The sequence below is a fragment of the Hyphomicrobium sp. LHD-15 genome, from assembly GCF_031157355.1.
Taxonomy (GTDB): domain Bacteria; phylum Pseudomonadota; class Alphaproteobacteria; order Rhizobiales; family Hyphomicrobiaceae; genus Hyphomicrobium_C.
Genome location: NZ_JAVIFT010000005.1, coordinates 224214 through 278817, shown reverse-complemented (window position 1 = coordinate 278817; position 54604 = coordinate 224214). Strand labels below are relative to the sequence as shown.

General features: G+C 63.2%; 50 protein-coding genes, 2 tRNA genes and 1 riboswitch (1 of these 53 running past the window's edge). Of the genes, 23 read left to right on the top strand and 29 right to left on the bottom strand.

Going from position 1 to position 54604, the window contains the following annotated elements; all coding sequences use genetic code 11:
* Positions 1-139 precede the first annotated feature (139 nt).
* The 11 genes from RCO24_RS16160 to cysS form a co-directional block, all read right to left on the bottom strand.
* On the bottom strand, positions 140-529 hold the full coding sequence (locus RCO24_RS16160) for a hypothetical protein (RefSeq protein WP_308963552.1): 390 nt from the start codon (positions 527-529) through the stop codon (positions 140-142).
* Positions 521-629: riboswitch (TPP riboswitch) on the bottom strand. Its footprint overlaps the gene before it by 9 nt.
* A gap of 104 nt (positions 630-733) precedes the next feature.
* Positions 734-1048 (bottom strand): hypothetical protein, encoded by a 315-nt coding sequence (locus tag RCO24_RS16155; protein WP_308963550.1) that lies wholly within the window; start codon positions 1046-1048, stop codon positions 734-736.
* Positions 1049-1342: 294 nt separating this feature from the next.
* The gene (locus RCO24_RS16150; RefSeq protein ID WP_308963548.1) at positions 1343-1675 is read right to left on the bottom strand and encodes a YARHG domain-containing protein; all 333 of its coding nucleotides are present in this window, start codon (positions 1673-1675) and stop codon (positions 1343-1345) included.
* A 30-nt stretch (positions 1676-1705) separates the two neighbouring features.
* On the bottom strand, positions 1706-2038 hold the full coding sequence (locus tag RCO24_RS16145; RefSeq protein ID WP_308963546.1) for a hypothetical protein: 333 nt from the start codon (positions 2036-2038) through the stop codon (positions 1706-1708).
* A 517-nt stretch (positions 2039-2555) separates the two neighbouring features.
* Positions 2556-3341 (bottom strand): outer-membrane lipoprotein carrier protein LolA, encoded by a 786-nt coding sequence (locus RCO24_RS16140; RefSeq protein WP_308963545.1) that lies wholly within the window; start codon positions 3339-3341, stop codon positions 2556-2558.
* A gap of 425 nt (positions 3342-3766) precedes the next feature.
* Complete coding sequence (locus RCO24_RS16135) at positions 3767-6454, bottom strand: DNA translocase FtsK 4TM domain-containing protein (protein ID WP_308963543.1); 2688 nt, start codon at positions 6452-6454, stop codon at positions 3767-3769.
* A 15-nt stretch (positions 6455-6469) separates the two neighbouring features.
* Entirely contained in the window at positions 6470-7696 is a 1227-nt protein-coding gene (locus RCO24_RS16130; protein ID WP_308963541.1) for an aminotransferase class I/II-fold pyridoxal phosphate-dependent enzyme, read from the bottom strand.
* Positions 7697-8002: 306 nt separating this feature from the next.
* Complete coding sequence (locus tag RCO24_RS16125; RefSeq protein WP_308963540.1) at positions 8003-8866, bottom strand: pentapeptide repeat-containing protein; 864 nt, start codon at positions 8864-8866, stop codon at positions 8003-8005.
* Between the two features lie 125 nt (positions 8867-8991).
* Positions 8992-10602, bottom strand: coding sequence for a citramalate synthase (gene cimA / locus RCO24_RS16120; protein ID WP_308963538.1), 1611 nt, complete (start codon positions 10600-10602; stop codon positions 8992-8994).
* 15 nt (positions 10603-10617) lie between these two features.
* Complete coding sequence (locus tag RCO24_RS16115) at positions 10618-11109, bottom strand: GNAT family N-acetyltransferase (RefSeq protein WP_308963536.1); 492 nt, start codon at positions 11107-11109, stop codon at positions 10618-10620.
* Between the two features lie 123 nt (positions 11110-11232).
* Entirely contained in the window at positions 11233-12654 is a 1422-nt protein-coding gene (cysS, locus tag RCO24_RS16110) for a cysteine--tRNA ligase (protein WP_308963534.1), read from the bottom strand.
* A gap of 519 nt (positions 12655-13173) precedes the next feature.
* Here cysS and RCO24_RS16105 point away from each other — a divergent pair.
* Positions 13174-14325: a DUF2865 domain-containing protein gene (locus RCO24_RS16105; RefSeq protein WP_308963533.1), complete on the top strand. Its 1152-nt coding sequence runs from the start codon at positions 13174-13176 to the stop codon at positions 14323-14325.
* A 53-nt stretch (positions 14326-14378) separates the two neighbouring features.
* On the opposite strand, the gene gltX is transcribed toward RCO24_RS16105, so the two are convergent.
* Positions 14379-15749: a glutamate--tRNA ligase gene (gltX, locus tag RCO24_RS16100; protein WP_308963532.1), complete on the bottom strand. Its 1371-nt coding sequence runs from the start codon at positions 15747-15749 to the stop codon at positions 14379-14381.
* 298 nt (positions 15750-16047) lie between these two features.
* Here gltX and RCO24_RS16095 point away from each other — a divergent pair, with 298 nt between their 5' ends.
* From RCO24_RS16095 to RCO24_RS16085, 3 genes are all read left to right on the top strand, one after another.
* Entirely contained in the window at positions 16048-17055 is a 1008-nt protein-coding gene (locus tag RCO24_RS16095; protein ID WP_308963531.1) for a hypothetical protein, read from the top strand.
* Positions 17056-17297: 242 nt separating this feature from the next.
* The gene (locus tag RCO24_RS16090; protein WP_308963530.1) at positions 17298-19316 is read left to right on the top strand and encodes an acetyl/propionyl/methylcrotonyl-CoA carboxylase subunit alpha; all 2019 of its coding nucleotides are present in this window, start codon (positions 17298-17300) and stop codon (positions 19314-19316) included.
* Between the two features lie 114 nt (positions 19317-19430).
* Positions 19431-19706 (top strand): acylphosphatase, encoded by a 276-nt coding sequence (locus tag RCO24_RS16085; protein ID WP_308963529.1) that lies wholly within the window; start codon positions 19431-19433, stop codon positions 19704-19706.
* Positions 19707-19878: 172 nt separating this feature from the next.
* On the opposite strand, the gene RCO24_RS16080 is transcribed toward RCO24_RS16085, so the two are convergent.
* Positions 19879-20730: a LysR family transcriptional regulator gene (locus RCO24_RS16080; protein ID WP_308963528.1), complete on the bottom strand. Its 852-nt coding sequence runs from the start codon at positions 20728-20730 to the stop codon at positions 19879-19881.
* Positions 20731-20999: 269 nt separating this feature from the next.
* On the opposite strand from RCO24_RS16080, the gene RCO24_RS16075 reads away from it, so the two are divergent.
* Complete coding sequence (locus tag RCO24_RS16075) at positions 21000-21368, top strand: hypothetical protein (protein WP_308963527.1); 369 nt, start codon at positions 21000-21002, stop codon at positions 21366-21368.
* Positions 21369-21485: 117 nt separating this feature from the next.
* On the opposite strand, the gene lipB is transcribed toward RCO24_RS16075, so the two are convergent.
* A complete protein-coding gene (lipB, locus tag RCO24_RS16070) occupies positions 21486-22181 on the bottom strand; it encodes a lipoyl(octanoyl) transferase LipB (protein ID WP_308963526.1) in 696 nt (231 codons plus the stop codon).
* 523 nt (positions 22182-22704) lie between these two features.
* Between lipB and RCO24_RS16065 the strand changes: the two genes are divergently transcribed.
* The 4 genes from RCO24_RS16065 to RCO24_RS16050 all read left to right on the top strand — a co-directional run bounded on the left by RCO24_RS16065 (position 22705) and on the right by RCO24_RS16050 (position 25484).
* Positions 22705-22789 (top strand) — tRNA-Leu (locus tag RCO24_RS16065).
* A 278-nt stretch (positions 22790-23067) separates the two neighbouring features.
* Positions 23068-23664 carry a pilus assembly protein gene (locus RCO24_RS16060; RefSeq protein ID WP_308963525.1) on the top strand — a complete coding sequence of 199 codons (597 nt, stop codon included), beginning with the start codon at positions 23068-23070 and terminating at the stop codon, positions 23662-23664.
* Between the two features lie 20 nt (positions 23665-23684).
* Positions 23685-24335, top strand: coding sequence for a pilus assembly protein (locus tag RCO24_RS16055; protein WP_308963524.1), 651 nt, complete (start codon positions 23685-23687; stop codon positions 24333-24335).
* A 534-nt stretch (positions 24336-24869) separates the two neighbouring features.
* The gene (locus RCO24_RS16050; protein ID WP_308963522.1) at positions 24870-25484 is read left to right on the top strand and encodes a TetR/AcrR family transcriptional regulator; all 615 of its coding nucleotides are present in this window, start codon (positions 24870-24872) and stop codon (positions 25482-25484) included.
* A 225-nt stretch (positions 25485-25709) separates the two neighbouring features.
* On the opposite strand, the gene RCO24_RS16045 is transcribed toward RCO24_RS16050, so the two are convergent.
* Entirely contained in the window at positions 25710-26540 is an 831-nt protein-coding gene (locus tag RCO24_RS16045) for a metal-dependent hydrolase (RefSeq protein ID WP_308963521.1), read from the bottom strand.
* 515 nt (positions 26541-27055) lie between these two features.
* On the opposite strand from RCO24_RS16045, the gene RCO24_RS16040 reads away from it, so the two are divergent.
* Together RCO24_RS16040 and RCO24_RS16035 are read left to right on the top strand one after the other, a co-directional pair.
* On the top strand, positions 27056-27967 hold the full coding sequence (locus tag RCO24_RS16040) for a cation diffusion facilitator family transporter (RefSeq protein WP_308963520.1): 912 nt from the start codon (positions 27056-27058) through the stop codon (positions 27965-27967).
* Between the two features lie 221 nt (positions 27968-28188).
* Positions 28189-29157 carry a FecR domain-containing protein gene (locus tag RCO24_RS16035; RefSeq protein ID WP_308963519.1) on the top strand — a complete coding sequence of 323 codons (969 nt, stop codon included), beginning with the start codon at positions 28189-28191 and terminating at the stop codon, positions 29155-29157.
* Positions 29158-29168: 11 nt separating this feature from the next.
* Here RCO24_RS16035 and RCO24_RS16030 read toward each other — a convergent pair whose 3' ends face one another.
* The 10 genes from RCO24_RS16030 to RCO24_RS15985 all read right to left on the bottom strand — a co-directional run bounded on the left by RCO24_RS16030 (position 29169) and on the right by RCO24_RS15985 (position 41481).
* Positions 29169-31352 carry an adenylate/guanylate cyclase domain-containing protein gene (locus tag RCO24_RS16030; protein WP_308963518.1) on the bottom strand — a complete coding sequence of 728 codons (2184 nt, stop codon included), beginning with the start codon at positions 31350-31352 and terminating at the stop codon, positions 29169-29171.
* 86 nt (positions 31353-31438) lie between these two features.
* Complete coding sequence (locus RCO24_RS16025; RefSeq protein WP_308963517.1) at positions 31439-32194, bottom strand: hypothetical protein; 756 nt, start codon at positions 32192-32194, stop codon at positions 31439-31441.
* A gap of 112 nt (positions 32195-32306) precedes the next feature.
* Positions 32307-33674, bottom strand: coding sequence for a 30S ribosomal protein S12 methylthiotransferase RimO (gene rimO / locus RCO24_RS16020; RefSeq protein WP_308963564.1), 1368 nt, complete (start codon positions 33672-33674; stop codon positions 32307-32309).
* A gap of 181 nt (positions 33675-33855) precedes the next feature.
* Positions 33856-35187, bottom strand: coding sequence for a chromate efflux transporter (chrA, locus tag RCO24_RS16015; protein WP_308963515.1), 1332 nt, complete (start codon positions 35185-35187; stop codon positions 33856-33858).
* A 229-nt stretch (positions 35188-35416) separates the two neighbouring features.
* Positions 35417-36190 (bottom strand): GDSL-type esterase/lipase family protein, encoded by a 774-nt coding sequence (locus RCO24_RS16010; protein ID WP_308963514.1) that lies wholly within the window; start codon positions 36188-36190, stop codon positions 35417-35419.
* A 266-nt stretch (positions 36191-36456) separates the two neighbouring features.
* Positions 36457-38286, bottom strand: coding sequence for a diguanylate cyclase (locus RCO24_RS16005; protein WP_308963513.1), 1830 nt, complete (start codon positions 38284-38286; stop codon positions 36457-36459).
* Between the two features lie 288 nt (positions 38287-38574).
* Positions 38575-38802 (bottom strand): DUF2188 domain-containing protein, encoded by a 228-nt coding sequence (locus tag RCO24_RS16000; RefSeq protein ID WP_308963512.1) that lies wholly within the window; start codon positions 38800-38802, stop codon positions 38575-38577.
* The gene (locus RCO24_RS15995; protein WP_308963511.1) at positions 38802-39065 is read right to left on the bottom strand and encodes a hypothetical protein; all 264 of its coding nucleotides are present in this window, start codon (positions 39063-39065) and stop codon (positions 38802-38804) included. Before RCO24_RS15995 ends, RCO24_RS16000 begins: the two co-directional genes overlap by 1 nt.
* 11 nt (positions 39066-39076) lie before the next feature.
* Positions 39077-39268, bottom strand: a complete 192-nt coding sequence (locus RCO24_RS15990) for a hypothetical protein (protein ID WP_308963510.1) — start codon at positions 39266-39268, stop codon at positions 39077-39079.
* Positions 39269-39672: 404 nt separating this feature from the next.
* On the bottom strand, positions 39673-41481 hold the full coding sequence (locus tag RCO24_RS15985; RefSeq protein ID WP_308963509.1) for a class I poly(R)-hydroxyalkanoic acid synthase: 1809 nt from the start codon (positions 41479-41481) through the stop codon (positions 39673-39675).
* A 241-nt stretch (positions 41482-41722) separates the two neighbouring features.
* Between RCO24_RS15985 and RCO24_RS15980 the strand changes: the two genes are divergently transcribed.
* From RCO24_RS15980 to glpX, 3 genes are read left to right on the top strand one after another with little or no spacing between them, the layout of a single operon-like run.
* Entirely contained in the window at positions 41723-42946 is a 1224-nt protein-coding gene (locus tag RCO24_RS15980) for an LL-diaminopimelate aminotransferase (RefSeq protein WP_374990973.1), read from the top strand.
* 35 nt (positions 42947-42981) lie between these two features.
* Positions 42982-44316 carry a homoserine dehydrogenase gene (locus RCO24_RS15975; RefSeq protein WP_308963507.1) on the top strand — a complete coding sequence of 445 codons (1335 nt, stop codon included), beginning with the start codon at positions 42982-42984 and terminating at the stop codon, positions 44314-44316.
* Between the two features lie 41 nt (positions 44317-44357).
* Positions 44358-45359 (top strand): class II fructose-bisphosphatase, encoded by a 1002-nt coding sequence (gene glpX / locus RCO24_RS15970; protein WP_308963505.1) that lies wholly within the window; start codon positions 44358-44360, stop codon positions 45357-45359.
* Positions 45360-45399: 40 nt separating this feature from the next.
* Here glpX and RCO24_RS15965 read toward each other — a convergent pair whose 3' ends face one another.
* Positions 45400-45528 carry a hypothetical protein gene (locus RCO24_RS15965; RefSeq protein ID WP_308963503.1) on the bottom strand — a complete coding sequence of 43 codons (129 nt, stop codon included), beginning with the start codon at positions 45526-45528 and terminating at the stop codon, positions 45400-45402.
* Positions 45529-45690: 162 nt separating this feature from the next.
* On the opposite strand from RCO24_RS15965, the gene recJ reads away from it, so the two are divergent.
* Together recJ and RCO24_RS15955 are read left to right on the top strand one after the other, a co-directional pair.
* Entirely contained in the window at positions 45691-47547 is a 1857-nt protein-coding gene (gene recJ, locus RCO24_RS15960) for a single-stranded-DNA-specific exonuclease RecJ (RefSeq protein ID WP_308963502.1), read from the top strand.
* Between the two features lie 131 nt (positions 47548-47678).
* Positions 47679-47753: transfer RNA gene (locus tag RCO24_RS15955), tRNA-Glu, on the top strand.
* 58 nt (positions 47754-47811) lie between these two features.
* Here RCO24_RS15955 and RCO24_RS15950 read toward each other — a convergent pair.
* Genes RCO24_RS15950 through RCO24_RS15940 form a run of 3 tightly spaced genes read right to left on the bottom strand, consistent with a single transcriptional unit; the run spans position 47812 to position 49886 of the window.
* On the bottom strand, positions 47812-48939 hold the full coding sequence (locus RCO24_RS15950) for a tyrosine-type recombinase/integrase (RefSeq protein ID WP_308963501.1): 1128 nt from the start codon (positions 48937-48939) through the stop codon (positions 47812-47814).
* A gap of 14 nt (positions 48940-48953) precedes the next feature.
* Complete coding sequence (locus tag RCO24_RS15945) at positions 48954-49223, bottom strand: hypothetical protein (RefSeq protein WP_308963500.1); 270 nt, start codon at positions 49221-49223, stop codon at positions 48954-48956.
* Between the two features lie 33 nt (positions 49224-49256).
* Positions 49257-49886, bottom strand: a complete 630-nt coding sequence (locus tag RCO24_RS15940) for an Arc family DNA-binding protein (RefSeq protein ID WP_308963499.1) — start codon at positions 49884-49886, stop codon at positions 49257-49259.
* Between the two features lie 117 nt (positions 49887-50003).
* Here RCO24_RS15940 and RCO24_RS15935 point away from each other — a divergent pair, with 117 nt between their 5' ends.
* The 7 genes from RCO24_RS15935 to RCO24_RS15905 all read left to right on the top strand — a co-directional run.
* Positions 50004-50219, top strand: a complete 216-nt coding sequence (locus RCO24_RS15935; protein ID WP_308963498.1) for a MerR family DNA-binding transcriptional regulator — start codon at positions 50004-50006, stop codon at positions 50217-50219.
* A gap of 96 nt (positions 50220-50315) precedes the next feature.
* Complete coding sequence (locus RCO24_RS15930; RefSeq protein WP_308963496.1) at positions 50316-51248, top strand: hypothetical protein; 933 nt, start codon at positions 50316-50318, stop codon at positions 51246-51248.
* Entirely contained in the window at positions 51245-51685 is a 441-nt protein-coding gene (locus RCO24_RS15925) for a hypothetical protein (protein ID WP_308963494.1), read from the top strand. The genes RCO24_RS15930 and RCO24_RS15925 overlap by 4 nt, the downstream gene beginning before the upstream one ends.
* Positions 51686-52097: 412 nt before the next feature.
* Positions 52098-52370 (top strand): hypothetical protein, encoded by a 273-nt coding sequence (locus tag RCO24_RS15920; protein ID WP_308963492.1) that lies wholly within the window; start codon positions 52098-52100, stop codon positions 52368-52370.
* Positions 52371-52908: 538 nt separating this feature from the next.
* Positions 52909-54039 (top strand): hypothetical protein, encoded by a 1131-nt coding sequence (locus tag RCO24_RS15915; protein WP_308963491.1) that lies wholly within the window; start codon positions 52909-52911, stop codon positions 54037-54039.
* 12 nt (positions 54040-54051) lie between these two features.
* Positions 54052-54291, top strand: coding sequence for a hypothetical protein (locus RCO24_RS15910; RefSeq protein WP_308963490.1), 240 nt, complete (start codon positions 54052-54054; stop codon positions 54289-54291).
* Positions 54292-54319: 28 nt separating this feature from the next.
* Positions 54320-54604 carry the 5' portion of a hypothetical protein gene (locus tag RCO24_RS15905; RefSeq protein WP_308963489.1) on the top strand. 27 nt of this gene lie beyond the right edge of the window, so only the first 285 of its 312 coding nucleotides appear in the window; the start codon lies at positions 54320-54322; its stop codon lies off the right edge, out of view.

Genomic DNA, 54604 nt, shown 5'->3' with positions numbered 1-54604 from the left:
TTCTGCCGGGGCCGAATAGATTTTGCGCGAGCCGGACAGCGGGCCGGTGGTGACCTGAAACGGCGTCATCTCGGACGGACGTGCGGGCTTGTTCATAGGAATGCGCTCCAAGAAAATGAGAATGGGAGAAGAGACGGCGCTAGACGAGCGCGTAGCCCTTGGCGGTGAGGAACGCGCCGAGCAGCAGCGTGACGAGTGCCCAGGCGGTGACGGCGTTTTCGCCTCGCATCATGCCTTCGCGGAGCGACGAGACACGCTCCGGCCAGATGATGCGGATGATCCCGCCGATCACGCACAACCAGCCGATGACAGTGACGAGCACCGTCCATTCGGCCGACCAGACGTTATGAGTGCGTACGATGGCGAGCCCTGCGAGCAGGGTGAGAATGCCGGAAAAGAAAATAAACTCGGGGCGGTTCAAGACGCCGGTGACCAATCCGGTCACCGTGCGCCGGTTGACCAGAAGTGCGGCCGCGACCGCCAAGAATAGCGGGCCGGCAAAGCCGGCTATCAGCTCTGCGTTTGACATATCGTCCATCCCTTCGCCGGTATGAGCCGGATCAGGTTCGAAGGATTCTCGCAGGCACACTGCGATCTCAGCCGGTCATCCGGCGCCCCTTGGAACATGGGGAGCTTCGGATTTTCTCCCGCGCGGCGCAAGGGCAAATCGCGCACAAAAAAAGGCCCGGCGCTGAGGCCGGGCCAGAGGGGGAGGATTTACGTTCGGATCGGCTTAGCGCCAGTCGCGATGGTGGTGATGGGGACGATCGTATCCGTACCCGTATCCATAGCCGTAGCTCGGGCCCCAATGACGATGCTTACGCCAACCGAAGAAATGCCGCTTCTTGTGCTTCCAGGCGTAAGGCGAGGGCTTGTAGTGATCGTTGCCGTAGTAACGATCTCTATTGTAGCCGCGGTCCGAGCGGACGAGTTCGACCTTCGATTGATCGAACTTCATCGGTACGGCCGGGCCAGCGAGTGCCGGCGAAACGACGACGAGCGCGGCAACGGCAGCGAGCGCGCCTTTCAGAAGCTTGGTGTTCAACATATTGCGTCTCCCTATTGCGGCTGGCCGACCCCACGTCGGTTTGTCCAGCGTTGAGGAGATGATGCGCTCGGCCCCTTGAACCCGCTCTGAATGCTCCGGTCATTCTGCGTTCATCTCGCGGGGTGGCGTTTCCATCCTGATCAACGCGATCGGGCGCGCATAAAAAAATGAGCCGATCGGGAGATCGGCTCATCGGGAGGAGCGGGCGCAACTGGCGAGAGGTTCTTGGCTGGTCGCATTCATCGGACAAAACATCTCGGATCATCTCCGTTCGTTTCTGTCGGAAACGCGTCGTCAGCAGCCTTTTTCTGTCTCTACCGAAAGAAGCGTTTCGGCGTTGCGTCGCTGATACTCATTGAGGGGCACGGCGGATTGGTCGGTATGCAGGCAGCCCTGCGTGCCGAAGGCTTTGATGGCGCGCGGGGTCTTGAAGCAATACCCCGCATCTTTCCAGATCGAGTTGCGAAGGATCCAGAGATCCTCGCAACTTTTGGTCTTCAGCTGTTGCGGCGTCACGAAGACGTTTTCGACGCAATCCACCAGGTGGCAGCCGGCGCTCGCCGCGCTCGTTGTCGCGGCGAGCATCAGGGCCGAAGCCGGCAGCAGGGATTGAGCAGAACGGATCATCGGACGACCTCAGGATCGCATTCGTGTTGATTAGCGACCAACGCGCGGGAGGAACCAGGCGCGGTGCCAGCGATCATGCTTTTCGGCATAGATGTGCTTGGCGGCCTTGTTCTGCATCTGGCTCAGCTCGCGGCGGTCGCGCTTGCTCAGGTAGCCCTTGTCCTTCATCTGGGTTTCCGTGCGTTCGATCTTGCGCTGCTCGCCGCGCAGCTTGATGCCTTCGCGCCAGGTGATGGAGCCGTCCTTGCGACCCTGCTCGATCTTGTAGGCCTGGATCGCTTTGCGATCTTCGATCGTGTGGGCCGAGGCAATCGCCGGGACCGCAATGAGAGCTGCGAGGGCGATCGAAGTGATGCGGATCATGTTCCGTCTCCAGTTGTGTTTCATTCGTATCCGGCGCGATGCCGGTGTTCGATGAAGCAACTGATAGCGGGACGGCTTTGAACCGGGACTGAATGGTGCCTTCAGCGGGCGTTCATGTTGGGAACGAGGGCCGCAACAAAAGAGAAAGCGCGCCCAGAAACGAGAACGCCCAACCCCGGGGGGCGGGGCTGGGCGTGTTAGCGCTCTCGCGCGCAACGCCGGGAGGGAAGCCGGCGTTCCAGACGATTGCCTCGGTTAGACGGGGGGAGCTACCGATGTATATGGCATCGCCTGACTGACAATGACATAAGCGCAACACGCTAGCTTTCAATAGGGGGGAGCGAGAGATATCACGAAAACGTGATTGACTTTTGCCCGATATCCCCAAGAAGGCCGCGAGTCGGCCTTAAGAAAGCGCCAAAAATGCCTTTGTTTTAAGCGCTTCCGTCCACTGCCTATTTAGGCGGCGCAGGCGAAAGCGCAAGGGCTTTCGCCCTCAATATCAATTCGACATCGTTCAGGGATGGAATTTATTCAGGCTCACGGCCTCGATCTTGAAGAGCTTGGCGTCGAGGGTTTCGGTTTTCGAGAGCTGCGACAGCTCGACGCGGGTATCGAGGCCCTGAGCGTCGGTCGTCAGCCACTCCTTGAGCTCAAGCTCCGGCTTCGTCGACAGGAACAGCTTGATCTTGCCCGGAGCGTCGGGGCTCTTGTCGCGCATGGCGAGTACGATCTGGTCGTCCGATTCCTGAACCTCGACGATCTTGGCATCGCGGATCAGGTCGACATCCTTGCGGAGCAGCAGGCGGAACGGCGTCTGATCGAGCGAAACGCGATCCTCGTTGTTGAGGTCGAGATCCTGAATGGCGAGATACTCGCCGTCCGAAATGATGATCTGCCGCGACGGGCGCGCATAATCGAAGCGGAAGCGGCCGGGCCGCTTGACCATGAACTTGCCCTTCATGCGCTTGTTATCGGCAGTTGTCTGGACGAAATCGCCCTTCAGATCGCCGAGGTTATTGAAGTAGCCGTTGATCTTCTTGACGACGTCGGTCTGGGCGTCATTCAGCATGATGCCGCCGCCTGGGGTGGCGACCTCGGCATTCCAGCCGGAGCCTTGGCCGACGGCCGCGGCGCCTCCATCGGCGGGCGGAGGCGTGGTGTTGGAATCGGGGCGCGTGGCGGGCACGGGAGCTGGGACGGCGGGTTGAGCCGCTTTCGTATCCTCCGCCTGCACAGGCAGGGATATCGTCATGGCCGCAAGCGCGAATCCCGCTGCAGCGAGCAACTCGAATGTCTTCATGTTCCGTCTCACTAGCCCCCGCCTCCGAAGCTTTGAAGGCACGTCTCGTTGTCTGACCGGACAAATGCGACCACAAGTTGGCGGATTTGCCGGAAGGGTCAGATCGGCGACCCTGGTCTAACGGGATCAGCCTGCTCACGCCAGCTTTGATGCGGAGAAGCGCGCAGTTTTCCCCGTTGGGGACTGTCACATCCATACCTAGGGTAGGTTTGCTTTTCTTCGGATCGCAATCCCGCTCTAGATTCTTGATGAGACCGATGATTCATCGCTTCGGACCTTTCCTGCGCTGCCGATTCACGCCGCGCCCGATAGGGGCCGCGACGATCGGAGCGCATTTCCTGCACTGCCGATTCACGCCGCGCCCGATAAGGGGCGCGACGATCGGAGCGCGTGGGCCCGAAGCGATCATGGTCTAGGGAAAAGCCTTACGCCTGATGGCGGGCGGGGCCGTCGCCTGCCAGGATGTCCCGGCGGCCGGTGTGGTTCGGGGCGCTGATCAGGCCTTCCTGCTCCATCCGTTCGATCAGGTCGGCGGCGCGGTTGTAGCCGATCGAAAGGCGGCGCTGGACATAGCTCGTCGAGGCTTTGCGGTCGCGCAGCACGATGGCGACGGCGCGATCGTAGAGGCTGTCGTTGCCGTCCTCGCCGCCGCCGGCGTGTCCGGGCTGGGCGCCGGACGAGGCTTCCTGCGCGTCCGCGATGCTCTCGATATAGCGGGGTGCACCCTGCGTGCGCAGATACGCGGCGACCGCCTCGACTTCATCGTCGGACACGAACGGTCCGTGGACGCGCAGCATCTGGCCGGCGCCGGACGTGTAGAGCATGTCGCCCTGGCCAAGCAGCTGCTCGGCGCCCTGCTCGTTCAGGATGGTGCGGCTGTCGATCTTGGACGCCACCTTGAAGCTGATGCGGGTCGGGAAGTTCGCCTTGATGGTGCCGGTGATGATGTCGACCGACGGGCGTTGCGTCGCCATGATCAAGTGGATGCCGGCGGCGCGGGCCTTCTGGGCCAAGCGCTGGACTGCCGTTTCGATATCCTTGCCGGCGGTGATCATCAGATCGGCGAACTCGTCGACGACGACGACGATGTAGGCCATGGGCGCGAGGTCCATGTCCTCACGCTCGTAGATCGGCTGGCCGGTTCCGGGATCGAAGCCGGTCTGCACGGTGCGGCCGAGCTGCTCGCCGCGCTCGCTCGCGCCTTTGACGCGGGTGTTGAAGGCCTCGATGTTGCGCACAGAAAGCTTGGACATGCGCTTGTAGCGCTCTTCCATTTCGGCCACGACCCAGTTCAATGCGCCGACCGCCTTCTGCGGGTCGGTGACGACGGGTGTCAGCAGATGGGGGATGCCGTCGTAGATCGACAGCTCGAGCATCTTCGGGTCGATCATCAGGAAGCGGCACTGCTCCGGCGTATGGCGGAACAGGATCGACAAAATCATCGCGTTGACGCCGACGGACTTGCCGGAGCCGGTGGTGCCCGCGACCAGGAGGTGGGGCATGCGCGCGAGATCGGCGATGACGGGCTCGCCGCCGATGGAGCGGCCGAGGGTCAGCGGCAGCACGCCGTCAGCGGATGCGAATGTCGGGCTTTCCAGGAGCTCGCGCAGGCCAACCATCTCGCGGCGGCTGTTGGGCAGCTCGATGCCGATGACGTTGCGGCCGGGGATCACGGCGACGCGGCAGCTGGTGGCGCTCATGGAGCGGGCGATGTCGTCGGCGAGCGCCATGATGCGCGTGGCCTTGGTACCGCGCGCGGGTTCCAGCTCGAACAAGGTGACGACGGGGCCGGGCTTGATGTCGCGGACTTCGCCTTTGACGCCGAAATCAGCAAGCACGTCTTCGAGGAGGCGCGCGGTGCCGCGCAGAACCGTCTGCGAAAATTCGCTGCCGGCCTTCGATGGCGGGCTCTTCTTCAGCATCGACGGCTGAGGGCGCTTGAATATGGGGTCGGCCCGGCGCGGTTTGACGGCGCGCAGCAGGCCGGATTTCGGACGGCGCGGCGCTTCTTGAGGCTTCGCAGCCGGAACGGGAGCGGGCGCGCGGGCAGCGGCTGCGTCACGCACGATGCGGGGCAGATCCTGATCGGCGGGAGACGGCTCGCGCGGAATGGGCCGGCCGTTGGCCGGGGCAAAGCGCTCGGCGATGGCACGGCTCGAGATTTCAAGGGCGGGGTCGCCCATGTCGGTCTCGTGTTCGTCGTGCCCGAAAGTCTCGGGCGCGTCGTGGTCGAAGGCGTCGTGATCCGCATCGAAGGGGGCTGCGCCGTAGCCAGGCCGACGCGGCTCGGCTGACGGTTGGCGCGCGTTGGCGAACATGCCGGGAAGTACCGGTTCGGACGCGCCGTAATCGTCGTGTGACGTTGGTGCGCGAAGTGTCCAGGGACGCAGAGCGCCGAAGGCCGCCATCAGGCCGCCGCTGCGCGGCTGATCGAGGCGAGGCATGATCTCGTGATGGGGTGCGGCGGCCGCCCACGCGGGCTGCGCGGACTGGGTCGCGTAAGTCGGGCGGCGGCGGGTCCAGCGCATGACGTCGTCGTTGCTGAAACCGAGCGTGCGTAACAGTGCGGACAGGCCGAGGCCGCCGAGAAGGATCACGGCTGCGATGGCCGCCGTCTCGGAATTGATGAAGCGGAGCAGGGACGAGGTGACGTCAAACAGCACGTCGCCCAGGATGCCGCCGTAGCCGCGCGAGATCGGCCAGGATGCGGCAAGCGGAAACGCGCTCACGGCGCCGGCCATGCCGAGCACTGCGAACGGATAATAGGTGATCTTGGCGCGAAGCCCGGTGATCTGCTCTGCGAATACGAGTTCGATGCCCCAGATCATCAGGGGCAAAAGAGCGATGGCAGCCGAGAGGCCGAGGGTCTGGATCAAAAGATCGGCGATGATGGCGCCGGGTGCGCCGAGCGCGTTGCGGACGGAACCGCCGGTGACATGCGTGAGGCTAGGGTCGGTTACGGACCACGTCACCATGCTGGCCCAAGCGGCGGCCAGGGTGGCGAGGAGCAGCAGCCCGCATCCGCGGCCGAGGGTGCCGATTAGGCGGGCCTCGAGAGCGGGCGGCAATAGGCGCTGACGATCATGTCCATTAACGGACGCAACTGAGGGCATGGGGCCGAACGTCTTTTACGCAGATACATGAACCAACCGTTCGAGCGCCTCCCTGATCGTTCCTTCGTCGTGAACCAAAGCCACGCGAATGTAATTCGCGCCGGGATTGGTTCCGTCGGGTCCGGTCTGAGCCAGGTAGGCACCGGGTATCACCTTGACTCCGAAACGTTTCCATAAGGTTAGTGCGGCGTGAGCGCCGTCACCGATTTGACTCATGTCGAGCCAAAGGAAGAAGCCGCCGGCCGGGCGCCGGTAGCCGAAGCGGTCGCCGAGGACGGCATCGGCCACATCATATTTGCGGCTATAGGCGAGCCGGTTGGCGGTCACGTGCTGCTCTTCGGCCCAGACGGCGGCCGAGGCGTGCTGGGTGGGGCCCGGCATCTGGGGGCCGATCAGGTTCCGAACCTCGAACAGGGTGGCGAGGAAGCCGCCGTCTCCGGCCGAGAAGCCCGACCGCAGCCCGGGGAGGTTCGAGCGCTTCGACAGGGAATTGAACACGACGAGGTTGCGGAAGCGTTCCGGGGTTTTGGCTGCAACTTCGAGCCCCCCTGGCGGCGGGGCGCCGCTGTAGATCTCCGAATAGCATTCGTCGAAGAAGAGCATGAAGTCGTGGGTGCGGGCGAGGGCGAGCGCACGGGCGATGTAGGCCTCGCTGGCGACGGCGCCCTGCGGATTGGCGGGCGAGCAGAGATAGAGCGCCGCCGTGCGCGCGAGCAGGGCCGGGTCGGCTTCGAGCGCGTCGAGATCGGGCAGATGGCCGGTGGCGGCGGTGGCATCGAGGAACACCGGCTCGGCGCCGGCGGCCAACGCGCCGCCGAGGTAGGCCTGATAGAACGGATTGCACATCAGGATCGCCGGACGCTCGGCGAGCCCCTGCTTCTGCTTGCGGCCGACGGCGGGGAAGGCCGCATAGAACAGCCCTTCGCGGGAGCCGTTGCAGGGCAGGATCTCGGTTGCGGGATCAACGATGCCTTCGAGATTGAAGCGGCGGCCGATCCAGGCGGCGATGGCGGCGCGCAACTCATCCGATCCGCGAATGGGCGGGTACTTCGCAAACAGGGCTTCGGCTTCGGCGATCTTGGCGGCGACGAACGGCGGCATCGTCTCGCGCGGCTCGCCGAGTGTCAGGTCGATCGGCTTCGCGTGCCCGGGCGCGACGCCGTCGAGCAGCTGACGCAGGCGCGAGAACGGGGACAGGATGGTGCCGTCGGCGAGCGCGGCAAGGGAGAGTGTGTCGGACATGCCGTGTTTTAGGCGGGCGGCGGGCAGCGGGCAACAGGCAGGAACGGAGGCAGAGGGTGGCGGGCAGCAGGCAGGCCGTATGTCGGCAATCGGCATTCGGCACGCGGGAGTGGGGGCAATGAGCTGCCACTGTCGTCCTCGGCTTTATGCCGAGGATCCAGCCTTCCACGCGCGCAAGCGGTGACGGAGGGCGTGCCGTTTGAGGTGGCGGTGCGTTGTCCGCTGGATCCGAGGCACAGGGCCTAGGATGACACTGTTGGAGGGCAGTCGGGTTTAATCGTGGTCCGCGGCCTTGCCGGGCCGTGATCAGGGGATGGGGTCGCGCTGGGCGCGGTCGTAGTTGGTGGCGGAGGTGAGGCCGGTGACCTTGTCGAGGCCCTTGGCACCGCGCAGATCGGCCTCGTCGAGGTTGGCGCCGGTCAGGTCGGCGCCGGTAAGGTCGGCTCCGGTGAAATCGGCGCGGGTCAGATTGGAGCCGCGCAGGTTGGCGTCGCGCAGATCGGCTTCGATGAAACGGGCGTAGGCGAGCGAAGTGCCGGGCAACTTCGCTTCCTTGAGGATCGCACGCGTGAAGTTGGCGCTCGACAGGCTGGCGGGCGAGTTGACCGCCGGCTCGCGAACGGCGGAGCGGCCGAGCACGGCGCCGGTCAGGTCGGCGCCCGAGAAGTCGGCGCGCTCGAACATGCCGTCCGAGCGCATGCGCACGAGCTTCGCGCCCCGGAATTTAGGAGCCTCGTTGGTCGCCACTTCGAGGGACGTAAAGATGGTCGGGCGCAGGATGCGGGCGTCGGTCAGGTCGGCATTCGAAAAGTCGGTGGCGGTGAGCGTCGCGCGGTCGAGAACCGCGCCGACGAGGGAGGCGCCGGCGAGGTGGGCCTTCGTCAGATCTGCGGCGTAAAGGTTGGAGCCCGCAAGCTCTGCCGCCTTGAAATCGAGCTCGGCGAGATCGAGGCTGTTGAGGTCGGCAGACTTCAGATCGGGGCGCGTGCCAGCCGGCGCTTTGAACAGGCGCTCCGTCACCGCGCGCGCCGTTAGCTTGACCGCTTGTTCGGCGCCCGAAGCAGGGGCACCCGGCGTGGTGTAGCTCGGCAGATCGTCGGCGGCCGCGGGCGCCGCGGCGGCGAACGCCAGGGCAAGCGTGATGAAGCGGCTGGCTGGGTTGGCGCGCATGGCGCGGTTGCTCCGGTGCTTGCGCGGCTTCCCTTGGCTTGATCGAGGGCCGCGAACTTCGTTTCGAAAGACGAGGCGCGACGTAACCACGGGCGGCGAGGCGAGGGTAGGGCAATTTTCCTGAGCTAGGCCGCCGTGGCTCCGTCTTTCAAGAGCTTGTAGTTGATGGAATCGAGAAGCGCCTCGAAGCTTGCATCGATGATGTTGGGGGACACGCCGACGGTCAGCCACCGCTCGCCGGTTGCGTTGTCGAAGGTTTCGATCAGCACGCGTGTGATCGCTTCCGTGCCGCCAGTCAGGATCCGCACCTTGTAGTCGACCAGCTCGATGCTCTCGATGTGCTTCTGGTAGCGGCCTAGGTCCTTGCGCAGCGCGCGGTCGAGGGCGTTGACCGGGCCGTTGCCCTCGCCGGCCGACCAGAGCGGATCGTTCTCGCCGTTGACGAACACCTTCACCGTCGCTTCCGACACGGTGACGAGCTCGCCCAACGCGTTGTGGCGCCGCTCGACCATGACGCGGAAGCTGTCGACGGAGAAATAATGCGGCACGTCGGCGAGGTGGCGGCGCGCCAACAGCTCGAAGGAGGCGTCGGCGGATTCGTAGGCGTAGCCGGCGCTCTCGCGCGATTTCACCTCATCGAGCAGGGACTGAATGCGCGGGTCGTCCTTGTCGGTCGCGAGGCCCAGGCGTTCGAGCGAGGCCAGCACGTTCGAGCGGCCGGCCTGCTTCGAGACCAAGAGGTGGCGCTCGTTGCCGACGGCTTCGGGCGGTATGTGCTCGTAGGTCTCGGGATCCTTCACGATCGCGGAGGCGTGGATGCCGGCTTTGGTCGCGAAGGCGCTGTCGCCGACATAGGGCGCGTGGCGGTTCGGCGCCTGGTTCAGCAACTCGTCGAGCACGCGGCTTGCGTGGGTCAGCGTGCGCAGGCGCTCGGGTGTGACGCCGGTCTCGAAGTTCTCGGCGAAGTCCTTTTTCAGGAGCAGCGTCGGGATGATCGAGGTCATGTTGGCGTTGCCGCAGCGCTCGCCGAGGCCATTCAGCGTGCCCTGGATCTGGCGGCAGCCCTGGCGCACGGCGGCCAGCGTGTTGGCGACGGCGTTGTCGGTGTCGTTGTGGGTGTGGATGCCGAGGTTCTTGCCCGGGACGTGGCGCGCGACTTCGGCGACGATGCGCTCCACCTCGTGCGGGAGCGTTCCGCCGTTGGTGTCGCACAGCACGACCCAGCGGGCGCCGGCGTCATAAGCCGTCTTGGCGACGGCGAGGGCGTAGTCGCGGTTGCCTTTGAAGCCGTCGAAGAAGTGCTCGCAATCGAGCATCGCCTCGCGGCCGGAGGCGACGACGGCGCGAATGCTTTCGTCGATGCCCTTGAGGTTTTCCTCGTTCGAGATGCCGAGCGCGACGCGGACGTGATAGTCCCAGGACTTGGCGACGAGGCAGATGCTGTCGGCGGCGGATGTGAGAAGCGCCTGCAGGCCGGGGTCGTTCGAGACCGAGCGGCCGGCGCGCTTGATCATGCCGAAAGCCGTGAAGCGGGCCTGGCGGAATGCGGGCTTCGACTTGAAGAATTCGGAATCGGTGTCGTTGGCGCCGGGATAGCCGCCTTCCACGTAGTCGAGACCCAGGTCGTCGAGGAGGGCCGCGATGCGCCGCTTGTCCTCAAGCGAGAAGTCAACGCCCGTCGTCTGCGCGCCGTCTCGCAGGGTCGTATCGAACAGATAAAGGCGTTCCTTGGTCATTGTCCGTCTCGGGTCTCAGCCGTCGTTCGCGGCGACGAGCTGCTTCTTCATCGTCGTGTTGGTGAGCCAGAGGTCGTCGCGGGGCACCATGTTGCGCTGGGTCGCTGCATAGCCGCGGGCTTCGAAGAATGGCTCGGCCGTGTCGCTCGCTTCGACCGTGATCTCGGTTGCGCCCCGTCCCTTGGCGAGCGCTTCGACGGCGTCCGCCAGAGCGGAGCCCACGCCCTGTGCGGCAAAGTAGGGGTGAACATAGAGCATGTCGAAGATGTTGTTGTCCTTCAAAGAGGCAAAGCCCGCATATTCGCCCTCGACCTGGACAACGAGCGTTACCATGGCGCCGAGGCGCTTGGCGAAGGCTTCCGCGTCGGCCGCGGTGCTGGCCCAGGCGACACGCTGGTCCTCGTCGTAGTCGTCGGCGGTCAGTTCCTCGATGCTCTGGGCGAATAGCTCGCGCAGCGCCATGGTGTCGGCGGGTAGGAACGGACGGAGCGGGAAAGATGCGGTCATGGGTGTACGCTCAGATATAGCCGTGGGCGCGGGCGAGATAGAAGGCGAGCGCAAGAATGGCGATCTTGACTGCCACGTAGAACAGCCAGTGCCGTGGGAACGGCGTGTCCTTGCGCCAGTCGCTCATCGGGCGATTTCCCAGGTGGTGACGATCTCGCCGGTCGTGGGATCCTTGGCATCCTTCAAGGCGACGCCCATGGCGGCCAGCTCGTCGCGGAGACGATCGGATTCCTTGAAGTCCTTAGACCTGCGCGCGGCCAAGCGCGCGGCGACGAGAGCGTCGACCTTTGCTGCGTCGACGGCAACGGCCTCGACGCCGACATTCAGCTCGTCGCGGGTCTCGCCGCCGTAAAGGCCCATGAAGGCAAGCGTGGCGCTGAGTTCGGCCGCTGTATCGGCGTTGCGGCGCGCGGATTTCGCGAGGCCGTGGATGATCGAGAGCGCACTTGGTGTGTTGAGATCGTCCGAAAGAGCGGCGATGACGTCCGCGTTCGGGGCGGCAGCCGGTTCCACACCCGATACGAGATCGGCGAAATCGAGCAGCGTCGCGCGGGCTTGCAGCAGCCGATCGGCGGTCCAGTCGATGGGCTGGCGGTAATGGGTGCCGAGCATGGCGAGGCGTATGACGCGCCCGTGCCAGGGGCTCGCGCCGAACTTCTTGGTTTCGAGCAGCTCGTTGATGGTGATGAAGTTGCCGAGCGATTTCGACATCTTCTCACCCTCGACCATCAGGAAGCCGTTGTGCATCCAGAGGTTCGCCATCACCGGCGTGCCGTGGGCGCAGCGCGACTGAGCGATCTCGTTCTCGTGGTGGGGGAAGACGAGGTCGATGCCGCCGCCGTGGATATCGAACACGGGGCCGAGGTGCTTTTCCGACATGGCCGAGCACTCGATGTGCCAGCCGGGGCGTCCGGGGATGTCGATGCCGGACGGAGAGGGCCAGGCCGGCTCGCCGGCCTTGGATGGCTTCCACAGCACGAAGTCCATCTGGCCCTTCTTGTAGGGCGCGACCTCGACGCGGGCGCCGGCCTCCATCTCCTCGAGGGAGCGGTTCGACAGCTTGCCGTAGTCGGCCATCGACGAGACGTCGAACAGGACGTGACCTTCCGCGACGTAGGCGTGGCCGCGGGCGACGAGCGCGTCGCAGAGCTGCTTCATTTCCTCGATGTGCTCGGTGGCGCGCGGCTCGACAGACGGCGGCAGGACGCCCAGGGCCGCGATGTCGTCGTGGAACTGCTGTTCGGTGGCGGAAGTGACGCGGCGGATGGCTTCGTTCAACGGAAGCTTCGGGAAGTCCTGGGCGGCGCGTGCGTTGATCTTGTCGTCGACGTCGGTGATGTTGCGCGCGTAGGTGACGTGGTCGGCTCCGTAGACATGGCGGAGCAGGCGAAACAGGAGATCGAAGACGATGACGGGGCGCGCGTTGCCGATGTGGGCATAGTCGTAGACGGTGGGGCCGCAGACGTACATGCGGACGCGTGCCGGATCGATCGGCTGGAACGTCTCCTTGCGCCGCGAGAGCGTATTATAAAGCGTCAGCGACACGCGTTCTCTCCTCATGCTCCGGCGGGGCCCGCCCGGTCATTCCATGCCCAAGCCGTGTCCGTTCCGCGCTTTGCCCTTGCCGTAGCGGATCAGGCCACGTGCACAGGCGTCCCCTCCGTCTGGCGGGGCGTTTCTCTGTCTTGTCATGAGGCAAAGAACGGGGCCGCGCGCCAGCCGGTGTGGACTAGCTCGAAATAATAATGCCGCAGCAGATGGCGACGGCAATGTTCAACGGCGTGGTTCTCATGGCGGGTGTTATGCTTGGACGTATCGGTGCCGTCAAGCGGCGGCCTTGGCGCGGGTTTCCGCCGAAAAACCAAGGGAAAGGGCGACACGCCGCATTTCTCCCGCATTGACCCCCTAGGGTCTTTGCGGTTTTAGTTCAATCCCGGAACGGCCTTAGGCGTTCGCGTGCCTCTTGCCGGAATGCGCTTTGGCATCTATGCGCTGGGTCACGTAGTCAAGTGAACGACATGGCCATGTCAGGGGCGTTGAGACCCTTGGTAATCGATGGGGTCGATGGAAGGTTCTAAAAACAGCGGACGCGGGCGCGCGGTTTTCAGCTTCGCGACCAAAGTCGACAAGCGCACGGCGTATGCCGCGCTGGCTGGCATTCTGCTCGCCGGCAGCGTGGCCGTGCCCGCCCTGGCGCAAAGCTGGTGGCCGTTCAACGACAATCAACCTCAGCAGCGACAGGCGCCGGTTCCGCGCGAGCCCGTTTACCAGGATCCGGCCCAGCAGGCGCCGCCTCCGCAAGCGCAGGGCAATTGGAGCGGAGGCAACCGGAGCCCGATCTGTCTTCAGCTCGAGCAGCGCCTGGTCCAGGAAGGCCAGCGCGGCAGCGAGTCCCGCAATCTCATTCCGATGGTCGAGAACGAGCTTCGGCAGACCGAGCAGACTTATCGCGGCCACAAGCAGCAGCTCGATCGCAGCGACTGCTACGAATATTTTCTGTTCTCCAAGACGCTGAGGCGTACGCGGCGGTGCGTGGATCTCGCCAACCAGGCGGACGCCACGCGGCAGCGGATTGAGGATCTTGAAGTGCAGCTTCAGCAGCTGCAGGGATCTTCATCCGGGCGGTCCTATCAGGACGAAATCGTGCGCGAGCTTGCCCGCAACAATTGCGGCGCGAACTACCAGCAACAGGCCCGCAAGCAAAGCGGCGGCGGGTTGTCCGCGTTCTGGGAAGATGAAGAGAGCAGCTCCGGCGGTGGCGGATCGGGATTCGGATCGCTGCCCTATGCAACTTACCGGACCGTCTGCGTCCGGCTGTGCGACGGCTATTATTTTCCGGTGAGCTTCTCGACTCTGCCGAACCATTTCCAGCGCGACGAAGAAGTGTGCCAGTCGAAGTGCGCGGCGCCGGCCGAGCTTTATTACCATCAGAACCCGGGCGCGGGCATGGAGCAGGCGGTGGCCGCTCGCAGCAACGTGCAATACACGCAGCTCAAGACCGCGTTCCGCTACCGCAAGGAATACGTGCAGGGATGCTCCTGCAAGATGGCGGAGTATACGCCGCCGCCCGGTTCGCCCGTGCCGGGTGCAACTGGCGATGCCGGCGGGTGGGTCTCGCAAAGCCCCACTGGGGCGAATCCGGCTGCACAGCCGCCGCCGGCTCAAGCGCCGCAAGGAAGCGGTGAGACGCTGCCCTGGTCGACGACGCCACAGTAAGGCGTTTCTGCAATCGAGAATTTGGGTGGTTTTGCCTGGGCTTCGTGCCTGGGCTATCCGCGTTTTCCCAGCAGGCGGGTTTCGGCTCGGCTGCGGCCGATCAGCGGGAGGAGGGCCTTCAGCTCCGGCCCCGCCTCGCGCCCGGTGAGCGCTAAGCGCAACGGATGAAACAGCGCCCGTCCCTTGAGGCCGGTTTCGGCGGACACCTTCGCCGTCAACGCGCCCCAGGTGGTTGCGTCCCAGGGCTCGGGAGGCAGAAGCCCGGCGGCCTTGGTCGTGAGATCGATGTTTTCGATTACCGGGTCGATTTCGGCGTAAACGACGGTCCACCAATCGCGCGCGTCGCCGACCAAGGTGATGTTGCCGCGCACGGCGTCCCAGAATGCAGCGCCGCCCGAGATGCCCATACCCTGCAATCGTTCGGCCACAGCTTCATAAGCGGTCTTGTGGAGCAGTTTGGCGTTGAGAGATTTCAGCTCCTCGACATCGAAACGGCCGGGTGCGGTCGAGATCTTGCCGAGGTCGAACAGAGCCGCAAGCTCTTCGAGCTTGGCGTGGGGCTCGATGGCATCTGATGTGCCAACGAGCGCCGCATGGCTCAGGATCGCCATCGGTTCGAGGCCGTCGCTGCGGAATGTCTCGATGGAAAGCGTGCCGAGGCGCTTCGACAGGGCGTGCCCGTCGGCGCCAATCAGCAGGCTGTGGTGGGCCAATGCGGGCGGGACGGCGCCGAGGGCTTCGAAGATCGAGATCTGGACGCCGGAATTCGTGACGTGATCCTCACCGCGTACGATGTGGGTGATGGCGAAATCGATGTCGTCGACGACGCTCGTGAATGTATAGAGCGGCGTGCCGTCCTCGCGGATCAGCACGGGATCGGACAGGGAGCCGATGTCGACGGTCTGATCGCCGCGAATGAGGTCGTTCCACGAAACGATGGTGGGGAGCGGGGCTAGGCCGCTCTCGGCGCTGGTGTTGTCCAGGCGAAAGCGCCAGTGCGGCCGGCGGCCTTCGGCTTCGAGCTTGGCCTTGTCCGCATCGGTCAGCTTGAGACCGGCGCGATCGTAGATCGGCGGCATGCCGCGGCCGAGCTGGCGCTTTCTTTTGCGGTCGAGCTCGTCCTCGGTTTCGTAACAGGGATAGAGCCGGCCCTTTGATTTCAGTTCTTCGGCCGCTTCGGCATAACGGGCCATCCGGTCCGACTGGCGCTCCTCGCGCTGCCATTCGAAGCCGAGCCAGCGCAAATCCGTCCGGATGCCTTCGGCAAAGGCGTCGGTCGAGCGCTCGCGATCGGTGTCGTCCAGGCGCAGGATAAAGGTGCCCCCGGCCCGGCGCGCGAGAAGGTAGTTCAGCACTGCGGTCCGGATGTTGCCGATGTGGAGCCGGCCGGTGGGGCTCGGGGCGAAGCGGACGGTTGGTTTCATGGTGCGGACGGTCTCGGCGTGCTGGCGCGGCGCTGGGCGCGATGGCGATCCGGTGACGATCGGATTCGGCGCCACCCTATCGCCCGCGACCGAGAACTCAAGCCCTGGCGGTCGTGGCGGCTGGGGCGGCGCCGAGGTCAGCCAGCCGCCCCTGGGAGCCAGGGGGCAAACGCGGCAATTGGGTCACACTGGGGGCGCACTCGGGCGGGCGCGTTCAATCGGGGACACATCTTAGGTTATTGGTAAGACTAGTTTCCTACGTTCAGAGCTAGTGAAGTGCTCGGGGCGGGGAAGTCGGATGCGCGTGGTCAAGTCTGTTCCAGTTGAGGATTTCGAGTTTCGCGGCAGCATCAAGGACAGCGACGTTACCCGGATGATCAGGGCTTTTGCCGAGGATCCGCACGTCCATGAGAACGAGGCGGAGGCGCTGCTTCGCCTCAACCGGAGCTGCCCGATCCAGGCACCGTCGTGGAGCGGCTTCCTGGTCGAGGTCATCGCCGACTACATTCTGAATCAGAGCGGCCCGGAGGGATACATCACCTCCGAGAAGAGCCGCTGGCTCATCGGCAAGCTTGCGACCGACGGATGGATCGCCAACCGAGCCGAGTTCGATCTTCTGGTCAGCATTCTCGGAAAGGCCCGCTGGTTCCCGTTGAGCTTGGCGACCTTCGCGCTCGACCAGGTGGCCGGTGCGGTCATTCACGGCTACGGGCCGCTGAGAAACGGCCAGGGTTACGGCCAGCTTGGCGCGGTGCCCGGCTCCATCGGAGAGGGGGAAATCGCGCTTCTCCGGACCATTCTCAATGCGTTCGGCGGTGACAGCGCGTTGCCGCTGACGCGGGCCGAGATGGAAATTCTGATCGGCGTAAACAAAGCGATCGCAGGCCGGCAGGTTCCGGCCGCCTGGACGGATCTTTTTGCCAAGGCGATCGCGAACGTAATCCTTTCCGAGCATGGCTATTCGGTTCCGCCGCGCTCGGTGGCGCTCCGGCCGCGCGTTGCCGCCGAACCGCCGGCGGCGCTCGACGAGCAGGTGGCGCTTTCGCTCGGCACCCTGCGCTTCGACTATCACAGCCAGTCGGTCGAGGAGCGGGCGCTTGCCCGTCTCGAACGCCAGCGGATCGAGATCGTGACCGGGGAATCGATCGTGACCGAGGACGCCGGCTGGTTCTCCGACCTCGTCTTCTCGCGGCTCTCGCGCGCGCCGATCGAAGCCGCCGTTATGGATCATCTCAGCCGGGAATGCCTGATCGGCGAAGACTGGGAGATCCAGAGGGTGGTCGCCCGCGGCGGCTGGGCAGCCTAAGCCTTCCATCAGGCGTTTACCGTTTCCGGCCGCGTGCCGCGGGCAGGCAATGCCCGCGGCCATAATGCCGCGTGCGGGGCAGCCCGGCCCAAATCCCGACTAAAATCTGTCATGCCCAGCCTGCCGGCCGCTATTTATCGCGGTTTACGGGCTCGCCGGGTTTAGTCTAGAAGAGCCGTATCGACCTTCCTCTCCCGACATTCATGACACTCTTTCGAGATTCAAAAGGGCGCCAAGGGCTAATGTTCAAAAAAATCCTCATTGCCAATCGCGGCGAGATCGCTTGCCGCGTGATCAAGACCGCGCGCAAGATGGGCATCAAGACCGTGGCGGTCTATTCGGACGCCGATAGAGAGGCGCTTCATGTCGAGATGGCCGACGAGGCGGTGCACATCGGGCCGCCGCCGGCCGCCCAGTCGTACCTGATCATCGAAAAGATCGTGGAGGCCTGCAAGCAGACCGGAGCCGAGGCCGTTCATCCCGGTTACGGCTTCCTCTCGGAACGCGAGGCGTTTCCGATCGCGCTCGAGAAGGCCGGCATCGTGTTCATCGGCCCCAATCCCAAGGCGATCGCCGCCATGGGCGACAAGATCGAAAGCAAGAAGGCGGCCGCCAAGGCCAAGGTGTCGACCGTCCCCGGCTACATGGGCGAGATCGCCGACACCCCGCACGCCATCAAGATCGCCGAGGAAATCGGCTACCCGGTCATGATGAAGGCCTCCGCCGGCGGCGGCGGCAAGGGCATGCGCATCGCCTTCAACCGCAAGGAAGTCGAGGAAGGCTTCCCGCTGGCGCGCTCCGAGGCCAAGGCCTCGTTCGGCGACGACCGCATGTTCATCGAGAAGTTCATCGTCGATCCGCGCCATATCGAGATCCAGCTGATCGGCGACAAGCACGGCAACGTGATCTACCTCGGCGAGCGCGAGTGCTCGATTCAGCGCCGCAACCAGAAGGTCATCGAAGAGGCGCCCTCGCCGCTTCTCGACGAGAAGACGCGCCGCGCCATGGGCGAGCAGGCCGTCGCGCTGGCGAAGGCCGTGGGTTACGATTCGGCTGGCACCGTCGAGTTCGTGGCCGGACAGGACAAGAGCTTCTTCTTCCTCGAGATGAACACGCGCCTCCAGGTCGAGCATCCGGTGACGGAGCTGATCACGGGCGTCGACCTCGTCGAGATGATGATCCGTTCGGCGGCTGGCGAGAAGCTGCCGCTCAAGCAAGCGGACGTGAAGCTCAACGGCTGGGCGGTGGAAAGCCGCGTCTATGCCGAGGATCCGTTCCGTAACTTCCTGCCCTCGATCGGGCGCCTCGTTAAGTATCGCCCGCCCGTCGAAGGCTCGAAGGACGGGCTTACGGTGCGCAACGACACCGGCGTCTACGAAGGCGGCGAGATCTCGATGTATTACGATCCGATGATCGCCAAGCTCGTGACGCACGGGCCGACGCGCATCGCGGCGATCGACGCGCAGGCCGAGGCGCTCGACGCCTTCTATATCGACGGCATCCAGCACAACGTACCGTTCGTGACCGCGCTGATGCAGCATCCGCGCTGGCGCGACGGGCGCCTCTCGACCGGCTTCATCGCCGAGGAATACCCGGAGGGCTTCAGGCCGCGCAAGGCGGAGGGCGAGGAGCGCGACGTGCTCGCAGCCGTCGCGGCGGCCATCGATCATCTTCACAACATCCGCCGGCGCGAGATCAGCCACCAGATGACGAACGGCGCGGTGACGTTCGCCAAGCGCCGCGTTGTCGAAATCGGCGGCGAGCGGCAGACGATCGAGGTTGCCGGGTCCGAGGGCAAGCTTCTGCACGTCAGCTTCATCGGCGCCGGTGGTGCCCCGGCGAAGACCCTGACGGTCAGCTCGGTGTGGGCGGCCGGTGAGCCGGTTTGGCGCGGCGAGGTCGGCGGCAAGACGGTGTCGGTGCAGGTTCGCCCGATCCTGAATGGCGCGACGCTCTCCTATCGCGGTATCCAGAGCCCGGTTTACGTCTACACCGAGAAGGAAGCCGAGTTGGTGGCGCTGATGCCGGTCAAGGCGGCAGCGGACATGTCGAAGTTCCTGCTCTGCCCCATGCCGGGCCTCGTCAAGGCGATCAATACCGCCGAAGGACAAGAGGTGAAGGCGGGCGATGCGCTGGCGATCGTGGAGGCCATGAAGATGGAGAACATCCTCCGGGCTGAGCGCGATGGGGTCGTGAAGAAGGTCAACGCGAAGCCGGGCGACAGCCTTGCGGTGGACGCGGTGATCCTCGAATTCGCATAAGGGATAGCGCGAGACACTCGCGATTTTGCACGATGAGATCGTTCGACGCCTCCCTCTCCTTGCCGGAGAGGGAGGCGTCATTCATTTTGGGCAGGTAGCAGGCAGGGCGAGGCTGTGCGGACGGAGCATGTCAGGATCGAGGGGCGCGTACAGGGCGTGGGCTATCGGGCCTGGACGCGGCGGACCGCGTTGTCGCTCGGGCTCACGGGCTGGGTGCGCAACCGTCGCGACGGATCGGTCGAGGCGGTCTTCCAGGGACCGGCCGAAGCCGTCGACACTATGATTGCGCGCTGCCGGCGGGGCCCGGAGATGTCCGATGTCTCTCAGGTGCTGTTGCTCGAGGTGGAGGCTGGAACGTTCACCGGCTTCGAGCAGCGCGAGACGGCTTAGAGCGTGTTTGCTGTCGTCTAGGAGCCCCTATCGTCATTCGAGAGCCGAACCCGGCGCAGAAGTTGCCGAAGGCGCGAGAAGTCTCGGGTGATAGAAGCTTTGCGCTGTGTTCCGGCTCGGTGCTCGGGCTCCGCTGGAGGCCGTCGCTTGGCCGGAATGACAATCGAACGGGTCAGCCGAGACGGGCGGCGGCGGCGCGCAGGCCGTGGATGATCAGCTCGTAAGTGTCCTCATCACGGGCTTCCGGATAGACCATGTAGACCGGATAGACGAAACGGCGCGCGCGTTTTGGCTGGCGCAGACGGCCGCGCGCCAGGTGATGCTTGACGATACGGGACGGGAAGTAGCCGGAGGCCTCGTTGGCGAGCAGATATTCGATGCTGACCGATCCGAGGTCGAGATGCAGGCCCGGGTTGGTGAGCTCCGGATAGGCGGCGGCGTGGTCCTGCTGGAAGTCCGGTCCCCAATCCACAAAGACGTAATCGCTGGCGCCGGCCCTGCGACTCGTCTGCTTGGCGCTGGTCACCAAGACGAACTCTTCGTCGAACAGATGCTCGACGACGTGCCCCGGCGGCTGAATGGGCCGGTACATGACCGCGAGATCGAGCGTTCCCTCGATCAGGCGCTGGGTGAGGGTCGTGGATGGCGCCGAGATGGCAGAAACGGCGATATCGGGGGTCTCCGTGCGTAGCCGCGCAACCCATTTCAACAGGAATCCCTGCCACAATCCGATGGTGGCGCCGATCGCGAGGTGATCGCGGTGCTGATCCGAAAGACTGACTTCGAGCTGGGCCCGCTGCCATACGCGCACGAGCGCGAGGGCGTGCTTTCTGAACTGCTCGCCGGCTGCGGTGAGGTCCGCGCCGGACTTCGAACGCTCGAAAAGCGGGCGCCCCAGGAGATCCTCGAGCACCTTAATGCGCGCTGAAACTGTGGATTGAGTGATGTTGAGCTTCACCGCAGCTTCGATGAAGCTGCCGGTCTCGATGACCATCAGAAACGTACGCGCGAGATTGATATCCATATGCCGCTCGCATTGCGCAGAGACGCTTTCGAGCTATCTATCGAAATCTTCGATATCAGTCACCGGAAATTTCCGTTTGAAGCTCGGATTGATTCTGACCACATTGACGATCGGCCCGTCGTGAGTCGGGTCAGATTCGGCTCAGCCCACGCTGGGCGTTCAATGGAAGGACTAACGAAGATGGCTAAAGCTGCTAAGAAGCCCGCCGCGAAGAAAGCTGCTGCAAAGAAGCCCGCTGCGAAGAAGAAGAAGTAAAGAGTTTCTGCCACGTGGTCTCGGAGTTGGTTGTGTCATCTGATCGCGTCATTCCGGGGTTCCTGATCGCTCTGCTTCTGTCCACCTCAGCCGCTCAGGCGGCTTCGATCACAAATCGAGATGCCAGGGACCAAACGGTCACCGTCATCGAGGGAAGTTCCCAAAAAGACCATATTCTCAAGCCGAATGCGGTTCTTGATGGGATTTGTCAGAAGGGGTGCTTGATCCGGCTCGGCGCCAGTCGAGAAGACCCGTTCGAGCTTGAGGGCTCGGAAATTACGTCGATCGAGGATGGCCAGCTCTACGACGATGAGGTGGGGGTGCCGTCAGAACCTGCGTTAGGTAATGACGCCCAGCCTTCTCGGCCCAACTCGCGTCCGTAGAAGAGATCCGTTGTAGTGAATAGAGGCCCGGTCCCGCTTGTTGCGGGGCCGGGTTTTCTTTTGGGCTGCAAGCGATGCGCCCCGCGTTCCATTTCGATACGTTTTACGGCTCCGAAATCAGGCTCGCGATGGGGGGGAGGCTTCGTGTGTCGGTCCGAAATGGCGTTCGAAGGACTGCCTGAGGGACATATCCACATCTTTCATCGCGGTGGTGCGGCCGAGATCGCCGAGGCTCGTGACCCCGTGATCGGAAATTCCGCACGGTACGATGCCGTCGTAGTGGGAGAGGTCGGGAGCAACGTTGAGGCTGATGCCGTGATAGCTCACGCCCCGGCTGATGCGGATGCCGATGGCGGCGATCTTGCTCTCCGAGGCTGCTCGTTCGGACGAGCCATTCGTCACCACCCAGACGCCGACCCGGCCCGGGCGGACCTCTCCGGTGATCCCGAGTGAGGCGAGGCTGTCGATGATCCAGCGCTCCAGCGTTGCGACGAAGGCGCGGACATCGGTGCCGAACCTCTGCTGAACGTCCAGCATCACATAGGCAATGCGCTGGCCAGGGCCATGGTAGGTGTATTGCCCTCCGCGTCCGGTGGTGAAGACGGGCAGGCGGTTCGGATCTCTGAGGTCGAGCGCGCGGGCGCTGGTGCCGGCCGTGTAGAGGGGGCGATGCTCCACGAGCCAGATCGCCTCGGAGGCTTGCCGCTGGCGGACTTGGGCGGCGCGCTCTTCCATTGTGGAGACGGCAAACGGGTAGTCGGTGAGCCCCGGGCTCACCATCCACGCGACCGGGCTTCTATCGAAATCCATCATGGATGACGCTCTTGTCTTCGGGCTTGCCGCGATGGGACGCCGTTGCGGACCGTGCGGGTTTCTCAATCTCTATCGGAAGCGCGGCCAACGACTGCGAACGTTTCCTCGATTGCATATATAGAGTGCGAATGGGCGGTTCGGAGCGCGATGTCGCCAGCTTCGACGATGGTCTATCGAAAATGGGGTGCAGGAGGTGTTCGGCCCCGATGTCGCACCGGGCGGGCTGGAGCCTCGGTATCGGGCTCGCGGCTTGGTGTTTCGGGCATTTCGCGATCCTGCCGCCTACCCCGTTCATACGGCTTTCCGGCCCCTCCGGGACGGCCGTCGTTTCGGGCTTGCCTTCCCGGTCGCCCTCTGTTAGTTCCGCGGGCTCCCAGAGCGCTGATGTGCTCCGGGAAATTGGCTGAGCGCCTGTTCTGTTCCTCATGCGAGCTTTCCTCTCGCATCCTGAACGGCCAGGCACTCAGGTGCCCCTTGTTCAGCCGACGCGGGTTGGCTATATGGGGCGCTTCAAAGCCGTGATGCGGTCGTGGCGGAATTGGTAGACGCACTACCTTGAGGTGGTAGCGGGGCAACCCGTGGAAGTTCGAGTCTTCTCGACCGCACCATAGAGCTCTTGGAGCTTGAGACACCCGGCTTGCCGGGTGTTTGCTTTTCTAGGGCCTCACTTCCGGTGAATGCCCGGAGTCCGGATTGGCAGGCCGCCCGCGGCTGCCGGTGGGCAAGGTGGCCTTGATGGCCCCTCTCATCAGCCCTTCCTACTTCCGGTGGGCGGTCAGTAACCCCCTCTTTACCTTCCCCGCGCAAATTGCGCGCGCGTCAACCATTCCTAGATCGGCCGGTCCCTAAGCTCGTGGAGCCCATTCCTCCGCCGGCCGGACTTCCCATGCGTCGCATCAGCCTTCCCCTTCCGAGAGTTCGCGCAAAGCTGGCGCGCTTCTTCCGCGAATTTCGCCACGATAGCGAGGGGACGACCGTGATCGAGTTCGCTCTCGTCTCGATTCCGTTCGTCGTGATGATCCTCGCGATGATGACGGTCGGCATTCATTTCCTGACCTCCCATTCACTCCAACGGGGGGTGTTGGATGCCGCGCGTCAGTTAAGAACGGGCGAGGCGCAGAAGGCGGGGCTCGATCTCGACGATTTCCGTGAACTGGTCTGCAATGCGGCAGGCAGCTTCATCTCGTGCGACAAGCATCTGGTCATTCATATCAAGAGCAACGCCAAGTTCGCGGGGCTCGCGCCTGCGACGAGCTGCCTGACGAACGGCAAGTTGACCCCTTCGGCGGGGAACGGGACGGATGCCGTCAGCTCGCGATCCGGCGAGGAGAGCACGGCGGTTCAAGTTACGGCCTGCTACGAATGGGAGATGGGCTCGGTTTTCTGGCAGACGATCTGGGATCTCATCTCGCCAACTCCGATCTTGCAGGGCAAGACCGTTCTTTCCGCGACGACCGCGTTCCGGTCCGAGCCCTACAGATGAGCGACGACGGGATGCGTATCATGACCAGCCGCCAGAGCGTTGAAGCGGGAGCGTGTTCGATGCCGGTCGCGTCGACGAAGCGGGCGATCGCGCGAGTTGGGCACGCGGTAAGCAAGTTCGGAGCCGATATCCGTGGGATCGCGGCCGTCGAATTCGGCTTCATCGCCCCGATCATGCTGCTGTTCCTGCTCGGGACGATCGAATTGACCCGTGCGATCGCGATCGACCAGAGGTTCGATCATCTGACCAGCGCGATTGCCGATCTCGTCGCGCGAGAAGACAGGCTCACCGCGGACGACGTGAAGGCGATCTACGACATCGCGGGCGAGATGATGAGCCCGTACGACGCCAACGATCTCAAAATTTCGATCATCCCGGTGATGTCGAGCGCCTCAAACGCGGAAAATACCCGCGTCTATCCCGCGACGACCAATCGTCCGTCATTCAACGGTGGCGCACAGCCGGCGCGCTGCCAGGCCTATTCGCTGACCAAAGGCGTTCTCAGCAAGAACGAGAGCGTGATCGTCGTGGAGGCGACCTACAAATTCAAGCCGATGTTCGCCGGATATTTGATGAACACGAGCGATTGGACGAGCAAGGCCTTCGCCAAACCCCGAAAGGGGCTCTGCGTCGTGTTCGACGACAACTGCTTAAGTTCGTGCTTCTCCTAATCAAATTTCAATCTGCAGCTTTCCTCCACGTGCCTCCGGTGTGCAGGTGAAATGATTGAGAGCTCATTGTTGAAGTTGTGACCGATCTTCAGTATGCTCAGCCCAGCAACTAATTACACCAAGCGAATTGACGGGCCGTTTCGGAACGTTTCACCGTCCTTAAAGTTGGGCTTCGTTGGGTGATTTGCGGACATGAGCTGTTCTGAACGCCTGTCGCTGAATATTGCTACGATATCGTGCTGCCTGATCGAGATCAGCGCTCTCTAGAGAAAGCTCTGGAGACGTCATGTTTGTTACGGTCTCGACAATCGATTTATGGTGAGATCGGACCATCCTGGTTCGGATGTTGTTGTTTTTTGATTGTCTGATTGATCGTGTTTCGGAACTCTTGTCTTTGGTTTGGCCCGATCCAATTTTCCAGTCAGTGTTTGATGTTGGCCTCGGGCCGCGGTTGCCAGAATCGAAGTCACTTGGACATAAGGCGCCAGTTCGCCAAGGCGCCCTGAATGTGAAGTTACGAGCGAGGGGACAACCATGGGCCGTCGATCGCTTCATACTGCGGAAGAGCTGCGAGAACTGATTATCGGAGCTTCCACGGAATTGATCCAGCAGGCCGGGCTTGGCGGGCTTTCCGCTCGCGAAATCGCCCGGCGCATCAATTATTCGCCGGGAACGCTCTATAATTCCTTCGAAAACCTTGACGATCTCGTGCTTACGATCGAGGGCAGGCTGCTCGACGATCTGCTGCACGACCTCACCAGTGTCCCGCGCGGAGGAAATCCGCGGGAGCGCGTTCACAAGCTTGCAAATTGCTACCTTGCCTTTGCCGCGCGGAATCCGAAGCTCTGGAATCTGCTGTTCGAGCATCACATCCCGGCGTCACGCGTGGTTCCCGACTGGTACCGGCAGAAGCTCGAGGCGCTGATGGGTGAGGTCGAGGGCACGCTTCTGCCCCTCTCGGAAGGCCGAGACGCCGAGGATGTTCGCCGCGCTGCGCGCGTGCTCTGGGCGGGCGTTCATGGCATTGCGTCACTATCCGCCGCAGACAAGCTCTCGATTATCGCTGCGGACGACGCGAGCGTGCTCATGAACGATCTCGTGCGGAATTATCTCGTCGGCTACGAAGCGCAAAGAGCGATGGCCTCCTGAGGCCAATGCTTTGCTGTTCGGCTATTTACGCCTTCGGTTTCGTTCCGGGATCGTTGATCGGCCACCATTGTTTTCTTGATATGAAAACGATTTCACTTCTGCAGGCTGTTCCGAATTTCGATGATTTTGATGTTGCGATCTTTCGTTGCCTCCAAAATGGCGTATCGAAAGTCGCGTGATCAGAACGGTATTTCATTTCGACGCGAGCAGAGCTCCGCTACTTCCTCACGGAGAGGATGCTGGCGGGGCTGCGGAATTGCTCGGTGCATCCTTCGAAATTGCGCCCGTCGTAATGTCCTGCGGAGCGGGTGACGGCGTGCGGGCGATCAGGCTCGGCACTTTGACAAGTCCGAACCAGCTCTCCTTCGGCAGCATGCGCTCATTGAGGCCCGCCCACATGTCGCGCGAAGACAGGCCGGTCAGGAACACGTTGGGGGAGGGCGCGAGCCAGATTGCGAGACCGAGTGCGGCGGCCATCCCGGCCGTGGCATAGGGGTGGCGGCGGTCGAAGAGCTTCAAGGCGGTGCCGAAAGACGACTTCAGCCGCTTGTCCTCGATATCGACGGAATAGATCTCATCGAGCGTGAGGTGGACAAGAAACCCTACGAACATGAACCCTGCCGCGAGCCACGCGACGCCCTCATGGCGATCCAGGACATTGGCGAAAACGACGGCCGTCGCGGCCGCCGAGAACAGGCCGGCAAGGATGGAATGCCAGATTCCGCGATGGACCGAGACATTGTGGAAGATGTTGCGGAGGCCGTAGCGCACCAGTAGCAAGGTGCCGAGCCAGAGCATCCATAGCTCCACGATGGACAGGCGATCCGCGGCGGAGAACAGCACCGAGAACGAGAAGAAGATGGCGAGCCCGCCGAACATGGCGCGGCTGGGCCGGCTTTCCTTGAGGTCGATATCCGGCAGCACCGAGCCCAGAACGCCCGCAAGCGTGATGGGGATCAGATTTTCGGGCGCGATGACGTTGGCGGCCAGCGTCAGGGTGGCGAGTGAGCCGGAGACAAGTGTGCCGACTGCGATATGCGTCGTGAAATTTGCCATGGCGAAGTGCTCCCCGATGCGAAGCCGTGCGCCAGTGTCGCAAACGAGTTGGCGCTACGGGTCTCTTTCGGAGCAGATTCTGCTTCGTCGTTGGAGCTTTCAGGATGCAAACGATGTGGATAAAGCCGCGTATGCGAGGCGGCCTGGGGCGTATGCGACACGATCCCTCGTTGGGGTAGCGCTTCGGCCTCTCATCTGGCAAGTAGGGCCCGAAGCGACTTAGAGAATTGCAACGCTTCGCCCTGATAAGGCCCGAAGCAACTATGGTCACTTTAGGTAAGACCGATGATTCACGCTTCGGACTGATAGGGTCCGAAGCGATCATGGTCTAGGGCGGCGATTGATCCCGATGGAACCGCGTTCCTCTTCCGGTCCTTGAAGGTGGCCGGTGGGTGCTTTGGACCCTAGAGTCCCCTCCGATCGGGGTTGCGCCTGTATTTTCAGATCGCCCGTTGGTTCATGGCCTTGGGGTTCACGAATTTGGCGTTTCATGGATTTGGATGATGGCTGCTCCGATGACTGAGGCTCGCGTAACCCGAACGCTGCATTTGATCGCCGTGGGCAGCATTGCCGTGGCGCTCGCGGTTCTCGGGCTCAAGTACGCCGCCTACGCGGTGACCGGCAGCGTGGCGCTCTATTCGGATGCGCTTGAAAGCATCGTGAACCTCGTGGCGGCGGGTGCGGCGTTGGTTGCCATCAACGTCAGTGCGCGGCCGGCGGACAAAAATCATCAATTCGGACACCACAAGGCCGAGTATCTTTCCGCCGTGCTCGAAGGCGCGCTGATCGTCGTGGCGGCCCTCCTGATCATTCGCGAAGCCTACGATGCTCTTCTTAAACCTCGCGACCTCTCCGAGTTCGGGTTCGGCATGCTGCTCAGCCTCCTTGCGACGGCTTTGAATGGGGCCTGGTCGGCATTTCTCATCAACCGCGGTCGCGCGTTTCGCTCGCCTGCGCTCGTCGCCGACGGTTGGCACCTGCTGTCCGACGTGCTGACCTCGGTGGGCGTCGTCTTAGGGCTGGTCCTGGGCTGGGCCACCGGGCTGCACATCCTCGATCCGCTGATCGCGATTGCAGTTGCCTGCTACATTCTCTGGAGCGGATCGAAGATCGCGATGGCGTCGATCAGCGGTCTTCTCGACGAGGCGGCGGACAGCGATATCCAGGCGCGCATCCGGGATGCGATCAAGCGGAGCGGGGACGGTGCGCTCGAAGCACACGACGTGCGGACGCGGCAGGCGGGGCGCGCGCTCTTCATCGAGTTTCACCTGGTGGTACCGGGGACCATGACCGTGAACGCAGCCCACGACATCTGCGACCGGCTCGAAGCCGCGCTCGAAGCCGAAATCGAGGGCTCCGAGGTCGTCATCCATGTCGAGCCTGAGTATAAGGCCAAAAAGCACTCCAAGAGCGCGATCCGGCTCTGAGGAGCAGCCTTGTTCCCTCGGGAACAGCTTCCGGCGGCAAGACAGTGCTTCCTAGAAATTGTGTCAATCCATCGGGACGTTCGTTCGTCGCTTTGGAGGCGATCAGCCGTCTGCTATAAAGGTAGACGTAGGTCACGCCGCTTCGTTTGGGGCCGACCGAATGGCGAGCTTGAAAAAGCGCGCCTCAGTTCTGCGTGGCCCCCCAAGGAAAGTTGGCTGTCATGAAATTTCCTTCGGCATTCTTCGCAATCTGCGGGCTGCTGGCCTCAGCGTCGGTCGCGGCCGCGGCGCCTCAGGAACCTGTCGGCTCCGCGCTCATCGTCGTCAATCTGGTGACGGCGGAGTTCAACCGCGATACGCGCACGTTGCAGCAAGGCGACCGGGTGCACCAGGACGAGACCATCGAAGTGGGGCTCGACGGCTCGAGCGAGCTCAAGCTCGACGACGAGACCAAGCTGGCGCTCGGGCCCGGCTCGCACCTGACGCTTGACAAATTCGTCTACGATCCGGCCAAGGCGAAAGGCTCGATCGTTCTGGATCTCGTGAAAGGCACGTTCCGGTTCATGACGGGCGTCGCCGAGAAGCCGACCTACGTGATCAAGACGCCGGCGGCGGCGATCACGGTGCGGGGCACGATCTTCGACGTCTATGTGCAGGAGGATGGACTGTCGTGGCTGCTGCTGCACGAAGGCGCGGTTGAGATCTGCAACCAGCGCGGGAAGTGCCGGATCCACGATGAGCCGGGCAAGCTGATCCGCATCGGCGGTGACGGCGATGTGGGATCGCCCGTTAAATGGGCTTCGCTGCAGGGGAAGGATTCGGTTCCGTTCGACAACGCGTTCCCGTTCGTTGCGAAATCGCCGGGCATCGATCCCACGCCGGTGTTCACGCGTGATGCGATCCTGCTCGGCACGTATCCCAACGCGGACAAGCCGAAGCGCAAGACAGAGACGACGAAACCGACCAAGCGCGCCGAGAAGGCCAAGCCGACCGAGACCAAGACGAAGCCGAAGAAGACGCGCACGGCCAAGACCCGCAAATCGGATGACGAGAACATCGTCACGGGGATGGATATCGCGGTCGGGATCGGCGGCGGGCTGCTCAATAAGCGCCGCGGTGGCGGCTATGACGGTCCGCGCGGTGGCGGAGACATGCCGAACCGCGGCAGCAGTGGCCGGATGCCCAGGTAGCGGCTGTCGCCTCAGGTTTTGAGGGAGGCCGCATAGGCGTCGAACATCGCATCGAGCGGCAACGGTGACGCGGCCTTGGCCAGCGCGCGGCAGGTGGCGATTTCGGTGACCGCTGCTGCCGCATCTGCGCGCACCAATGCGTCGCGGAGAGTGGCGTAGCGGGCAGCTAGCGCCTTGAAGCTCTCGGTTTTCGCCAGCTGTTCGTCGCCGACGAGCGCGAACAACTGCTCGGAGCGCTCCTTGCCGCGCAGGCGCGCGGCGGTTGCGATCTCCAGGAACGCAAATCCGGGAGCTTCGCGGGCAGTTTCGGCGCCGACGATGATGGGGGCTCCGTAGATCTTGGTCGCATCCTCGATGCGCGAGGCGACGTTCACGGTATCGCCCAGCACAGAGTAGTCGAAGCGCTGGGGCGAGCCGACGTTGCCGACGCAGCAAGGGCCGGTGTTGAGGCCGATGCCGATGCGGATCGGTTGCGCGGGCTCGCCGGCGGCGGCCTTGCGGGCGGCCTCTTCGCGGTTCATGCGGTCCATGCGGGCTTGCATCGTGAGCGCAGCGCGGCAGGCGTTGGCGGCGTGCGCCTGATCGGGAACGGGTGCGTTCCAGAACGCCATCACCGCATCGCCCATGAATTTGTCGATGGTGCCGCGGTGCTCGAGAATGATCTCGGACAGCGGCGTGAACAGGCGGTTCACGAACCGGATCAGCGTCTCCGCGTCCATGCCTTCGGAGAGGCGCGAGAAGCCGCGCACGTCGGCGAACAGCAGCGTGACGGCGCGGGTTTCGCCGCCGAGTTTCAGGCGCGACGGATCGGCGGCCAGTTCCTCGACCAGCGGGGTCGAGACATAGTGGCCGAACGCGCGCCGCACGCGGGCGCGATCGGTTTCGGTGCGCACGAACGACAGCAGCGAGCCCGCGAGATAGACGGCCAGGACCGAGAGGGCGGGATAAACAGGGTCGAACAGCAGACCCGCCTTCGAAAAGGCGAGCCAGGAGCCCATGCCGATGACAGCTGTAGCCGCGGCTCCAATGGCGGCCGCGGCAAGCGGGCCGGATCGCCGGATCAGGCCTGCGACGAGCGCGCCGACAGCGAGGAGCAAGGCGATCTCGGCTCCGGTCGCGAGCGGGGGGCGTGAAACGTGGGCGCCGGACAGCATCTGCTCGATGGCCTGGGCGTGGATCTCGACGCCCGGCACGGACGCCGCAAGCGGGGTTGCCCTGAGATCGAGGAGGCCGGTGGCGCTGGCGCCGATCAGCACGTGGCGGCCTGCGATGTCCTTCGGATCGAAGCTTCCATCCAGGACGTTGTGGGCCGAGATGTAACGGCGCGGATCGGGCCGCGCGAAGTTGAGCCAGAGCTGGCCGTCGCCGCTGGTGGGCAGCACGATTTTTCCGACGCGCACCGTCTCGATGCCGGTCTGCTCGCCGAACGACAGCACGCCACTGCCGCCCGACGCGCGGACGAAGGCAGTGGTTTCGCGCATGCCGGTGCGCAGGGCTTCGAGAGAGAGCGTCGGATAGAGCGTGCCATGCAGGGTGATCAGAAGCGGGACATGGCGGACGATCTGGTCGGCGGCGGGCAGCCAGTTCACGGCGCCGAGGCCGGTGGCGGGCGCGGCAAGAACGGGTAACGGCTCGATGGCGTTGGGAAAGCGCGGGGCGAACAGCGTCGGGTCGTCGCCGGCGGTTGCGAAGCGGGCTTTCGGCGGATTGGGCGCGCGGGATGTAACCGCGTCGCCGGCAACGCCAAGCACAACCGGGACATTTGTCATCGCGCGAGCCAACAGATCGTCGTTCGACGGCAGGGCGGCAAGCTCGGCCACGATGGGCGCAAGCTCGCTCCGGATTTGCGCTTGCCGCGCGAGGGCGGCCGGGGACAAGCGGTCGGGCTCGGCGAGGATCAAGTCGATTGCGACTGTCTTGGCACCGGCTTCGCCCAGCCGTTCGACGATGTGGGCAAGCTCGGAGCGCGGCCAGGGCCATTGGCCGATCTTGGCCAGCGAAGCCTCGTCGATGTCGACGATGCGCACGGGGAAGGCGGGATCGGCGTCGCGCGGTTTGAGATTGAGGTAGCTGTCGAAGATCGAGAGGCGCAGGCGGGCGACCGGGCTCGGATCGATGATGCGCAGCGCGACCGCTAGCGCGAGCACGACGGCGGTGACGATCAGATGCAGCGAGGGGCGGCGCAACAGGGTCATGGCTCGATCATACGAGATGGGATGGCTCTCTGGGCAAGAGCTCGTTTCTCCATACGTTGTCTGAAGCCGGCTGTCGTGGCTGTTCCCTAAATGACGACGGTGGCTTTCTGGCCCATGGCGGCCTGCACCGCCTTCAGGGGACGGGTGGCGCGCCAGACGTTCTCGACGCGGAACTGTTCGTGGCCGCCGCCGAAGATGGAAAGCTTGGCGTCGATGTCACTGGTGCCGAAACCGAGGAAGCCGAGGGACAGGATTTTGTGTGCGATCAGGTCGTCGCTATAGCGGGCGAGGCGGATATGCAGAACGGACCAGGTTTTTGGCGCGCGTCCCATCGCCGAGCCGAAAAGCTGTACGCGCTCGACCTGGGTGCCGCGCACGCGCAGGAAGCTCATCCGGTCGATGATGAAGACGATCACGAACCAGACGATGAACAGGACCGACGAGACAAGCAGGTAGAAGGCCAGGTTCATGTGCAGCAGGAGGGCCGGAGGAGAGTTCCAAAGGCCGGGAACCTTCATGATGAAATAGGTTGCGACCGCGGCTCCGCCGATCAAGGCGAGCAACAGGAGGGCGTTGACGCCGCGGGCGCGGACACTGGTCGCGACGATCACGAGCAGGAGCAGCAGCGTGAACGACAGGCCGACCCAGGCATCGGGGTGAACGAGAATGGGCTTGGGGCTCTCCGGAAGCATCAGCGGCACGCCCTGGACGTAGGTCAATGCCGCGCAGACGAAGCCGTAGGCCCAGACCGGCCACCAGAAGATGATCGCCGAGTGTCCATAAATGCGGATTTCCGTCGCGTTCTGCGTCGCGGGCGCTGTCGCCTGATCGGGCGTGGCCATGCGAAATCCCTCCCCCTTGTGATACGTGGGCGGACTGTCGCATCGGCTCGCGGCGGCTGTCAACGCGGGGCGCGGAGAATGACGGAGTGGTGACGGGGCTGGCGGACGCGGCTTATGCCTTGCCGGCCACGGTGCCCCAGAGGTCGTAGTCGTCGGCGCTGTCGACGTGGACCTTGACGATGTCGCCGGGCTTCACGTTTTGCTCGCCGTTGAGAAAAACGCTGCCGTCGATCTCGGGCGCATCCCATTTGGAGCGGCCGAGCGCGCCGTCCTCGTCGACTTCGTCGATGATGACGTCGATGGTGGTGCCGACGCGGCTTGCCAGGATTTCCTGCGAGATTTCCTGCTGGGTGGCCATGAAGCGGTGCCAGCGCTCCTCTTTCACTTCCTCCGGCACAGCGCTCTCGATCTCGTTGGCCTTTGCGCCGGAGACGGCTTCATACTTGAAGCAGCCGACGCGGTTGAGCTTCGCTTCGCGGAGCCAATCGAGAAGGAATGTGAAATCTTCCTCGGTCTCGCCGGGGAAGCCGACGATGAAAGTCGAACGAACCGCGAGATCGGGGCAGACCTTGCGCCAGTTGGCAATGCGCTCGGCGGTTTTTTCCTGGTGCGCCGGGCGACGCATTGCTTTCAGAACCGCGGGCGAGGCGTGCTGGAAGGGGATGTCGAGATAAGGAAGGATCTTGCCTTCCGCCATCAGCGGGATGACGTCGTCGACGTGCGGGTAGGGATAGACGTAGTGCATCCGAACCCAGGCGCCGAGCTCGCCCAACGCGCGGGAGAGATCCAGGAACTTCGCCTTCAGCGGCGCGCCCTTCCACTGGCTTTCGGCATATTTGATGTCGAGGCCGTAGGCGCTGGTGTCCTGGCTGATGACGAGCAGCTCTTTGACACCCGCCTTCACGAGGCGTTCGGCTTCCGTCATGACGTGATTGGCGGGGCGGCTCGCGAGGTCGCCGCGGATGCTCGGAATGATGCAGAACGAGCAGCGGTTGTTGCAGCCCTCGGAAATTTTCAGATACGCGTAGTGGCGCGGCGTGAGCCGCAGGCCTTCGGGCGGCACGAGATCGAGATAGGGATCGTGCAGCGGTGGCACCGCGTCGTGCACGGCGGTCACCACCTGTTCGTACTGGTGTGGGCCGGTCACGGAGAGCACGCCGGGGTGGACCTCGCGGATGCGGCCTTCCTCGAGACCCATGCAACCCGTGACGATGACGCGGCCGTTCTCGGCGAGCGCTTCGCCGATGGCATCCAGGCTTTCCTGCTTGGCGCTATCGAGGAAGCCGCAGGTGTTGACGACGACCACGTCGGCGCCGGCATAGTCGGGCGCCACCTGGTAGCCCTCGGAGCGGAGCTTGGTGATGATGCGCTCGCTATCGACGAGGGCCTTCGGGCAGCCAAGCGAGACGAAGCCGACCTTCGGGGCCGGTTTCAGGCTGCGCGGGGGTGCGGTTGGGCTCTGGGTGGCCGGAGTTCTCATTGTCACCGGAGTTCTGGCGGTCATCGGATGCCTTCGGCGGAAAAACGGCCTTCTACCATAGGTTCGCCCGTCGTGTAGCCCATATGCGAAGAGGCCGCAGGGGAGGCAATCTCCCCTGCTTCCCAACACCGCGTTTTCGCTCAGGAAATCCTGTCCGGACGGGCTAATTTGGATTTCGGCCTTAGAGTCCCGCAGCCTTGATGGCGAGCGCCAATCCGGCGGTCAGCGCCAGAACGGCCGGGATGTCCCAATGCCGTTTGAGCAGGACGTATCCCGCGATCACCGACAGGGCCACGACGCGCAGGTCGAGGGACGACAGCGTGGGTGTCCACAGCTTCAGGGGGCCGGCTTCGACAAGGTCCACCTTGGCGAAGAACACATGGAGCGCGAACCAGATTGCGAGGTTCAGTATGACGCCGACGACGGCCGCGGTGATGGCGGTCAGCGCGCCCTTGAGGCGCGGCTGATGCGTCATCCATTCGATGTAGGGAGCGCCGGCAAAGATCCACAGGAAACAAGGGACGAAGGTGGCCCATAGCGCGACGAAGGCGCCAAGCAGACCCATGACGGCCTGCGGCTCGCCGCCGTTGCGATAGGCGGCGAGGTAGCCCACGAATTCCGTCACCAGGATGAGAGGGCCGGGCGTGGTCTCGGCAAGGCCGAGCCCGTCCATCATCGCGCCCGCATCGAGCCAGCCGTAGTGTCCCACGACGTCCTGGCCCATGTAGGCGAGAACGGCGTAGGCGCCGCCGAAGGTGACGACGGCGAGTTTCGAAAACAAGAGGCCGAGCTGGGAAAGGACGTGGTCGCGGCCGAAGGCGGCGGCGCTCGCGGCAAGCGGAACAACCCAGATCACAAGCCAAACGGCAATGGTGCGGAGCGTCTGAGCTGTGGCGATCAGGGGCTGGGCGTAAGCGGTGCTGGCGGAGACGATGTCGCGGGAGACGCGGAAGTAGCCGAACACCGCAGCGGCGAGGACGATCAGCGGAAAGGGTGCGCCCAGGAAGAAAATCGCCACGAACGACAAGCCGGCGATGGCCCAGTGCTCGGTGAGCTTCAAGGCGCGCTTGGCGATGCGCAGCAATGCCTCGACGACGATCACGATGACAGCGGCCTTGATGCCGAGGAACAGCGCTTCGACCACGGGCACGTTGCCGTAGGCCGCGTAGATCATCGACAACGCCAGCACGACGAAGGCGCCCGGCAGTACGAACAGCAGGCCGGCGGCAAGACCGCCCGCAAATCCGTGGAGCCGCCAGCCGACGTACGTCGCAAGCTGCATGGCTTCGGGGCCAGGCAACAGCATGCAGAAGCTCAACGCGCTCAAATAGTGCGGCTCATCTAGCCACTTCTTCTCGTCGACGATCACGCGGTGCATCAGCGCGATCTGCGCGGACGGGCCGCCGAATGAGAGCAGGCCGATGCGGGCGAACGTTCTCAGGGCTTCCTGAAACGACGGAGCAGGCTTCTGGGAGGGCATGGTATCGAAGGTAGAACTTTGTTCGCCGGACATGGCTACTCCTTCAGCCAAGAGGCCGATGGAGCGACGCTTGGGCGAATGCCTGACGGGGCGGTCGCGGTTGGAGCCCCACGGGATAGCTGCAAGATTATCGCGACGGGCGCACGGCCTTCAAGACGCAAACGGCGGATGTCGCGTTGGAATTATTCCGCTCGAACGGAGGCGTTGTCACATTTCATTCGCGTTAGGCGCGATGCGCTCATTCCCCTAGCGCGCGGTGCTTCTATTCACTTTGCGCGCGGTGCGCGACGCCCACCTCGCCGCTCTGCAGCCGGTCGAGATAGGGCCGCATGGCGGCGAAGTAGTTGTCGGCCATTTTGCGCTGGCCGCTCGGGTTGGGATGGGCCCAGTCGAAGGTGTCGGAGTAGGGAAGGCCCGGCCGTTCGTGCCAGTTTTTGTAGTGCAGCACGGTCTCAACTGGAGAGACGGGCGTGCGGGTTTCGCGGGCGACCTGTTCCAGGAGCGGACGAATGGAGCGCGCCTTGCGCCCGTTCGCAAGGATGTGCCCGAGCAGCACGACGACATTCGGGTTTTTCTCGCGCAGCATCGCGACGATGTCCTTCAGCGGCTCGACGATGGCGGTTTGATAGCTGTCGGCTTCCTGGTCGTTGCTGCCGAGATCGATCAAGGCGATGTCCGGCGGGGCCGGATATTTCGACAGCCATTCCTGCAGGTGGTTGCGCACTTCTGCGGTCGTCCAGCCGTAGTGTCCTTCGTGATCGGGATCGAAGGCCACGCCGTTCCGGTCGGGCCAGGTTGCGCTTTCCTCGAGCCCGGCGTGTTGCGAGCCGATGAAGTCGACGTCGTATCCGGCGTCCTTCAGCATGAAGTAGAGCGGATATCGGTAGGTGTATTCGGGGCGGTCGCTGCGGCCGCCTTGGGTGATCGAGTCGCCTAACGGCAGAACGCGTATGGTCCGTGAGCCTTCCTGCTTCGCCATCGCCGCATTCGCTGCCGTTTCCGCAAGCGCGGGGTCCATTGCGGCAAGACCGATCATTGCAGAAGCACACCGAAGGCACGCCCAAAAGGCGGCGGAGATCGAGGTGCTGCGGGGGAGCGGATTTTTTATAGGCATGCTGTGGCTCGAATGCATTCGAGACGCGGGACGCCTTAGCGGCTCCCAAACGACAACGTCGCGTAATCGGCTGTTGCCGTGCCGAGATAACGTGCCGTCAAGGCGAGCCAAGCACGCCGCTCGCGGTCTCAGCCGCTTAATTGTCGGTTTAGGGTTAACTCTGACGACAACGAGGGCGTCTCCAAAACCTAGAGGGCCATCTCCTCCCGCTTCCAGACGAGGCAGGCATTGCGTCCGGAATTCTTGACGCGGTAAAGGGCCTGATCGGCCTCGGCCAGCAGCCCTTCGAGCGACCAGCGCGGGTCATCGGCTACCGTGATCCCGATGCTGACGGTCAGCGCGGTGCGTGCGCCGTTGCCGAGATCGACCGGCTCGCGCTCGAGCTTCGAGCGAATGCGTTCGGCGACCTGTGCGCCACGCTTTTCCGAACAGGACGTGAGAAGAACCGCGAATTCCTCGCCGCCGAGACGGCCGAACAGATCGCTGCTCCGGAGGCATCTCCCCACACGCTTGGCGAAGATAGAGAGCACCTTGTCGCCGCCGGCATGCCCGAAGGTGTCGTTGATGTGCTTGAAGTGGTCGATGTCGAGCATGAGGACACAGGCTGCGCGGTCTCGCGGGAGCTTGGCCAGATAGGCGCTGGTCCGTTCGATGAAGGCGCGGCGCGTGAGGATGCCCGTCAGTGGATCCTGCGTGGCGATGCGCTCGAGCTCCTTCGAGATCTTCTCGCGTTCACTGGCCAGCAGACGGGCGTCGTGGATATCGGTGCTGGTGCCAAACCAGCGGGTGATGCGACCCTGCTCGTTGCGCACCGGCAGCGCCATCACGCGCAGCCAGCGATGTTCGCCCGAGTGGTGGAGATAGCGGTATTCGATGTCGTACGGCGCGCCCGTGCGCAGAGCGGCGCTCCAACAGGTAAAGACGCGCTGCTGATCATCCGGATGGACGAGCTTCTTCCAGGTTTCGGCATGAACCGGGGCTTCCGGCAAGCCGGTGTATTCGTGCCATCGTTTGCTGAAGTAGTCGTGCACGCCTTCGGAATCGCAGCTCCAGACGATTTGCGGAAGGGCTTCCGTAAGGGTTTCGAACTGGAAGCGGCTTTCGTTCAGCGCGGCGGCAGTCTGCATCTGCTCGGTGACGTCGACGATGACGCCGGGAAAGCGTGCGGCCCGGCCCTGCTCGTCATAGACGAGCTTGCCGGCGGCGATGACCCAGCGTTGTTTGCCGTCGCCGTCGATAACGCGATAGCGGATGCGATACGGTTGTCCGGCATCGATGGTTTCTTGCACGGCGCGTTCAACGCGACCGCGGTCGTCGGGGTGGATGGCCTCGATGTAGCGTTCGAGGCTCGGTCCCTTGAGCGCCAGTTTGGGGTCGATTCCGAAGACGTTATCGACTGCCGGGTCGGCGGTGTTGATGTTGGTGCGCAGATCGAGATCCCATACGCCGACCATGCCCGACGCTTCGAGGGCGAGCCTGAAGCGTTCTTCGGATTGCGAGAGCGCCAGCGTTTTATGGATGTGCTCGGTGGTTTCGGAGGCGAGCATCAGGCCGCCCAGCGGTGCGCCGTTGGCATCCACGATGGGGACGACGTCGATGTTGAACCACGCAGTTGATTGGATCGGGGTGGAAAGTGCGTCGGGCAGGCTTTTGAAAGGCTGGTCGCGGACGCTGGTGGTCTTGCCTTCGAGATAGCGTGCGACGACGGATGCAAAGAAGCTTGCGGCGTCAGGCCGTATGTCGGCTGCCGGCTTGCCGAGCGCGGCGGCGCTGTCGCCCAGGATCGCGCGGGCGGCGTTGTTGGAAATCAAGAGGCCGGCGGGCCCGATGAGGACAGCCATCGGAGACGACGAAAGCAACGCACTTCGGACGGCGCTTTTAAGCGCTTCGGGCCATTGCGCGAATGCGCCTACGCTTGTCTTCGACCAGTCGAAGGCCATGACGGCGGCGAGTGGCTCGGCCGCGAGGCACGTGGACTGGGACAACGCCCGAGCGCTGCGGCCGGAGGAGGCCAGCATGCGGATCTCTCCCTCTTCTCTTTTCTCGATCGAGGCCGATCCGCTCCGATGCTGCGCTAAGGAATGGAGCTGGCGGCCATCAAGATCTCGATCGTTCGATCCTCAGCAGGGTGATCTTCGGAGGTTAATCGTTTCGGAAGACCCTGCAGGTGAACACCTGTTCCCCGGTCACTTACGGTGACGTGGTGAACGAGGATGGTTCAGGCTCGAGAAAATTTTATCGATTTCCTGCCGCGCCATGCGCGTAGGGCATTGGCGCGAGCCAAGCGCTTGAGGCGTCACAGCCCATCACGAAAGATGCGCGGCGTAGCTCAATGCGGAATGGTGATAGCGCACCTGCTCGCCGTCGACCCGATGAACGACGAGTTCGACGCGATGGCGGTGGGCGAGTGCGCGCCCATAAGCTTCGGCGATCGCGCGCCTACGAAAGTTTGCGAGTGGCGTGCTCGCTTCTTCGGAACGTTGGACGACCCAGCCTGAGCCGTCCTGGTGCGTGACGTGGATGTCTTCTTTCATCAATCACCTCCAGACGCCGCATTGGTCCGTTTAAAGGGATAGCGCTCATCTGCGTAGAGATTTTTGATGTCATTACTATCAAATCGTTCCTCGTCGACCTCCAGGATCGCTCCCATGAGGAGGGCGGGATCGAGTTCTTCGATAGCGTAACGGAGGGCGTCTGCCGCGGTATTGAACTTCTTGTATGACACCGCCAGTCGCTTCATGCCGCGGGCCCGTGCCGGGAACAGCTCTGCTTCTGCCGTATAATCAAACATGCTCATTACTTTTCCTGCTATCGCCTCGTCAGTTCGCTTTCCTTCGCCACGCGTTCGAAGTGCTCGGCTGCCGATTTGATGCGGTACTTGATTTCGCCGCCTTCCGTGGGAAGAGGCCGAACCACCGTGTACTTCGACGCGCCCAGCACGGTTCCCTTGGGAGGCGAGTAGTGGACGTCCTGGCCGGTTTTGTATTTGTGCGGGGGCATTCAGTTCTCCGATGAAGAGGATGTATGGCGCGGACGGACCTTCCGGTTGCGAAGGCCCAGTCGATCGTGCTTGCGATCGTTTTCAGCTCTGGCGCGGAGCAGATCTTCTGGCGCAACGCCACTCTGGGCGGCGGCGGTTGATACATGATCCAGCCAAAGCTTGGTCATGGCCGTGTCGAGCAACTCGAGCGCTTCGAGGCTCAATCCTTCAGGTTTTTGAATGAACGGCACGCACGACTCCTCGCTATAGGCGGGAGCGCTGCGCATCTCTCAGTCATCGTCGGCCATGGCAATCAAACGATGATGGACTCACTATGCGCCCCCGTCACCGCAATGTCGAACTTATTGCATGCGGGTGCAGGCAAGGCGCGTTTACCAATCCGAATTACTTCAGGATTTTGGTGTCACGACTTGGTTCTGACGTAACTTCCCGGCGCGTCCTCTATCGGGCCGAGCTTCTCGCCCGGCTCGCGCGGGATGGTCCAGCCGCCGGAATGCTTGTTCAGCCATTCCATCCAATAAGGCCACCAGGAGCCGGGGTGCTCCTTGGCCATGCCGATCCATTCTTCAAGCGTATCGGCTGCCGCTTTGTTGGCGGTCCAGTACTGATACTTCATCTTGTCGGGCGGATTGACGACGCCCGCAATGTGGCCCGAGCCCGCCAGCACGAATTCGACCGGGCCGCCGAGCAGCTTGGAGCCGATGAACACCGACTTCGCCGGGGCGATGTGGTCTTCCTTGGTTGCCACCTCGAATACCGGCAGCTTGATCTTCTTGAGATCGAGCTTGACGCCGGCGAGGCTCATCTCGCCCTTGGCGAGTTTGTTCTCGTTGTAGAATTCGCGCAGATAGAAGGCGTGGTTGGCCGCAGCCATGCGCGTCGAGTCCTGGTTCCAATACAGGAGATCGAACGGGAACGGCTTCTTGCCGAGCAGGTAGTTATTGACGATGTACGGCCAGATCAGGTCGCGCGGACGCATCATGTTGAAGACGTTGGCCATGCGCGAGCCATCGAGGAAGCCGCGCTCGGACATCATCTCCTGCAGCGAAGTCAGCTGGTCGTCGTTGGTGAAGAGCAGGAGGTCGCCGGCTTTCGAGAAATCGAGCTGCGTGGTGAGGAATGTCACCGCGCGGAACGGCTCTTCGCCGCGGGCGGCGAGATAGGCGAGCGTGCTCCCGAGAAGCGTGCCGCCGACGCAGTAGCCGACAACGTTCGACTTCTCGACGCCGGTCTCACGCTTGACCGCGTCGGCCGCGGTCAGGATGCCTTCGAGCATGTAGTCCTCGAAGGTTTTGTGGGAGAGGCGTTCGTCCGGGTTCACCCACGAGATGACGAATACCGTAAAGCCCTGATCGACGGCGTACTTGAGCAGGCTCTTGGGTGGCGTGAGATCGAGGATGTAATACTTGTTGATCCACGGCGGGATCACCAGCAGCGGCACCTCGCGCACCTTGTCGGTGGTCGGCGTGTACTGGATCAACTGGAAGACGTCGTTTTCGAAAACGACTTTTCCGGGCGTCGTCGCGAGATTCTTGCCGACCTCGAAGGCGGTGGTGTCGGTCTGGCTGATCTTCAGCAGATCGCCGGACTTCTCCATATCGTGCGCGAGATGGGCCATGCCCTGCACGAGGTTTTTCGCATTGGTGGCGAAGGTCTCGCGGACGACCTCCGGATTGGTCATCGGGAAGTTCGAGGGCGAAAGCGCGCTCGAGAGCTGGCGCAGATAGAACTCGGCCTTGTGGCGTTCGTGCTCATCCAGTCCTTCGGTCTGCTGGAGAACGTCTTCGGCCCAATGGGTCGTCAGCAGGTAGGCCTGCTTCCAGAAATCGAAATAGGGGTTCGACGACCACTCCGAATCCTTGAAGCGGTTGTCGGAGGGTTCCGGCTCGGCGACGGGGGCGACTTTTTCACCGAGCAGCCGGCGAATCGCGTTGTTCCAGAGCTCGAGATAGGAGCTGACGAGGGTGCCCTGGGCTTCCGCCAGGCGCGCGGGGTCGTTGAGCCAGACGCGGGCGATGTCGGTCAGCGTCTTGGTGGCCTCGTTGACTTCGCTGGCCGCGGAAAAAGGGCTGATCTTGGCATCCGGCCGCTCGAGAAGCTCGGACAGGGCTCGCCCGCCTTCCTCGAAAAAGCGCATTATGTTGTGCGCGAACTCTTCGGGGTTTTCGATCCGGTAGGGGGTGGTGGCGGGCTTTGTGATCGTCTCGGTCATGGACACCAGGATAGGGGGTACTTGTGACAACGCATAGTAGGATGAAAGTGGGGACTTACATAAGCCGCGAGATGTGCACAGTTGACGCCAGTCGGGCGGTTCTGCCTCTGGACGTTGGTGCCTCGGATGGCGTAAATACTTAGAGTTATAGACCCCTGTTTCGTCGTGAACTCCTGGATGGCGGCCTCGCGCAAGAGGCAGCCTCACGACGTAGGGTCGCAACAGCCAAGAGACGCCCGTGATTGACCATTTTCACCGCATCAAGCGCTTGCCGCCCTATGTTTTTGCCGAAGTGAACCGCCTCAAGGCCGGTGCGCGAGCGCGGGGCGCGGACATCATCGATCTCGGCATGGGTAACCCCGATCTGCCGACGCCGCAGCACATCATCGACAAGCTTGTCGAAACGGTGGCCAAGCCGCGCACCCATCGCTATTCGGCCTCCAAAGGCATCCCTGGGTTGCGCCGCGCGCAGGCCGCCTATTACGAGCGCCGGTTCGGCGTGAAGCTCAACCCCGAAACGCAAGTGGTGGCGACGCTCGGCTCGAAGGAAGGCTTCGCCAACATGGCGCAGGCGATCACCGCGCCCGGCGACGTGATCATCGTTCCGAACCCGACCTATCCGATTCATGAATTCGGATTCCTGATCTCGGGCGCCTCGATGCGTCACGTGAAGGCGGGCAACGGCGAGGATTTCCTGCGCGCGGTCGAGCACGCCGTGCGTCATTCCATTCCGAAGCCGCTCGCGGTGGTGCTGTCGTATCCGTCGAACCCGACGGCGATGACGGCCTCTCTCGACTTCTACAAAGAAGCCGTCGCGCTCGCGAAGAAGCTCGATCTCATCATCCTGTCGGATCTCGCGTATTCGGAAATCTACTTCGACGATAATCCGCCGCCCTCGGTGCTCGAAGTGCCGGGCGCCATCGACATCACGGTCGAGTTCACGTCGTTGTCCAAGACTTACAACATGCCCGGCTGGCGCATGGGGTTCGCGGTCGGCAACGAGCGGCTGATCGGTGCACTCGCGCGCGTCAAATCGTATCTCGACTACGGTGCGTTCACGCCGATCCAGGTTGCGGCCGCAGCGGCCCTCAACGGATCGCAGGACTGCGTCGAGGAGATTCGCCGCACTTACAATAGCCGCCGCGACTGTCTGGTCGAGGCTTTCGGACGGGCCGGTTTCCCGGTGCCGCCGCCGCCGGCCACCATGTTCGCGTGGTGCCCGATTCCGGAGCCGTTCCGGGCGCTGGGTTCGGTGGAGTTCGCTAAGCTCTTGATTGAGAAAGCGGATGTAGCCGTTTCTCCGGGGCTCGGCTTCGGCGAATATGGCGAGGGCTTCGTGCGTATCGCGCTGGTCGAGAACGAGCACCGCATCCGGCAGGCGGCGCGCTCGATCAAGAAGTTTCTCGCCCAGAGCCCGGAAACGATGCATAACGTCATCCCCATTCCGCAAAAAGCAAGCGGCTAGCCCTTAAGCATCTGATCCAGCCCAAGAATTAACCCATGTCAGAGCCTTTGACCCTCGGCGTTGCCGGACTTGGCACCGTCGGCATGGGTCTCATTCAACTGCTTTCCGCCCACGCGCCGCGTCTCGAGAAGATGCTTGGCCGTCCGATCACCGTTGTCGGCGTTTCCGCGCGCTCGCGCGACAAGGCGCGGGGGGCCGGATTTGGCGATGTGCGCTGGTTCGACGATCCCGTCGCGCTGGCCAAGGATCCTTCGATTTCCGTCTTCGTCGAGCTGATCGGCGGGGAAGAGGGTGTGGCCAAGACGGCGGTTGAAACGGCTCTCAAGGCCAAGAAGCACGTCGTCACGGCGAACAAGGCCCTGTTGGCAAAGCACGGCGTCGCGCTCGCGCGGCTTGCCGAGGAGAACGGCGTCGCGCTCAACTTCGAAGCTGCGGTGGCCGGCGGCATTCCGATCATCAAGATGCTGCGCGAGGCGCTGGCCGCCAACGAGGTGCGCCGCGTCTATGGCATCCTGAATGGCACCTGCAACTTCATTCTCTCGAAGATGACCGACGAGAAGCGGGCCTTCTCTGATGCGCTCAAGGAAGCGCAGGAGCGTGGCTACGCGGAAGCGGATCCGACCTTCGACATCGGCGGTTTCGATGCGGCGCACAAGCTGTCGCTGCTGACGTGCCTCGCGTTCGGGACCACGCTGGCGTTCGACCAGATCCAGGTGGAAGGCATCGAGCACGTCACCACCGCCGACATCGAGGCGGCGACCGAGCTCGGGTACTGCATCAAGCTGCTCGGCGTTGCGACGCAGACCGACAAAGGCATCGAAGCGCGCGTGACGCCGGTGCTCGTCGCCGAGGAATCGGCGCTGGCCGAGGTTTCGGGCGTGACCAACTGCGTCGGCATCGACGGCGATTTCGTCGGTAACCTGCTGCTCGTGGGCCCGGGGGCGGGCGCCAATCCGACGGCTTCGGCGGTGGCGAGCGACATCGTCGATATCGCGCGCGGGCTCGTGATGCCGCCGTTCATCCGGCCGACCTCGTCGCTGGCTCCGGTCAACAAAGCCAACATCGACGGCGGGGTTGGAAATTTCTACGTGCGTCTTTCGGTTTACGATCGCCCCGGCGCGATGGCCGCGATCATGACGCGCATGAGCAACGAGAACGTATCGCTCGAAAGCATCGTTCAGAAGCGGCCGGGTGCGGTGCATCCTGGCCAGGCTTGGGAACCGCCGCCCGGTGCGGCGGAGCCGGCGGCCAATGTTATACTGATTACCCATGACACCACCGAGCTTGCGATGCGCAAGGCACTCCGTGCTATCGAGAGCGACGGTAAGGTCACGGAGCGACCGCAGATGATCCGGATCGAGGATCTCTAAAGAGACTCGGGGCGAGGACGAAATTGGGCCAAGAGGACGGCATGGCAAAGGATAACGGCGAGGTCGGTTTGGACCGCATGCTCGTGCTCGAGGTGGCGCGAGTGACGGAAGCTGCGGCACTCGCGGCGGCGCGGCTCAGCGGACGCGGCAACGAGAAGGCCGCCGACAAGGCTGCGGTCGATGCGATGCGCCACGAACTCGGGCGCGTCTCGTTGCGCGGCACGGTCGTGATCGGTGAAGGCGAGATGGACGAAGCGCCGATGCTCTACATCGGCGAAGTCGTCGGCAACGGCACCGGACCCGAGGTCGACATCGCCGTCGATCCGCTCGAAGGCACTACGATCTGCGCCAAGCTGATGCCGAATGCGCTGGCGGTTCTCGCGATCTCGGAGCGGGGTGGCCTGCTGCACGCGCCGGACATGTATATGAACAAGATCGCGATCGGCCCGGGCTATCCCGAAGGCGTCGTCGATCTCGACGCGCCGGTCGCGCAGAACCTGGAGGCGCTGGCCAAAGCCAAGGGCGTGCCGATCAGCGGCATCACCGCCTGCATTCTCGATCGCCCGCGCCATGCCGAGCTGATCCGCTCGGTGCGCGAAGCCGGAGCGGCCGTCCAGCTCATTCCCGACGGCGATATCGCGGGCGTCATCTGGACCACCGATCCCGAGGAAACCGGCATCGACATCTACATGGGTTCGGGTGGTGCGCCCGAGGGCGTGCTGGCCGCTGCTGCGCTGCGTTGCATCGGTGGGCAGATCCAGGGCCGGCTGATGCCCTCCAACGACGACGAGCGCGACCGCGCGCGCAAGATGGGCATCACCGACATCAGAAAGAAGCTCAAGCTCGAGGACATGGCGTCCTCGGACGTGATCTTCGCCGCAACAGGCGTGACCAGCGGATCGCTGCTTGAGGGCGTGAAGTTCCGTGGCCAGACGGCGGAAACCGAAACGCTCATCATGCGCTCCAAGACCGGCACCGTGCGCCGGATCAAGAGCCGCTTCCGCGACGTGGGCAAGCATCTGCTCGCCCAGACCCGCGACTGATCACATCCAGGATTTTTATCCGGCTGCGGGAAGAGCGCCGTTACTTGGCTTCGAGCTTGAAGCCGGGGACGTCGATCTTTACCGTGGTCTGCTGGCTCTCGTAATAAAGATAGCCGAGCACGGCGACGCCGATCAGCAGCAGGGCGATGATGATGTTCTTGGAGTCCATGGGTCCCCTTGGGCCTTATCTGTGACACTCCTGCACCTCTGCCACAGGCGGCGCATCCGGACAAGCTTGACCTGTGGATGACGGGGTCGGAGGGGTCGCTCCGCGCCCAATCTCCTGGGATTCTGCGTCTTTGGTGCGAATCGGTGCGGGGGTATCCGGGACATGACGGCAGTTCGCAAGGCGCGTCTCGATCTCAAGGACGCGGCGCCCGCCGAAGCGGCGTTTCTCGGCGTCGTGCAATCGGCCCGCCGCTATCGATGGGTCGAGACGATCGATCCTTCCCGGGTGAAGGACGCGATTGCGATCAGCCAGCAGCATGGGCTGCCGGAGCTGCTCGGGCGGGTGCTGGCCGCACGCGGCGTCGGGCTCGACGACGTGCCGGTGTTTCTCGATCCGACCATCAAGGTGCTAATGCCGGATCCGTCGTCGCTCACGGACATGGACAAGGCGGCGCGCAGGCTCGCGGACGCGATCGTCAAGCGCGAGCCGGTCGCGATCTTCGGCGACTACGACGTGGACGGCGCCTGCTCGTCGGCGCTAGTTGCGCGCTTTCTCGCCCATCACGACGTGCCGAGCCGGATCTACATTCCCGATCGCCTGACCGAGGGCTACGGCCCGAACGCGGCAGCAATCCAGCAGCTCATCGGCGAAGGCGCGAAGCTGATCGTCACGGTCGACTGCGGCACCACCAGCGTCGACGTGCTCGCGGAAGCGGGAAAGCGCGGCGTCGATGTGGTCGTCATCGATCACCATCAGGCCGACGAGGTGCTGCCGGCGGTGCATGCGCTGGTCAACCCGAACCGGCTCGACGACATCTCGGGACAGGGCCATCTCTGCGCGGCGGGCGTGGTGTTCCTGGTGCTGGTGGCAACGGTGCGCGAGCTTCGGCGGCGCGACTTCTACGGCGATTTGCGGGAGCCGCAGCTGATCGGCGATCTCGATCTCGTGGCGCTTGCAACGGTCGCCGACGTGGTGCCGCTCAAGGGGCTAAACCGAGCCTATGTCACCAAGGGGCTCGCGGTCATGCGCAGCCGCGAGAACGTCGGGCTACGCGCACTGCAGGATGCGGCGGGGCTCAGCGAGGCGCCAACTGCCTATCATCTGGGTTTCATTCTCGGCCCGCGCATCAATGCGGGCGGGCGCATCGGCGATGCGGGGCTCGGCGCGAAGCTGCTTTCGACGGATAGCGAAGGCGAGGCGGTCAAGATCGCGGCGATCCTCGATCGGCTGAACAAGGAGCGCAAGGAGATCGAGCAGGCGGCGCTCGAAGAGGCCACGTCCATGGCCGACCGGCTGCTCGACGAAACGCCGGACCTGAGCGTCGTGATGGTTGGATCGCCCGAATGGCACAAGGGCGTCGTCGGTCTGATCGCGAGCCGGATCACCGAGCGTTTCAAGCGGCCGTCGTGCGTCATCGCGTGGGAAAAGAATGGCGGGAGCGGCGTGGTAACGGGCACAGGCTCGCTGCGCTCGGTTGCGGGTATCGACATCGGTACGGCGGTTCGCCACGCGGTCGCGGCGGGGCTTCTCGTCAAGGGCGGCGGGCACGCGATGGCGGCGGGCCTGACGGTCGCTCAGGACAGACACGACGACCTCGCGAAGTTTTTCGCTACCGAACTCAAGGGGGCGGCGGCGCGTCTCGCCGAGAGGGCTACGCTTGCTGTCGACGGGGCGCTGACGCCTTCGGCCGCGTCGGACGCGCTCGTGGATCTGTTGGGACGCGCTGGGCCCTTTGGCCAGGGCAATCCGCAGCCGCGCTTTGCGTTTCCGGCCCACCGGGTGAAGTTTGCCAAGCCCGTGGGGACCGCTCACATCCGCTGCGTGCTGGAGGCGGGGGACGGGTCGCGGCTCGATGCGGTGGCGTTTCGCGCGGCCGGGCAGCCGCTTGGCGACCTGCTGATGGAAGCCTCGGGTGGGCTTCCCCTGCACGTGGTGGGGCAACTCAAGCGCGACACCTGGGGCGGGCGGAACCGGATCGAGCTTCAGATCGAGGATGCGGCCGATCCGCGGAAGCAATAGCCCTGACTTTTCAGGGGGAGTGCGCGAAAATGGCGCGCTCGGGAGGCCTCCGAGGGCTCGCGCTTGCGTCTGGCGGCAAACGTCCCTATACACCGGCTTCCGACGCGCCGCGGCCCTGCCGCCGCTCGGCTGGTCCCTTCGTCTATCGGTTAGGACGCGAGATTTTCAATCTTGAAAGACGGGTTCGACTCCCGTAGGGACCGCCACCCGCCTTTTTTCCCATGCAATATCAGCAACTTAGGTGCGGTGGGAAACCTACCCCCGCTAGCGGTGGGAAACTTTTGTTCTAGATTTATTCTCGTTCTTCGACCTCGGCCCCTGCAGCAATCCCATGGCGTCGCCGGCCATTTTCTTGCGGCGCGCGGCGCGCGTGTAACGCTCGGCCTCCTGCATGGTTTTCCAGCCGAAAATGGCCATCAACTGCAGCTCGGTCGCCCCATTCTCTGCGGCCAGCGTAGCGCCTGCCTTTCTGAGCCCGTGGGCTGAGCACTGAGGCAGGCCTGCCTCGTCACACCACTGGCGCATCTTGTTGCCGAATCCGGCTGTGGAAAACGGTTTCCCGTAGTCTGTGACAAGGTAGGTCAGGTCGCCGGTGGGGCTCGCGGCGATGATGCGCTGAAGTTCCGGCAGAATCGGGATCTCGATATCGACCGGGTGCCGATTGCGGTTCTTGAACTGGCGGAATTTGAACCACCCACTGCTTGCGTGCTGACGGCCGAGCCGTACGGCGTCGGACCGGCGCGCCCCTGTGAACATGAACAGGGCGAGCGCCAGCCTAGCCTTGGTTCCGACGGGATGCCGCTGCTCGTATTTCGCAACCTCCTCCGTGGTCCAGGTGTGCCAGCCTGAAGATGCAACCTTGATCAGGCGCACGCCCTGAGCCGGGTTCCCAATCGAGAGCGGTGGCTTTTGCTCCATTGCCCAGTTGAAGACGTAGCGAGCGACCTTCACGCGATCGTTGGCTGCGTTCGGCGTTTTCAGCTTCCGGTCACGCAGGACTTCGACGTGCTTGGCGCTCATCAACCGCACCGGCAGGTTCGCGAATCTGTCTGACGATTCGGGGTGGATCAGTTCCTGGAACGTGCGCTCCAGCACGCCGCGCCGCGTAGCCTGGGTTTCAGGGTCGAGCGTCAAAAACGTCATCGATTTGAAATAGCAGACGCAAAGCCAGCGCCAGGTCCCCGCTATCGGCTTCGACCCTGGCGCTTCTTCCGTTAGCGGGCTTGGGGCTGTGTTGGCGGCCAGGAGTTCACGATAGCGTTTTTCGAACGCCTCGGTTCCGGGTGTCTCGCGGATTCTGACCTTGCGCTCGCCCTTGCGCCAGAAGTAGATCCGCACGTTGCCGTGCCGGTCAACGTCCTCATGAACATAGGGAATCTTGACGGTGATCATGTCCGCTGCGCCCCTCATACGGCGACGCGGCTCCACCGATCATCCGTGTCCGCCGGTTCCTCGCCGCCTTCAGAGGGCAACGCGGCGAAGGCGGAGTCAAGCCGCAGCCGGTCCCAGACCTTGCGGCCGTCGATACGCTTGGGGTTCGGCATGCGGCCGTCGACGACCATTTCATCGAACTTGGTGGCGCCTATCCCGATGTAAGCCGCGGCCTCCTCACGCGAAAGCCCGCGCGGTGGGAGGCTCGCCGGCAGGATCTCATGACGGGACCGCGCGCGAGGCATCACAAGCATGCTCCGCCAAGTTCGTGTTCGGCCTCACTTCTTTTTCTTGTCGCTCGGCAGCGATAGTCCTTCGCGATCGTCAAGGAGTTTTTGCAGGACGTGTAATAGTTCGTCGCGCTCGATGATATCGCGCTGCAATTCCTTCGTAAGATTACTCGGTCCCGGCGTGCCAAAGGGCCACCAATCTTGTCCGCCAATTTCGATGAGCGAGAGTAGCTCGTTGGCGGTGACTTTACCGGCTGCCTTGAATTGATCAGACGCCTTGTAGGTTTCCCACTCCTGTCTACGAGAATCTGTCGGAGACCATTGTCCCGGGCCTGAGGGAGCGAAGCGGTATAAAATGCGTTCAATCGCATCTCGCGCCTCGTCCCACGCGTCGCGATCCCCCAGCCAATGCGCTCGCCTGCGATTTGTGACGGCGATTGCGGCCCTCGCGATCGTGAAGACGACGGCCATTGTTTCAAAATCTCCGAAGGCCTCACCCAACTCCGCTCGAGCCCAATCACGCTCAGAGTAGGCCTGTTGAAGACGCGTTGTGATTTCGAAGGAAAGTGAGTGACCAGCCGCTTCCGCAGCCCCCTCGAGCTTTTCTCGGAGCTCCTGCGGCGGTCGAAATGCGATGGACTCTCGCGGCTTCTGAAAACGGCTCTTGGCATTCTTCATCCCTTTTCGATGTCACGAGTCTGTTTCCACAGCAACACGCAACGATGCGATTGCGTGGTCGTTAATCACCACGTATCGTCATAAATAACGAATCGCAAGCCTGTGTGGAGACGTCTAATGCAGGAAATTGTTGAGAAGCGCGTGTTGGTGGAGGTCAGCATTTTGCCTGGCAACCGCATCACGCGTGCCGACGCTGCTCGCATTCTGCAGGTGCAGCCGAGGACGCTTTACGACTGGGAAGATCGCGGCCTGTTGACACCCATCAGGACTGGGGGGCGCGTTTTCTACGACTACGGGCAGGTCACGGCACATCTCGGCCGGCCGGCTATTTGATGCGTGGCGTTAGTTGCGTTGCGTTCAATCACCGGCTCGTGCGGGCCCGGCACAGAGGCATCACCTCCGCACAGCAACTGACGATACGAGGAGTCGATGAGCGTTCGGGTAATGACCTTGGTATGGGACGCCGAGTTTCCCACTCCGGTGGCAAAGCTTATTGCTCTCAAGCACGCGGATTGCTCCCATGATAACGGCTCAAACGTGTTTCCGTCGAATAGAACGGTAGCTCGGGACACGGGGTGTAGCTTAGCAGTCGTCAAGCGGTGGAATTCGATTTTTGACGCATGCGGACTGTTAATCGCCGACGAGCGCAGCTCGGGAGGCGCTTGGAAAAACACCACTGTGAGGCGCTTCGATCTGAAGGTGCTTCGCGCTCTAGCGATGGGCACCGCAGAGTTCGTTTTGTCAGCCGAAAAGTGGTCGATTGAGCCGACTGATCGGACCGGTCCAGACAGTGGACCGGTCCAGTCGGTAGACCCGTTCACGGAAGAGCCGGGCCACGAGCTGGTTCAAACGTGGCCATCAGATGGCCCCAAACCATCAACTGAACCGTCAGTTTCCCCCTTACCCCCCAAAGGGGGGCTTAGTGGGTACTCTGGAAACGAGAAGGTCGCTTGGCTGGCAGCGCTGCGCGAGAGCGGCAAGCACCGGGATGCGGTCGACGGGCTGATCGCGCCGCTGCTGGCTTCCAACAAGCGCCTGTCGCTTGGCAAGACCCCCCTCGAAGCGCTGGCCGAGATCGCCGCCGCCGCGCACGGCATCGCCGCGCCCGCGCTCACCGCCACCGTCAAGCGGCTCTGCAATCAATCGCACAAACTGACCGTCGTCCTAATCCGCGAAGAAATCGGCCGTGCCCGCAAGGGCGGAGCAATGGTTGTTATCCGCCCTGGTACGCCGCAGTGGCAGCGCTGGGTCGTGCATTTCGAGACGGCGGATCCACGTCAAGCACGCGCGATGGTCAAAAGCGGCGTCTGGCAGGTGATGTCGGAGTGGCCGCCTGCGCAGTCGCAACGAGGTGCCGCATGATCGGGACCAACAAAATCGGCCGGCGCATGCGTCAGGCGCTCGAACGCATCGCTCGCATGGTTTCCGAACGCCTCGGGATCTCTGATGCGGCCATTTACGCGGAACCTACTTCGGCAACTCCTGGCTGCGAGGTTCGGCGGGAACTTGCGATTCAAGTTGCCTGCTACATGGCGCTCCTGCTGACGAGTGCAAAGCCTAGCGTCGTGGGAGCTGTCTATGGAAATCGCAAAGCGCAAACCGTGAAAAAGCTGGCTCGGATTGCGAAAGAAGAAATGCGCCACGATGCAGCGTTTTCCAAGCTCGTGAGGGAGCTGGTCGAGGATCACCTCGATGAGCGCATTGCGGCCCGGGCCGCTCGCAGGACGAGCCGCGCGCCTGAAGCGTCATTGGCGGATACCCCGGAAACCGCGGGCTGCCTGGAGGGGCTGACCCTTTGAAACGCCCCCGCATATCTGACACTGAACGCCAAGAAATCACCGCGTTGGGTCGCGCGGGTGCTGATGATCAGCAAATAGCTGCCCAACTCAATCGCGATCGATCAACCATTGCAAAGGTGCTGGCCAAAGAGGTCAGGCGGAATGTTGCGTCGACGGGGCGCCGGTCAGTAGGCGCGACCGCCGCAGCCGCACAAATCCGCGCACATCGGTCGCTCTGCCCGCGCGGAATCAAAGCCGAGCAGTTTAGCCGTGCCTGGTACGGCCAATGTGATTTGTCGTTCAAATCCAGTTTTCTCGCAGGCAGGGCGAGGGAAGAGAGAGAAAGAAAGCGGCAGCGGAAATGTGGCGAGCTTTCCGCCAGTCCGCGAATCGATTCGTCTGGGCAGCAGATGCAAAACCCGAGGTCTGGCTCATGACGGAGAGCATTTGCGGAAGGCGCGCGGATTTCCAGCACATGGATTTCGGCAATCCGGTTCTCGAGCGCGAAGTCGCGTTTGAGGTGGGGCGCGCAGAAGAACGCGAGCGGATCCGAGCAATCGTGGAACACGGCGCCGCGGCAGCGCGTCCGGTGACAGCTCTCGCTCTTGCGCTCGAAACCGATCTGCCTGCAGCGGCTGTCAGCGACCTTCTAGGAAAGCTGCCGATCGAACCGAAAGCAGACCGCTTGAGCCGGAGGGGTCGCTGATGGTGCGCGTTTCCGAGAGACTCCTAATCCTGGTCCAGTCTGTGGTGCTACTGCTCCGCGGATCTGAAGTCGGAAAATCACCGACTCCAGGCCATTTGATCGATGTGGAACCGCCGGTCGAGCGGCGCAAATCAAAACCTGCTCAGCCGGCCCTGTCCGTGGTCCCTCCGAAAGAGCAGGCGAAGCGCCTTGTTGCATGGCTACAAGGCGATGTGTCCGGATCCTCGGTGGTAAGCGCCGAAGTCTTCAGCGGGCGAATGCTTGCTCGTGACGTCGAGCGGCAGCATCGCGAGCTCTGTGCCGAGATGGGGTGGAAGCCACAACCGTGGCGCCTCGTTGGCCGAGAACTGTCCCTACTAATATCTGGAGGTACTAAACGATGGGTCTGGATCGTGGATCCCGCGAGCGGCGAGAAGCATCGGTTGCGTGTGTACAACATACCGGCTCCGACTCCGAGAACGATTCAGATCTCGCGAGAGACTCCAGCGGCGGCGGTGGAGCCGACTCCGCGCAGAATGACCGCTTGGAGGAAAGCTGCATGAGCGAAGGCACCGGCGGAGAAAAGGCGCCTTCTATTCCAAGCGATTTAGACGGTATCCTTGCGGTTATTCGTGAGGAAATCGCGCAGCTCACTCGACGGATTCCCGAACTCGAGCGAGAGAGAACTGAGCTTTCCGCAGAGGCCGCTCGGCTCGACTCCGAATGTGTTCTCGCCAAGATCGCAGGCGAGGCGCCAAGCGCAAAGCAGCAGAAGCAACTTCATGACAACGAGCGGTCGCTTGGCCTTATCGACGAGGCTATTCGCGTCGCAAAGGCGCGACGAGATGAGCTCGCCGGCCTTGAGCAGGCCGAAATCCAAACGCGGCGCTGGGAAAGCCAGGCGAATGAGCTTTTGGTCTCCGCCGATGCGATGCCGGCCATCATCGACCGCCTTAACGAAGTCGTTGCCATCGTCGAGCGCTCCGCCACTGGGGAACGCAGAGCGATGATCCTCGCCGACATCGGATCAGCGTTGCGCGACGCCGTTCACGCCAGCAATCTGGATCGCCCCCACGGAATGTCTGCCAAACTCACCGCTTCAGCTGATTTGTATCGGAAGAGCGCTGGGCAACGCCTCGGAGGTCAGCCAATGTTTGCGCGACCAGGGCCACCGCTCGCGCGTGACACGCCCATCTACGTTCGCAAATCGATCCGCTGGAAAGACATGGGAGACCCGGTCGTCGCATCGTTCGGCGCATTTGCCGGAGCGCTCATCGAGGTGCCGAAAGCAGTGGCAGACGCAGCGGTGCGCATCGGGGCCGCAGTGATTGTCGAGACCAAGCACGTAAGGGTCGAGCTCAAACGTGGCTTCACGCAAGAAGACGAGCGAGGCCGGCGGACTTGGAAGGCAGGTTTCGCCGGAAACGTAGCGTGCTCGATAGCGCAAGAGATGGTCAAGGCTGGCGCTGTTGACCAGCACGCCGCGCACCTCGCAATCACCGAAATCGACGTGAAAGAGCTCAGGGCAAAATATCCGGAGCTCCAACGCACGAACGAGGTCGACTTGGGAGCGTTCAATGAATGCCGCGTTGATGGGGAGCGCTCTCTGGCGGAAATCGCGGACGATCCCGGTGCAAAAACTTCGACAACCGGGACTCGTACGCATTCCCTGGCTCGGTTAACTGCGTAGGAGACATCCATCATGATCACCGATCAAACGCTACTCGCAGCCGCGATTGTCGGGTTTGTCGCCGGCCAGAAGCATAGTCAAAGCGCAAACGCCGATGCTGGCGGGGTTGTCGCCGGACAGAAGGCTACTCACAGCGCAAACGACGCAGGCCGCATCGGGCCAGAGACAGCCTCGACGCCGGCCAGTTCAAGCCTGGTCTTGTCTGCACGGAAGATGGCCTCGCAGATTGCGCCAAGAACCAATCGCCGCTGATCAGCACGATGAAGGACAGGATTGGAAAATGAAACACCGATCTCAGGATGCTTTGAACGGAATTAAGGCGCTCACGGAATCCCGCCAGGCGTCTTCGCCAGTCAACATCGTCAAAGTGATGTCGAAGCAGCGCCAATCCGGTCATGCAGCGTTGATGGAAGCCGTATCGTCGACGACGCCCCGACCGACCAGCACCGAAGCTGTCATTTCGGGGATCGAGGCTCTGGGCGATGCCCGGGCGGCGACTGACCCGAGCAAGGTCGTTGCAGCGATAGGCGAACGCCACGCGGAAACGCAGGTTGCCGTGGAGAGG

Excerpts from the sequence above, each read along its gene's own strand:
- RCO24_RS16000 (WP_308963512.1), bottom strand. The coding sequence starts at position 38,802 with ATGAAAGAAGACATCCACGTCACGCACCAGGACGGCTCAGGCTGGGTC.
- RCO24_RS16060 (WP_308963525.1), top strand. The coding sequence starts at position 23,068 with ATGCGTCGCATCAGCCTTCCCCTTCCGAGAGTTCGCGCAAAGCTGGCG.
- RCO24_RS16145 (WP_308963546.1), bottom strand. The coding sequence starts at position 2,038 with ATGATCCGCATCACTTCGATCGCCCTCGCAGCTCTCATTGCGGTCCCG.
- RCO24_RS16045 (WP_308963521.1), bottom strand. The coding sequence starts at position 26,540 with ATGGCAAATTTCACGACGCATATCGCAGTCGGCACACTTGTCTCCGGC.
- RCO24_RS16095 (WP_308963531.1), top strand. The coding sequence starts at position 16,048 with ATGCGCGTGGTCAAGTCTGTTCCAGTTGAGGATTTCGAGTTTCGCGGC.
- RCO24_RS16160 (WP_308963552.1), bottom strand. The coding sequence starts at position 529 with ATGTCAAACGCAGAGCTGATAGCCGGCTTTGCCGGCCCGCTATTCTTG.
- RCO24_RS16125 (WP_308963540.1), bottom strand. The coding sequence starts at position 8,866 with ATGCGCGCCAACCCAGCCAGCCGCTTCATCACGCTTGCCCTGGCGTTC.
- RCO24_RS16150 (WP_308963548.1), bottom strand. The coding sequence starts at position 1,675 with ATGATCCGTTCTGCTCAATCCCTGCTGCCGGCTTCGGCCCTGATGCTC.
- RCO24_RS15925 (WP_308963494.1), top strand. The coding sequence starts at position 51,245 with ATGATCGGGACCAACAAAATCGGCCGGCGCATGCGTCAGGCGCTCGAA.
- RCO24_RS16105 (WP_308963533.1), top strand. The coding sequence starts at position 13,174 with ATGGAAGGTTCTAAAAACAGCGGACGCGGGCGCGCGGTTTTCAGCTTC.
- RCO24_RS16030 (WP_308963518.1), bottom strand. The coding sequence starts at position 31,352 with ATGACCCTGTTGCGCCGCCCCTCGCTGCATCTGATCGTCACCGCCGTC.
- RCO24_RS15940 (WP_308963499.1), bottom strand. The coding sequence starts at position 49,886 with ATGAAGAATGCCAAGAGCCGTTTTCAGAAGCCGCGAGAGTCCATCGCA.
- RCO24_RS16005 (WP_308963513.1), bottom strand. The coding sequence starts at position 38,286 with ATGCTGGCCTCCTCCGGCCGCAGCGCTCGGGCGTTGTCCCAGTCCACG.
- RCO24_RS16115 (WP_308963536.1), bottom strand. The coding sequence starts at position 11,109 with ATGACCGCATCTTTCCCGCTCCGTCCGTTCCTACCCGCCGACACCATG.
- RCO24_RS16010 (WP_308963514.1), bottom strand. The coding sequence starts at position 36,190 with ATGATCGGTCTTGCCGCAATGGACCCCGCGCTTGCGGAAACGGCAGCG.
- RCO24_RS15975 (WP_308963507.1), top strand. The coding sequence starts at position 42,982 with ATGTCAGAGCCTTTGACCCTCGGCGTTGCCGGACTTGGCACCGTCGGC.
- RCO24_RS16055 (WP_308963524.1), top strand. The coding sequence starts at position 23,685 with ATGACCAGCCGCCAGAGCGTTGAAGCGGGAGCGTGTTCGATGCCGGTC.
- RCO24_RS15990 (WP_308963510.1), bottom strand. The coding sequence starts at position 39,268 with ATGCCCCCGCACAAATACAAAACCGGCCAGGACGTCCACTACTCGCCT.
- gltX (WP_308963532.1), bottom strand. The coding sequence starts at position 15,749 with ATGAAACCAACCGTCCGCTTCGCCCCGAGCCCCACCGGCCGGCTCCAC.
- RCO24_RS15985 (WP_308963509.1), bottom strand. The coding sequence starts at position 41,481 with ATGACCGAGACGATCACAAAGCCCGCCACCACCCCCTACCGGATCGAA.
- RCO24_RS16040 (WP_308963520.1), top strand. The coding sequence starts at position 27,056 with ATGACTGAGGCTCGCGTAACCCGAACGCTGCATTTGATCGCCGTGGGC.
- RCO24_RS16025 (WP_308963517.1), bottom strand. The coding sequence starts at position 32,194 with ATGGCCACGCCCGATCAGGCGACAGCGCCCGCGACGCAGAACGCGACG.
- RCO24_RS15995 (WP_308963511.1), bottom strand. The coding sequence starts at position 39,065 with ATGAGCATGTTTGATTATACGGCAGAAGCAGAGCTGTTCCCGGCACGG.
- RCO24_RS16130 (WP_308963541.1), bottom strand. The coding sequence starts at position 7,696 with ATGTCCGACACACTCTCCCTTGCCGCGCTCGCCGACGGCACCATCCTG.
- chrA (WP_308963515.1), bottom strand. The coding sequence starts at position 35,187 with ATGTCCGGCGAACAAAGTTCTACCTTCGATACCATGCCCTCCCAGAAG.
- lipB (WP_308963526.1), bottom strand. The coding sequence starts at position 22,181 with ATGATGGATTTCGATAGAAGCCCGGTCGCGTGGATGGTGAGCCCGGGG.
- RCO24_RS16140 (WP_308963545.1), bottom strand. The coding sequence starts at position 3,341 with ATGAAGACATTCGAGTTGCTCGCTGCAGCGGGATTCGCGCTTGCGGCC.
- glpX (WP_308963505.1), top strand. The coding sequence starts at position 44,358 with ATGGCAAAGGATAACGGCGAGGTCGGTTTGGACCGCATGCTCGTGCTC.
- RCO24_RS16155 (WP_308963550.1), bottom strand. The coding sequence starts at position 1,048 with ATGTTGAACACCAAGCTTCTGAAAGGCGCGCTCGCTGCCGTTGCCGCG.
- RCO24_RS15945 (WP_308963500.1), bottom strand. The coding sequence starts at position 49,223 with ATGCCTCGCGCGCGGTCCCGTCATGAGATCCTGCCGGCGAGCCTCCCA.
- recJ (WP_308963502.1), top strand. The coding sequence starts at position 45,691 with ATGACGGCAGTTCGCAAGGCGCGTCTCGATCTCAAGGACGCGGCGCCC.
- RCO24_RS16135 (WP_308963543.1), bottom strand. The coding sequence starts at position 6,454 with ATGCCCTCAGTTGCGTCCGTTAATGGACATGATCGTCAGCGCCTATTG.
- RCO24_RS16090 (WP_308963530.1), top strand. The coding sequence starts at position 17,298 with ATGTTCAAAAAAATCCTCATTGCCAATCGCGGCGAGATCGCTTGCCGC.
- RCO24_RS15950 (WP_308963501.1), bottom strand. The coding sequence starts at position 48,939 with ATGATCACCGTCAAGATTCCCTATGTTCATGAGGACGTTGACCGGCAC.
- RCO24_RS15920 (WP_308963492.1), top strand. The coding sequence starts at position 52,098 with ATGACGGAGAGCATTTGCGGAAGGCGCGCGGATTTCCAGCACATGGAT.
- RCO24_RS15965 (WP_308963503.1), bottom strand. The coding sequence starts at position 45,528 with ATGGACTCCAAGAACATCATCATCGCCCTGCTGCTGATCGGCGTCGCC.
- RCO24_RS16035 (WP_308963519.1), top strand. The coding sequence starts at position 28,189 with ATGAAATTTCCTTCGGCATTCTTCGCAATCTGCGGGCTGCTGGCCTCA.
- RCO24_RS15930 (WP_308963496.1), top strand. The coding sequence starts at position 50,316 with ATGAGCGTTCGGGTAATGACCTTGGTATGGGACGCCGAGTTTCCCACT.
- RCO24_RS15910 (WP_308963490.1), top strand. The coding sequence starts at position 54,052 with ATGATCACCGATCAAACGCTACTCGCAGCCGCGATTGTCGGGTTTGTC.
- RCO24_RS15915 (WP_308963491.1), top strand. The coding sequence starts at position 52,909 with ATGAGCGAAGGCACCGGCGGAGAAAAGGCGCCTTCTATTCCAAGCGAT.
- RCO24_RS16050 (WP_308963522.1), top strand. The coding sequence starts at position 24,870 with ATGGGCCGTCGATCGCTTCATACTGCGGAAGAGCTGCGAGAACTGATT.
- RCO24_RS15935 (WP_308963498.1), top strand. The coding sequence starts at position 50,004 with ATGCAGGAAATTGTTGAGAAGCGCGTGTTGGTGGAGGTCAGCATTTTG.
- RCO24_RS16080 (WP_308963528.1), bottom strand. The coding sequence starts at position 20,730 with ATGGATATCAATCTCGCGCGTACGTTTCTGATGGTCATCGAGACCGGC.
- cimA (WP_308963538.1), bottom strand. The coding sequence starts at position 10,602 with ATGACCAAGGAACGCCTTTATCTGTTCGATACGACCCTGCGAGACGGC.
- rimO (WP_308963564.1), bottom strand. The coding sequence starts at position 33,674 with ATGAGAACTCCGGCCACCCAGAGCCCAACCGCACCCCCGCGCAGCCTG.